The 57671-nt window shown below is 45.0% G+C and carries 56 protein-coding genes (1 of these 56 running past the window's edge); 25 read left to right on the forward strand and 31 right to left on the reverse strand.

Annotation, left to right across the window (positions count from 1 at the left end; all coding sequences use genetic code 11):
* Positions 1-858 (reverse strand): PQQ-binding-like beta-propeller repeat protein (locus B3014_RS04605; RefSeq protein WP_289286916.1); only part of this gene is annotated, 858 nt, incomplete at its 3' end.
* Between the two features lie 208 nt (positions 859-1066).
* Positions 1067-2473 carry a glutamate--tRNA ligase gene (gltX, locus tag B3014_RS04610; RefSeq protein ID WP_289243765.1) on the reverse strand — a complete coding sequence of 469 codons (1407 nt, stop codon included), beginning with the start codon at positions 2471-2473 and terminating at the stop codon, positions 1067-1069.
* A 278-nt stretch (positions 2474-2751) separates the two neighbouring features.
* On the opposite strand from gltX, the gene B3014_RS04615 reads away from it, so the two are divergent.
* On the forward strand, positions 2752-3549 hold the full coding sequence (locus tag B3014_RS04615) for a quinoprotein dehydrogenase-associated SoxYZ-like carrier (protein WP_289243764.1): 798 nt from the start codon (positions 2752-2754) through the stop codon (positions 3547-3549).
* Positions 3550-3613: 64 nt separating this feature from the next.
* On the opposite strand, the gene B3014_RS04620 is transcribed toward B3014_RS04615, so the two are convergent.
* Complete coding sequence (locus B3014_RS04620) at positions 3614-3970, reverse strand: hypothetical protein (RefSeq protein ID WP_286305715.1); 357 nt, start codon at positions 3968-3970, stop codon at positions 3614-3616.
* 239 nt (positions 3971-4209) lie between these two features.
* On the opposite strand from B3014_RS04620, the gene B3014_RS04625 reads away from it, so the two are divergent.
* The 5 genes from B3014_RS04625 to htpX are packed head-to-tail and all read left to right on the forward strand — an operon-like array spanning position 4210 to position 9134.
* Positions 4210-5076 (forward strand): NAD(P)-dependent methylenetetrahydromethanopterin dehydrogenase, encoded by an 867-nt coding sequence (locus B3014_RS04625; RefSeq protein ID WP_286305716.1) that lies wholly within the window; start codon positions 4210-4212, stop codon positions 5074-5076.
* A complete protein-coding gene (locus tag B3014_RS04630) occupies positions 5073-6107 on the forward strand; it encodes a beta-ribofuranosylaminobenzene 5'-phosphate synthase family protein (RefSeq protein WP_286305717.1) in 1035 nt (344 codons plus the stop codon). Before B3014_RS04625 ends, B3014_RS04630 begins: the two co-directional genes overlap by 4 nt.
* Positions 6108-6159: 52 nt before the next feature.
* Complete coding sequence (locus B3014_RS04635; RefSeq protein WP_289243763.1) at positions 6160-7065, forward strand: NAD(P)-dependent methylenetetrahydromethanopterin dehydrogenase; 906 nt, start codon at positions 6160-6162, stop codon at positions 7063-7065.
* A 12-nt stretch (positions 7066-7077) separates the two neighbouring features.
* The gene (locus B3014_RS04640; RefSeq protein WP_286305718.1) at positions 7078-8196 is read left to right on the forward strand and encodes an ATP-grasp domain-containing protein; all 1119 of its coding nucleotides are present in this window, start codon (positions 7078-7080) and stop codon (positions 8194-8196) included.
* A 56-nt stretch (positions 8197-8252) separates the two neighbouring features.
* The gene (gene htpX, locus B3014_RS04645) at positions 8253-9134 is read left to right on the forward strand and encodes a protease HtpX (protein ID WP_286305719.1); all 882 of its coding nucleotides are present in this window, start codon (positions 8253-8255) and stop codon (positions 9132-9134) included.
* 41 nt (positions 9135-9175) lie between these two features.
* Here the strand turns inward: htpX and B3014_RS04650 are convergent, their stop codons facing one another.
* Genes B3014_RS04650 through glyQ form a run of 5 tightly spaced genes read right to left on the reverse strand, consistent with a single transcriptional unit; the run spans position 9176 to position 15575 of the window.
* Positions 9176-11257: an EAL domain-containing response regulator gene (locus B3014_RS04650; RefSeq protein WP_289243762.1), complete on the reverse strand. Its 2082-nt coding sequence runs from the start codon at positions 11255-11257 to the stop codon at positions 9176-9178.
* Between the two features lie 10 nt (positions 11258-11267).
* Positions 11268-12011, reverse strand: a complete 744-nt coding sequence (locus B3014_RS04655; protein ID WP_289243761.1) for a lysophospholipid acyltransferase family protein — start codon at positions 12009-12011, stop codon at positions 11268-11270.
* Positions 12008-12550, reverse strand: a complete 543-nt coding sequence (gene gmhB / locus B3014_RS04660) for a D-glycero-beta-D-manno-heptose 1,7-bisphosphate 7-phosphatase (RefSeq protein WP_286305722.1) — start codon at positions 12548-12550, stop codon at positions 12008-12010. Before gmhB ends, B3014_RS04655 begins: the two co-directional genes overlap by 4 nt.
* A gap of 11 nt (positions 12551-12561) precedes the next feature.
* A complete protein-coding gene (gene glyS / locus B3014_RS04665; protein WP_289243760.1) occupies positions 12562-14640 on the reverse strand; it encodes a glycine--tRNA ligase subunit beta in 2079 nt (692 codons plus the stop codon).
* On the reverse strand, positions 14637-15575 hold the full coding sequence (gene glyQ / locus B3014_RS04670; protein WP_286305724.1) for a glycine--tRNA ligase subunit alpha: 939 nt from the start codon (positions 15573-15575) through the stop codon (positions 14637-14639). The genes glyS and glyQ overlap by 4 nt, the downstream gene beginning before the upstream one ends.
* A 182-nt stretch (positions 15576-15757) precedes the next feature.
* Here glyQ and gshB point away from each other — a divergent pair, with 182 nt between their 5' ends.
* Genes gshB through B3014_RS04685 form a run of 3 tightly spaced genes read left to right on the forward strand, consistent with a single transcriptional unit; the run spans position 15758 to position 18779 of the window.
* Entirely contained in the window at positions 15758-16702 is a 945-nt protein-coding gene (gene gshB, locus B3014_RS04675; protein ID WP_289243759.1) for a glutathione synthase, read from the forward strand.
* Entirely contained in the window at positions 16699-17754 is a 1056-nt protein-coding gene (locus B3014_RS04680; protein ID WP_289243758.1) for an FAD:protein FMN transferase, read from the forward strand. Before gshB ends, B3014_RS04680 begins: the two co-directional genes overlap by 4 nt.
* A gap of 2 nt (positions 17755-17756) precedes the next feature.
* Positions 17757-18779 carry an energy transducer TonB gene (locus tag B3014_RS04685; RefSeq protein ID WP_289243757.1) on the forward strand — a complete coding sequence of 341 codons (1023 nt, stop codon included), beginning with the start codon at positions 17757-17759 and terminating at the stop codon, positions 18777-18779.
* 42 nt (positions 18780-18821) lie between these two features.
* Here B3014_RS04685 and B3014_RS04690 read toward each other — a convergent pair whose 3' ends face one another.
* The 3 genes from B3014_RS04690 to uvrA all read right to left on the reverse strand — a co-directional run bounded on the left by B3014_RS04690 (position 18822) and on the right by uvrA (position 22850).
* Positions 18822-19256, reverse strand: coding sequence for a host attachment protein (locus tag B3014_RS04690; RefSeq protein WP_286305728.1), 435 nt, complete (start codon positions 19254-19256; stop codon positions 18822-18824).
* A gap of 151 nt (positions 19257-19407) precedes the next feature.
* On the reverse strand, positions 19408-20031 hold the full coding sequence (locus tag B3014_RS04695) for an inorganic triphosphatase (protein ID WP_289243756.1): 624 nt from the start codon (positions 20029-20031) through the stop codon (positions 19408-19410).
* On the reverse strand, positions 20028-22850 hold the full coding sequence (uvrA, locus tag B3014_RS04700; protein ID WP_289243775.1) for an excinuclease ABC subunit UvrA: 2823 nt from the start codon (positions 22848-22850) through the stop codon (positions 20028-20030). The genes B3014_RS04695 and uvrA overlap by 4 nt, the downstream gene beginning before the upstream one ends.
* A gap of 74 nt (positions 22851-22924) precedes the next feature.
* On the opposite strand from uvrA, the gene B3014_RS04705 reads away from it, so the two are divergent.
* From B3014_RS04705 to B3014_RS04715, 3 genes are all read left to right on the forward strand, one after another.
* Positions 22925-24310 (forward strand): MFS transporter, encoded by a 1386-nt coding sequence (locus B3014_RS04705; protein WP_286305730.1) that lies wholly within the window; start codon positions 22925-22927, stop codon positions 24308-24310.
* Between the two features lie 16 nt (positions 24311-24326).
* Complete coding sequence (locus tag B3014_RS04710; RefSeq protein WP_286305731.1) at positions 24327-25076, forward strand: IclR family transcriptional regulator; 750 nt, start codon at positions 24327-24329, stop codon at positions 25074-25076.
* A 244-nt stretch (positions 25077-25320) separates the two neighbouring features.
* A complete protein-coding gene (locus B3014_RS04715) occupies positions 25321-25836 on the forward strand; it encodes a single-stranded DNA-binding protein (RefSeq protein WP_286305732.1) in 516 nt (171 codons plus the stop codon).
* Positions 25837-25903: 67 nt separating this feature from the next.
* Here the strand turns inward: B3014_RS04715 and B3014_RS04720 are convergent, their stop codons facing one another.
* Positions 25904-26821, reverse strand: a complete 918-nt coding sequence (locus B3014_RS04720; RefSeq protein WP_289243755.1) for a histone deacetylase family protein — start codon at positions 26819-26821, stop codon at positions 25904-25906.
* Positions 26822-26889: 68 nt separating this feature from the next.
* Between B3014_RS04720 and B3014_RS04725 the strand changes: the two genes are divergently transcribed.
* The gene (locus B3014_RS04725; RefSeq protein ID WP_289243754.1) at positions 26890-29568 is read left to right on the forward strand and encodes a bifunctional acetate--CoA ligase family protein/GNAT family N-acetyltransferase; all 2679 of its coding nucleotides are present in this window, start codon (positions 26890-26892) and stop codon (positions 29566-29568) included.
* Positions 29569-29656: 88 nt separating this feature from the next.
* Positions 29657-31015 (forward strand): nucleotide 5'-monophosphate nucleosidase PpnN, encoded by a 1359-nt coding sequence (gene ppnN / locus B3014_RS04730; protein WP_289243753.1) that lies wholly within the window; start codon positions 29657-29659, stop codon positions 31013-31015.
* Positions 31016-31018: 3 nt separating this feature from the next.
* On the opposite strand, the gene B3014_RS04735 is transcribed toward ppnN, so the two are convergent.
* Positions 31019-31606, reverse strand: coding sequence for a hypothetical protein (locus B3014_RS04735; RefSeq protein ID WP_414683045.1), 588 nt, complete (start codon positions 31604-31606; stop codon positions 31019-31021).
* Between the two features lie 5 nt (positions 31607-31611).
* The gene (locus B3014_RS04740; protein ID WP_414683046.1) at positions 31612-33111 is read right to left on the reverse strand and encodes an AmpG family muropeptide MFS transporter; all 1500 of its coding nucleotides are present in this window, start codon (positions 33109-33111) and stop codon (positions 31612-31614) included.
* Positions 33112-33320: 209 nt separating this feature from the next.
* Between B3014_RS04740 and dinB the strand changes: the two genes are divergently transcribed.
* Complete coding sequence (dinB, locus tag B3014_RS04745) at positions 33321-34409, forward strand: DNA polymerase IV (protein WP_289243750.1); 1089 nt, start codon at positions 33321-33323, stop codon at positions 34407-34409.
* A 99-nt stretch (positions 34410-34508) separates the two neighbouring features.
* Here the strand turns inward: dinB and B3014_RS04750 are convergent, their stop codons facing one another.
* Entirely contained in the window at positions 34509-34856 is a 348-nt protein-coding gene (locus tag B3014_RS04750) for a cupin domain-containing protein (RefSeq protein WP_289243749.1), read from the reverse strand.
* Positions 34857-35032: 176 nt separating this feature from the next.
* Between B3014_RS04750 and recQ the strand changes: the two genes are divergently transcribed.
* Entirely contained in the window at positions 35033-37159 is a 2127-nt protein-coding gene (gene recQ / locus B3014_RS04755; RefSeq protein ID WP_289243748.1) for a DNA helicase RecQ, read from the forward strand.
* Positions 37160-37177: 18 nt separating this feature from the next.
* On the opposite strand, the gene B3014_RS04760 is transcribed toward recQ, so the two are convergent.
* On the reverse strand, positions 37178-37354 hold the full coding sequence (locus B3014_RS04760) for a DUF6435 family protein (protein ID WP_289243747.1): 177 nt from the start codon (positions 37352-37354) through the stop codon (positions 37178-37180).
* A gap of 57 nt (positions 37355-37411) precedes the next feature.
* Positions 37412-38191: an exodeoxyribonuclease III gene (locus B3014_RS04765; protein ID WP_289243746.1), complete on the reverse strand. Its 780-nt coding sequence runs from the start codon at positions 38189-38191 to the stop codon at positions 37412-37414.
* A gap of 133 nt (positions 38192-38324) precedes the next feature.
* Between B3014_RS04765 and rpsT the strand changes: the two genes are divergently transcribed.
* The gene (gene rpsT / locus B3014_RS04770) at positions 38325-38585 is read left to right on the forward strand and encodes a 30S ribosomal protein S20 (protein WP_091712336.1); all 261 of its coding nucleotides are present in this window, start codon (positions 38325-38327) and stop codon (positions 38583-38585) included.
* Between the two features lie 75 nt (positions 38586-38660).
* Here the strand turns inward: rpsT and proB are convergent, their stop codons facing one another.
* From proB to rplU, 4 genes are all read right to left on the reverse strand, one after another.
* On the reverse strand, positions 38661-39791 hold the full coding sequence (proB, locus tag B3014_RS04775; protein ID WP_286305743.1) for a glutamate 5-kinase: 1131 nt from the start codon (positions 39789-39791) through the stop codon (positions 38661-38663).
* 6 nt (positions 39792-39797) lie between these two features.
* Positions 39798-40862 (reverse strand): Obg family GTPase CgtA, encoded by a 1065-nt coding sequence (cgtA, locus tag B3014_RS04780; RefSeq protein ID WP_286305744.1) that lies wholly within the window; start codon positions 40860-40862, stop codon positions 39798-39800.
* Between the two features lie 120 nt (positions 40863-40982).
* Complete coding sequence (gene rpmA, locus B3014_RS04785) at positions 40983-41240, reverse strand: 50S ribosomal protein L27 (protein WP_007144453.1); 258 nt, start codon at positions 41238-41240, stop codon at positions 40983-40985.
* Between the two features lie 23 nt (positions 41241-41263).
* Positions 41264-41575, reverse strand: coding sequence for a 50S ribosomal protein L21 (gene rplU / locus B3014_RS04790; protein ID WP_007144452.1), 312 nt, complete (start codon positions 41573-41575; stop codon positions 41264-41266).
* A 168-nt stretch (positions 41576-41743) separates the two neighbouring features.
* On the opposite strand from rplU, the gene ispB reads away from it, so the two are divergent.
* From ispB to B3014_RS04830, 8 genes are all read left to right on the forward strand, one after another.
* Positions 41744-42712 carry an octaprenyl diphosphate synthase gene (ispB, locus tag B3014_RS04795; RefSeq protein ID WP_286305745.1) on the forward strand — a complete coding sequence of 323 codons (969 nt, stop codon included), beginning with the start codon at positions 41744-41746 and terminating at the stop codon, positions 42710-42712.
* An 80-nt stretch (positions 42713-42792) separates the two neighbouring features.
* Positions 42793-43878 (forward strand): HD domain-containing phosphohydrolase, encoded by a 1086-nt coding sequence (locus tag B3014_RS04800; RefSeq protein WP_289243745.1) that lies wholly within the window; start codon positions 42793-42795, stop codon positions 43876-43878.
* A gap of 237 nt (positions 43879-44115) precedes the next feature.
* Positions 44116-44232, forward strand: coding sequence for a ferredoxin (locus B3014_RS15035; protein WP_339608336.1), 117 nt, complete (start codon positions 44116-44118; stop codon positions 44230-44232).
* Positions 44229-45077: a presqualene diphosphate synthase HpnD gene (hpnD, locus tag B3014_RS04810; RefSeq protein WP_289243744.1), complete on the forward strand. Its 849-nt coding sequence runs from the start codon at positions 44229-44231 to the stop codon at positions 45075-45077. The genes B3014_RS15035 and hpnD overlap by 4 nt, the downstream gene beginning before the upstream one ends.
* Positions 45074-46348 (forward strand): hydroxysqualene dehydroxylase HpnE, encoded by a 1275-nt coding sequence (gene hpnE / locus B3014_RS04815; RefSeq protein ID WP_289243743.1) that lies wholly within the window; start codon positions 45074-45076, stop codon positions 46346-46348. Before hpnD ends, hpnE begins: the two co-directional genes overlap by 4 nt.
* Before the next feature lie 57 nt (positions 46349-46405).
* A complete protein-coding gene (locus B3014_RS04820; RefSeq protein ID WP_289243742.1) occupies positions 46406-46765 on the forward strand; it encodes a hypothetical protein in 360 nt (119 codons plus the stop codon).
* Between the two features lie 6 nt (positions 46766-46771).
* Positions 46772-47479, forward strand: coding sequence for an SDR family NAD(P)-dependent oxidoreductase (locus tag B3014_RS04825; RefSeq protein WP_289243741.1), 708 nt, complete (start codon positions 46772-46774; stop codon positions 47477-47479).
* A gap of 113 nt (positions 47480-47592) precedes the next feature.
* Positions 47593-48510, forward strand: a complete 918-nt coding sequence (locus B3014_RS04830) for a GGDEF domain-containing protein (RefSeq protein WP_289243740.1) — start codon at positions 47593-47595, stop codon at positions 48508-48510.
* Positions 48511-48525: 15 nt separating this feature from the next.
* On the opposite strand, the gene rluB is transcribed toward B3014_RS04830, so the two are convergent.
* The 10 genes from rluB to gap all read right to left on the reverse strand — a co-directional run.
* Complete coding sequence (gene rluB / locus B3014_RS04835) at positions 48526-49425, reverse strand: 23S rRNA pseudouridine(2605) synthase RluB (protein WP_286305753.1); 900 nt, start codon at positions 49423-49425, stop codon at positions 48526-48528.
* A gap of 20 nt (positions 49426-49445) precedes the next feature.
* Positions 49446-50663 (reverse strand): tryptophan--tRNA ligase, encoded by a 1218-nt coding sequence (locus B3014_RS04840; protein ID WP_286305754.1) that lies wholly within the window; start codon positions 50661-50663, stop codon positions 49446-49448.
* Between the two features lie 31 nt (positions 50664-50694).
* Complete coding sequence (locus B3014_RS04845) at positions 50695-51372, reverse strand: site-2 protease family protein (protein ID WP_286305755.1); 678 nt, start codon at positions 51370-51372, stop codon at positions 50695-50697.
* Positions 51365-52636 (reverse strand): serine--tRNA ligase, encoded by a 1272-nt coding sequence (gene serS / locus B3014_RS04850; RefSeq protein WP_289243739.1) that lies wholly within the window; start codon positions 52634-52636, stop codon positions 51365-51367. Before serS ends, B3014_RS04845 begins: the two co-directional genes overlap by 8 nt.
* A 4-nt stretch (positions 52637-52640) precedes the next feature.
* Positions 52641-52943, reverse strand: a complete 303-nt coding sequence (locus tag B3014_RS04855) for a DUF190 domain-containing protein (protein ID WP_289243738.1) — start codon at positions 52941-52943, stop codon at positions 52641-52643.
* A complete protein-coding gene (crcB, locus tag B3014_RS04860; protein WP_289243737.1) occupies positions 52940-53314 on the reverse strand; it encodes a fluoride efflux transporter CrcB in 375 nt (124 codons plus the stop codon). Before crcB ends, B3014_RS04855 begins: the two co-directional genes overlap by 4 nt.
* 145 nt (positions 53315-53459) lie before the next feature.
* A complete protein-coding gene (gene fba / locus B3014_RS04865) occupies positions 53460-54503 on the reverse strand; it encodes a class II fructose-bisphosphate aldolase (RefSeq protein WP_289243736.1) in 1044 nt (347 codons plus the stop codon).
* 38 nt (positions 54504-54541) lie between these two features.
* The gene (gene pyk / locus B3014_RS04870) at positions 54542-55996 is read right to left on the reverse strand and encodes a pyruvate kinase (protein ID WP_289243735.1); all 1455 of its coding nucleotides are present in this window, start codon (positions 55994-55996) and stop codon (positions 54542-54544) included.
* A gap of 11 nt (positions 55997-56007) precedes the next feature.
* Positions 56008-57195 (reverse strand): phosphoglycerate kinase, encoded by a 1188-nt coding sequence (locus B3014_RS04875; protein WP_286305761.1) that lies wholly within the window; start codon positions 57193-57195, stop codon positions 56008-56010.
* A 131-nt stretch (positions 57196-57326) separates the two neighbouring features.
* Positions 57327-57671: the 3' portion of a type I glyceraldehyde-3-phosphate dehydrogenase gene (gene gap / locus B3014_RS04880; RefSeq protein WP_289243734.1), read on the reverse strand. The gene runs 654 nt beyond the window's last position; only the last 345 of its 999 coding nucleotides appear in the window; its start codon lies beyond the right edge, outside the window; the stop codon is at positions 57327-57329.

The raw sequence follows: 57671 nt of genomic DNA on the forward strand, positions 1-57671 counted from the left end.
ACCAGGACGTTGAACCGGGTTCCAAGTTGATGGGTTACCGTTACCGTAGTAGAACATGTTCAAGTCAGGATCGTATGAATACCAACCCCAAGTCGTACCACCACCAATTTTCCATTGGTCACCTTGCCAAGTTTTCAAAGATGAATCTTTGCCCACTGGTTTCAGCATAGAAGTGGTTTTTTCTGGGTCAACTAACATTTCATCATCAGGACCGGTGCTGTACGCTTTGTATTTCACGTTACCATCTAAGTCATACGCTTGAACGTAACCACGTACACCAAACTCACCACCTGAGATACCGACGATGATTTTATCTTTAAATACGTGAGCCGCTGCTGTGCTGGTAGCACCACGTTTTGGATCATCACGTTTGTCAGACCATGCAACACTACCATCAGCTGCATTCAGAGCAACCAGAGTTGTATCCGCTTGATTCAGGAAGATTTTTCCGTCTGCATAGCTTAAACCACGGTTAACTGTGTCACAGCACATAACAGGTACTGTTTCGTCGTAGTTTTGTTTTGGCTCATATTTCCATTTGATAGCGCCGTCGTTGTTTAAATCCAACGCGTAAACGATGTTTGGAAATGGTGTGTGAACGTACATAGTGCCGTCGATAACTAAAGCATTACCTTCGTGACCACGTAAAACACCCGTTGAGAAAGACCATGCCATGTTTAAATCTTTAACATTGTCTTTGTTGATTTGAGTTAATTCAGAGTAACGTTGGTTGTTGTAGTTACCTGCTGGCATTACCCAGTTGTTTTCGTTTTGTTGCATTTGCAATAGCTCATCAGCAGCAGCCAGACCTGGTACAGCTAATGTCATCATTGCGATTGATAAAGTTTTCAGCTTCATAAAGTTTTCCTCTTTATTGCTTTCTAGTTATATACGACACGAAAGTTGTTCAGTGTTGAACCTCATGCGTAGGGCAACAATAATCTCGAAGAAAACGTTAGTCAAGCATATTTCCCATCTTTTTTATGATAATTTACTTATAACTTTCGGGAATTTTTTCCCGAAAGCATAAGTAAATGAAATTCCTATCTTTTTTCCTTTTGCCTGATCATGAGTCCTGATTATTGATCCAGTCGATAGCGAACTCAATTGAAGCCAATGTGCGCTCACGACCAAGCAATTCCAGTGTCACATCCAAGGAAGGAGACACAGTATTCCCTGTGATTGCCACCCTGATAGGCTGAGCAACTTTCCCCATACCGACTTCATGCATGTCTGCACAGGCTTTTATTTCTGTATGAATCGGCTCAGCCAACCATTCTGATAAAGCTGATAATCGTGATTGCATATTTTGAAGCAGAGGCAAACTAGCCTGATTCAAGTTTTTCTTAGCTGCTTTTTCGTCAAAACTGGTGACTTTGTTATAAAAGAATAGGCTGCTTTCTGCCATTTCAACCAGCGTTTTTGCTCTTTCCTGATAAAGCACGGCAATTTTTTCAAGACTAGGGCCGACAGAAATATCAACGTCATGCTGCTGCATATGCCAGGCAAGGTGATCAGCAATATGAGTTGGAGTGCTATTTTTGATGTATTGCTGATTTAACCACAATAATTTCTCTGTATTAAAACTTGACGCTGCCTTGTTGACATCTTCAATGTCAAAAAGCTCAATCATTTCTTGTATTGAAAAGATTTCCTGATCGCCGTGTGACCATCCCAGTCTGACGAGATAGTTTAGTAAGGCCTCGGGGAGATACCCTTGATCACGATAACTCATCACACCAACAGCACCGTGTCGTTTTGAGAGTCTGGCCCCATCATCACCAAGAATCATCGGCACGTGAGCAAACTTAGGCGGCTCAGCCCCCAGTGCTTTGAAGATATTGATCTGTCTGGGTGAGTTATTGAGATGATCATCACCACGGATAACATGAGTCATCTGCATATCCATATCATCGACAACAACCGTAAGATTATAGGTCGGTGTGCCATCGGGACGGGCAATAATCAAATCATCTAATTCAGCGTTTTTAAACTCAACATTGCCACGAATCATATCTCTGACGATGACACTACCAGTCGTGGGATTCTTAAAGCGGATAACCGGTTCAATACCGGGTTTAGGCTCAGTTAATTCCCTGCAACGGCCATCATAACGAGGCTTTTCTTTGTTGGCGCGTTGCTGCTCACGCATCTCTTCCAGCTCATCTTTCGAGCAATAGCAGTGATAAGCATCACCCTGATCCAGGAGTTGCTGAATGATTTCTTTATAACGGTCAAAGCGCTGCGTTTGATAAAACGGCCCTTCATCATAATCGAGCCCTAGCCATGACATCCCATCAAGAATGGCTTGCACAGATTCAGCCGTAGAACGTTCAAGATCCGTATCTTCTATGCGAAGTACAAATCGACCACCGTGTTTACGGGCATAAAGCCAAGAAAACAGAGCTGTTCTCGCCCCACCAACGTGTAAATAACCTGTTGGACTTGGAGCAAAACGGGTACGTATAGTCATGTTAGAAACTCTCAACTAGGTAGGTTCAATAAAGGCAGTATTGTAACAGTTGAACATCGAGATATCGCGGTTCAGACATTCCTAATCTAAATCTAATTTAATTGCTTACATGCCGATTTTATTTGCACATTAGGAAAGCCCAGTCTGATCGGCGAAGGAAATATCCTTTTTATACAAACTTTTAATAATGATTAGCCGCTGCCAAACCAGGAACTTTTCCCATACAATACATTTCAAAAAAAATAGAATAACAACAACTTCTTATTGGGGAGAGAGAAATGTTTAGTCGATTATCAACGATCACTTTTGCAGGATTAGTACTCATTCTAAGTAGTCACTCCATCTGGGCGGCCACACCAGAAGAGCCGGTATGGCCAACGCTGAAACAAACTTACTTCGGTGACAGGACAATACAGGATGAGGCGGAAGATATATTAAGCTTGGAAGCACCAAAGCGTGCTGAAGATGCAGCCATTGTGCCCATCACCATAAAATCGTTAAAACCGCAATCGCAGGATAACTATATTGAGAACATCTATATCTTTATAGATAACAATCCAATGCCTTATTCTGCAAAATTCCATCTTTCACCTGAGCTAGGTAATGTTGATTTATCCACACGCATGCGAGTCGATCAATATACCTATGTTCGAGCTGTCGCTGAAATGAACGATGGCAGTTTATACATGGTGTCACGTTTTGTTAAAGCTTCCGGTGGTTGCAGCGCACCCGCTGGCAAGGATGCCGCCGCCGCATTAGCTCGGTTAGGTAAAATGCAGTTGCGAATGCGTCAACCGAGCGTCGGTGAGCCCGTTCAGGCTCAGATGATCGTTAGCCACCCTAACTACAATGGGCTGCAATTTGATCAAAAAGCACGTAAATATATTCCGGCTCACTACATCGATAAAATGAATATCAGCTATAACGGACAAGCACTGATTACGGTGGATGCCGGTATTTCGATGAGTGAAGATCCAAGCATTCGTTTTACATTCACTCCTCAAGAGCATGGTAAGCTAGAAGCAAAAGTACATGACACAAAATCTCAAGAATTTAAAATAGAAAAAGAGATCTGATTTTTAATGTTTGAAACAAAAAAGGCCGCTTGAGCGGCCTTTTTTTAACTAAATAATAGTCATCTTAGTTATGGATGCGACATTCTTTATAAGCAGCTTGATTCACTTCTTCGAACAGTTTTAAGCCCTTTTGAACACCTTTATCATCTCTGAATTCAGCACCTTTATCTGCAGGCATGTTTTTGTACATAAAGCCAGTACTGATATCTTCGAATTCCTTTTCAGTAAAAGCTTCCGCTAACTTATCTACAACACATGAACATTTATGAACTCCCTCATAAACATTCATTTTTGAATTCGCATCCATACAATCCATGACGAAATGCACACGGGTAACCGTAGAAAAATCATTGGACATTGCCATTGTTGGCAATAAAGCCAAACCAGTAGCAAACAATGCAGCAGCTCCAGCAATCTTCATTCATTCTCTCCTATATTTTATTATTCATTTGTTCGGATGAGTTAAGACTCAACCTTCAAACCTTTAGTTCCACTTATCCTGATTTTGATACAGAATTGAATAGACATACTACATGAATTCTTCATAATCTTCTGCCATCACGGCGCGGTAAAAAAACGCTTTATTTTCACACAAGACCAACATCAGGTAGAATTTCAACCTCACTAAGACACTAATAAACACAGGCGGGAGATAGCCAAATGAAAAAATTGTTATTGCACTTGGATACAGATCCAGTTGCCAGCACCTTCGACCAAGCAGTGGCTTATGATGCTGGTGTCGATAACATCATTGCTCATGGCGGCGCCACACGTGACAATGTCACACCACATGTTCACGGAATGATTTTTACCCGTGGTGGAAAAAACCTGAAAAATAGCGCTATTTTCATCGGTGGCTCAAATGTGCCTGCCAGTGATCTTGTCGGTAAAGCTGTAAAAAAAGCATTTTTCGGTCCTGTCAGCGTATCGGTAATGCTCGATCCAAATGGCTCGAATACAACAGCTGCAGCCATCGCTCGTAAAGTGCTTACTGATTACGATGTCAAAGATAAAAATGTCGTCATTCTTGGCTCCGGTCCTGTAGGCCAGCGCACGGCTTTGTACATGCTCAGAGAAGGCGCAAAAAAAGTGACGCTGACTTGTCGTAGCATGGAGAGAAGTAAAGCCACGGTCAAAGAAATGAAAGAGCACTACGGTGTCGATGTCATGCCAGGCGAAACACGAAGTGATGAAGCTGTTAAACAAATCGTATCTGATGCGCATGTGGTGATTGCCGCTGGTCCAGCTGGTGTTTGTGTTGTACCGGAAATGGCACTGGCCAATAACACATCAATTGAAGTAGTTGCTGATGTTAACGCTGTCCCACCTCTAGGTGTTGCAGGCATGGAAGTCATGGATAACGGTGTCGAGAAAAATGGCATGCGTTACTACGGTGCAATAGCTATTGGTAACTTCAAAATGAAAGTTCATCGTGGTGCTATCGCCTCGCTCTTTGAAAGCAATGATGCCTTTCTAGATGAAACCACAATTTACGATATAGCCTGCAAGATTGATAACGAACAGTGAAACAAAAAACTGCTGAAGCGGAGAGCCTAACGGCAATGCCAACTGTCACCGTTCAGGCTCCAGCCAGGCTTCATCTTGGATTTCTTGATTTAAATGCTGACATTGGTCGCAAGTTCGGTAGTATCGGACTTGCTATCAACAGCCACCACACAATCATTAATATATCTCCCGCTGAAAACTTCAATATTCAAGGCGCATATGTCACTGACAATATGCGATTGAAGATAAATCAAATATGTACGCTGTTTTATGAAAAGCTCGGGCAACATTTACCCCAAGCCAACCGTAGCGTCGCTATTTCTGTTAATTCAGCTATCCCAGAACATTCAGGGCTAGGCTCGGGAACACAACTCACTCTTACTCTCGGCGTCGCACTTGCGAAGTTTCATGGTTTATCCATTGATACGCCATTGCTTGCCAAAGAGTTGGGGCGTGGCAAACGTTCAGGAATTGGTATTGCTACTTTTGATCATGGCGGATTTGTGATTGATGGTGGCCTTAAGCCTCAGCAAACTGTCCCACCTGTTCTTGCTCAGCTTAACTTTCCTGAGAAATGGAAAATCGTGTTAGTAATGGATCCAAATCATCAAGGTATTCATGGCAGCGCTGAATTGCAGGCATTTAAACAACTGCCCGTGTTTCCTCAGGAAAATGCTCGCATCATCAGTCATATGACGCTGATGCAGCTATTACCTGCGCTCATTGAACAATCCTGTGATGAATTTGGTAAAGCCGTAACAGATATTCAAGCGTTAATTGGCGATCATTTTGCCCAAGCACAAGGAGGCCGATACACCAGTAAACGTGTCGAAGCCTGTCTATTGCAGGCCCAAAAATGGGGGCATACAGGCATTGCTCAGAGCTCTTGGGGGCCGACAGGATGTATATTCGTCGAAAGTGATGCTCAGGCAGAGCAGCTGATCAAACAGCTTGAGACATTTGCTAAAACGACTTTTTCTGAGGATGAGGCACCTGTTTTTATTCAAACATCTGCAGATAATCATGGTGCAGTTGTTGAATCCTCTATGTAACTGTGGCTATTATCATATTCCAGCCGTAATTTGATTATTATAAGGATTAATTATGTCCAAACGTTCGATTATTCACATGCTTAACCCAATGAAGCACAACAGTCCCTTTGACATTAACATGGCACTAGATGCGGGTTACGATGTATTGATTCCATATTCACATGTTGAGTTAAACGAAGTTGCAGGTCTAACTCAGGATGCTATTTTTTCACGTGGTCCCTCAGGTGTGAAAAAAACCGGCATGTTCATCGGTGGACGTGATATCGGATTGGCGATGGACATGTTGGAATCAGCTAAAAAATCCATGGTTCCTCCTTTTGAAATTTCAGTTTTTGCTGATCCAAGTGGTGCTTTCACTACAGCTGCAGCGTTGGTGGCTTGTGTCGAGCGTGAACTGAAAAATAAATTTAAACAAGAATTAAAAGGCGCTAAAGCCGTTGTCTTCGGTGGAACCGGACCAGTGGGTATTGCTACAGCAGTTATTGCTGCCCTTCAGGGTGCAGAAACGGCCATTGTTGATCACTTCTCTATTGATACTGCACTAGAGTTTGCTGCAGAAGCCAAAAAACGCTATGACGTTGATTTACGAGGCACGACAGCGGCTTCAGATGCTGATAAAGCCCGTTTATTGTACGACGCAGACATCGTTTTCTGTGCAGCTAAAGCAGGGGTCCAGGTACTGAATGCATCTGTTTTACGTGATGCGACTAAACTCAAAGTGGCTGGCGATGTTAATGCCGTGTCACCACTGGGTATCGAAGGCGTTAAATTGATGGACTTTGGCGCACCGTTGACACATGCCACTAATTCACCTGATGCCGTTGGTATTGGTGCATTAGCTATTGGTGATGTTAAATACAAATTACAGCAAGCACTGTTAAGAGAGACATTAGAGTCAGAAAAACCTGTTTATCTTGATTTCCGTAATGCCTTCGATGGTGCGCGTAAATTAGTCTAATCTCATACAACGATGGATGAAGAGCGGTTACCACTTCTCATTTTTGGTCAAACAGCTCGCTTTATTGCACAGTCAGCGGCTCAGCTTGGATACACAACCTGGGTCGTTGACTGTTTTGCAGATAGAGATACACAAAAAGTTGCTGATCGATGTATCCGTATCCCTCCCCTAGAACTGCTTTCCATAGAATCCATACTCACATCTTTTGAACTAATTACCCAACAACAGCGCTGCCTGCTGATTTTTTCTACTGGCATTGAACGCTTCTATGAACTCTTAAACTGCTTGCCCACACATATCCAAATTCTTGGTAATGATTTTCAAGTATTAGATAAATTAAGATCACCACAACGCTTTTTCCCTCTACTTCAACAACTTGACATTCCTTTTCCAGAAACCCATTGGGTTCAGGCTTTTGATAAAAAGAAAAAACGTTGGATAACAAAAGATCTGATGGGCAGCGGTGGTACACATATTCAACAGCCGAGTATATCTAACTACGTTGATCGCCATCTCATTTTTCAGGAATATATCAATGGTCGGTCAGGCTCAGTCAGTTTTCTTGCTGACGGTGAGTCTGTGTTCATCTTTGGGTTTAACGAACAGATACACACAGAAACATTTCAGCTACAGCAAATCATTAATCACTTTGATATCAGCCAGTCTTCTAAAGCAACTCTTGCTAAGGCACTAGAAAAGCTTGTAACAGCAATCACTTTTCGCGGTTATGGCAGTCTCGACTTTATGATTGACGAGTTAGCTAATATTTATATCCTTGAGCTGAATCCAAGACTTTCCGCTTCAGCGGAGCTTTACGCCAATAATACGGATATGTTGCGTTGGCATATTCAGGCTTGTATTGGGAAACTACCTGCTGAAATCCAACAGCAAAATAGTGAAATGACGAACGTTACCAGTCTCTCATACCTTTTTGCAGATAAAGCATTATTCGTAAAGAGCAAGGCAACGTGGCCTGTTGAGACTCGGGATATTCCCCACGCCAGACAGAAGATTCAGCCTGGCGAGCCTGTGTGCACAGTACTTGTTGAAGCTCAATCACATCTGGATTGCGATAATAAACGTCATCAAGTGGAAACTGAGATAAGGAAAAATTGTCTTTTTTCTGCTTGAAAATAGCAGTGTCTCAACCCATATTAACGATGACTTATTAAGACAGGATCACATGCATGAAACGCATACTACTTTTTCTTGGTACAAATATCGCTGTACTCGCCGTTCTCAGCATTACAATGCGACTGCTTGGCATAGATAGCCTTTTAGACGAACAAGGCGTCGGTCTGGATATGAATGCCTTGATTATTTATGCCGCCGTAATCGGCTTCAGTGGCTCGATCATCTCCCTGCTTATTTCAAAATGGACGGCAAAACATCTGACAGGGGCTCAGGTCATTGAACAACCTAAAAATGAGACTGAACGATGGTTGCTAAGTACCGTTACCCGCCTGGCGCAACAAGCTAATATTGGTATGCCTGATGTGGCTATTTATAACTCACCACAACCGAACGCGTTTGCCACTGGTGCCAATAAAAATAATGCACTAGTGGCTGTCAGCACGGGTTTGATGCAGTCCATGACTCAAGATGAAGTGGAAGCCGTTCTCGCCCATGAGGTCAGCCATATAGCCAATGGGGATATGGTGACTATGGCTTTAATACAGGGTGTAGTGAACACGTTTGTCATTGTTCTATCACGTGTGATTGGACATCTCGTTGATCGTACAGTCTTTAAAGTAGAACGAGGTCATGGCCCGGCATTCTGGATTACTTCCATCATCGCAGAACTGGTACTGGGTATTCTGGCTAGCATTATCGTGATGTGGTTTAGTCGTCAACGTGAGTTTCGTGCCGACGCCGGTGCTGCCAGTTTAGTTGGAGCACCAAAAATGGTTGCTGCATTGCAACGCTTAGCTGGCACATCCACCGAAGCGTTACCGGATCAACTTCATGCTATGGGTATTTCTGGTGGCAAAGGTGGTGGTCTTTCAGCGTTATTTATGACGCACCCACCATTGGAAGAGAGAATTAACGCTTTACGCGGAAATAGATAAAAATAAAGCCGGGCTTCTGACCCGGCTTTTTTTACTAAAGCTCACAGCTCGTCATCTTCAAAGTTGTAATTCATTTCAGGTGATGGCTCGTGGATATAATAACCTTGGGCATAATCTACACCTAAGCGCCACAACAGCGCTAAGCTATTCGCATCTGATACAAACTCCGCGATAGAACGCTTGCCCGCTTCTTTTGTCATTTCAATGATGGCTTTGACAGCTGCCTGATTTTCAACATCATGTGCCATATTTTCAACAAATGTACCGTTGATTTTTAGATAATCCACATTAAATGCTTTCAGACTATTTGAGAAATCTATACCCGATCCAAAGTGCTCTAAACCAAATTCACAGCCCAAGCCTTGTAAACGTTCGATCACGTGCCTGACTTGCTCAACATTATCAATCGCCATTGTCTCACTGACTTCAAAAATAAGGGCGTGTGCATTCAGCTGTTGTGCTGAAAGTGAAGCGGATAACCAATCTACAAACGCTTCTTCATGAAGACTTTGCTCTGATAATTTGATGAAGAAACGTGTTTTAGGATAACGTTGACGATGAATGGTTAATGCTTTTAAAGCACTACGAATCACCCACTTATCTATCTCTGTCATCATTTTTAACTGAACAGCATGTTGGATAAAGCTATCCGCTGCAATCAGTTCGCCATTTACCTCAAGGCGCAATAATACTTCGTAAAATTCCTGCTCTTCACCATGCAAACTGACAATCGGTTGATAAAATAAAGTGAAGTTATCGTCCTGCAACGCTTTTTGTAGCTGCTGACGCCAGCTTTCGCTGGACTGCTGTCCAGTTTGATTTGTTTGAGCACGGAACCGTATGACCTGGTTTCCACCCGCATGCTGAGCTTTCATCGCCGCTCTATCTGCATTTTCTAACACAGCTTCAGCGGTCAACTGACTTTCATTAACGCGAGCGATACCCACACTGCAGCGTAAATCTATCGTTTTACCTGCAACATGTGACACGTAGTCATCAATGGTTCTTCGGAAAGACTCTGCGCGCTCATCAACATACGTATCGTCATGATTCGGTACGATTATGGTAAAGACCTGATCACCGTAATGGCCGATAACTTCCTGTTCAGCCAAGTTATCGTGCAATAAATCAGACACACTCTTCAAAATAACTTCGCTGGTAGCCAGTCCCACTTTTTCTTTTATCGAAAAGAAATCATCCAGTACCAAATAGAGTAGTTGCGCATCGCCCTCACCCTCAGCAGCACGGTGCACAGTTTTTTCCAACTCAGTAATAAAACGACTACGGTTATATAAGCCGGTAAGTTGGTCATGATCATCCAGTACTGGGATAACAGCCTTAGGTTGTTGATTGATTACCGTATCGTCTCTGAGCACAACCTGAGTGCAATCTTCCCCTTCAACACGAGCGTGACTAAATTGAATTTCTGCCTTGAAGGTTATGCCTTCTGCTGTTAATCCATTGCCAGTCATCGTCACTGGGGGAGCATCCGTTTGCTCAGTAAACTGTCTGAATACCGCCTTAAATTTAGGATGGTCATCTGCACTGAATAAATCGAGAATCGGCAGCCCAGCAATATCTTCCGCCTCTTCATAACCAAACAAATTCAGGTAAGCCTGGTTTACATAGATATGCATCCCTTCATGCATATAAGCAACAGCATCTCTTGAACTATCAAGCAGTGTTTTAGAGCGTTTCTCACTCTCCCTGAGTGCTCGCTCATTACGTCGGGCTAAACGTCTGATAAATAGATTATCCAGCTCGCGATTAATCACAAACTGTAATCGTGGTTTATCTTCAAACAAGACAACATCTTTTACGATGCTCGAAAAGTATTCCGTTTCATGTGATTTATCATCAGCAATGATGATGCAGGGCAGGTCTTTATCTAGATGCTGTATCAGGTTCAAAATATCCATCGGCTGAATATCAGCGATATTTTCTCGACATAAAATTAATTCCCAATTCTGGGCTGATAACAGCTTTTCAATTGCTGCAGGCTTATCTTCCCTTGTTGCTCTGACCGCATGTCCAGCACTACGGAGCACGTTGACGATAGCATCTGCATCGGTCAAAGAACTATCGATAATCAGTACTCGTAAAATGCCTTCTGCTCTCGCCACGGTCGTTACCTTATTGTTCTTTCTTTTTGTCCAGAAGCATCGGTTTCTTACCTTCCAACTTGGTTTGTTGTATTTCCATCCACTCGAACAACTGCTGATTTAATTCAGCTGCAGATAGGCTATCGGTAGCTATCTTCTGACCTATAGTCATTTTTATTACACCAGGGTATTTCAAAAAACCATGTTTGGGCCATGATTTACCGGCATCATGACAGACAGGAATAACCGGATATCCGGTTTCTTTTGCCAGTCTGGCGCCACCAATTCCAAATCGACCAATATAGCCTTTTGCTATTCTGGTACCTTCCGGAAAAATCACCACCCAGGCACCCGATGTTAAACGATCTAAGCCTTGCTCTATCACTTGATTCAGGGCTTTCCGGCCTGCTTTACGGTCTATTGCAATAGGGTTTAGAGATGCTAATCCCCAACCAAAAAACGGAATCCAGAATAATTCACGCTTTAACACCCAGACCTGAGGCGGAAAGACAGCCTGTAATGCCAGGGTTTCCCATGAAGATTGATGTTTACATATGATTACGGCAGGTTCATCACCGATATGCTGACGACCCTCAACTTCGAGCTTTACCTGACAAATTTTATCTAATAGCCAGATATTGGATTTCGCCCACTGGCTGACGACGGCATAACGCCATTTAAATGGTAAAGGCCATAGCAGAACGCCTAAACAGGAAAATAATACTGCCGTCACCGCATGCAAAATAAAGAAAATAGTGGATCGAATATAGATCATTGTAATTTGCGTTCTAATAGGGCTGTAGCGACACTCGCCAGATCATCATAAACCTCTACACCGTCTGGAATGCCTGCAGCCAGAGTCTTCTCACCTTTACCTGTTCTAACCAATATAGGCCGGGCCTGAGATAACATCGCCGCCTGAATATCACGAAGAGAATCACCCACAGCAGGTACATTGTCCAGATTCACACGTAAACGATGGGCTAGATCCACGAAAGAGCCATTCTTTGGCTTGCGACACTGACAATCATCTTCCGGACCATGAGGGCAAAACATGATCGCCTCAATTTTGCCACCAACCTGAGCCAGCATACGACGCATTTTGCTGTGAATACGGTTTAAGGTTTCTACATCAAACAAACCACGCGCGATACCAGATTGATTGGTAATCACTACCACCCGGTATCCCGCATAATTTAATCGAGCAATCGCTTCGAGGCTGCCGTCAATCGGCTCCCACTCTGCCGGATTTTTAATGAAATCATCCGAATCATGATTGATGACGCCATCTCGGTCCAGAATAATCAGCGACATAATTGCTCCTGTTACTCCTGCAAGCAGGAAATATCGGCAACCCCTAAAAATAAGGCTCGGGTTTGATTGAGTAAGGCTAATCGATTGTTTCTCACTGCCTCATCATCAGACATTACCATGACTTGCTCAAAAAAAGCATCGATGGTTTCACGCATGCCGGCAAGATAATTCAAAATGCCCGCATAATCTGATGCAGCATAGAGAGGCATCAAGGCTTGTTGTGCCGCCACAACCTGTTCAGCCAGCGCTTTTTCAGCTGGTTCAACTAACAGGCCAGGCTCAACAACCAGGCCTTCTTGCTCAGCCTCATTTTTACGCAAAATATTACCAATACGCTTATTACCGGCTGCCAGCGACTCTGCTTGCTCCAATTTTCTAAACTCGGCTACAGCATTCAGTCTTTGCATGAAATCAAGCGGTTGCGTTGGTGATACTGCCAGCACTGACTCGTACTCATCCGCTTTAGCCCCTTGGTCGATAACATAACCACGCAGACGATCGTAAAAATACTGCATCACCTGAGTTGTCACATCATCTTCAGTCAGAATATCAACAAAGTTGTTGACCGCTTCAGAGATAAGCTCGAACAGATCAAGAGACAGTTGACGCTCAATAATAATACGCAGCACACCTAATGCCGCACGTCGTAAGGCAAACGGGTCTTTAACACCAGAAGGCGGCTGGCCAATACCAAACAGACCAACAATCGTATCCAGTTTTTCGGCTAAACTGACGGCGATACCAGTTGCTGTTTGCGGCAGCTCATCACCGGCAAACCGTGGACGATATTGCTCATCCAGTGCTTCCGCGACATCAGCAGGCTCACCATCCAATTGAGCATAATAACGGCCCATGATGCCCTGTAACTCAGGAAACTCACCGACCATTTCCGTAACAAGATCACATTTTGCTAATAATGCTGCACGTTCAGCTAACTTAGCTTCACTTCCCATCTGTTGTGCAATGCTGGCGGCTAAGGCTGCAACACGCTGAGATTTGTCATAAACCGTGCCTAACTTATTCTGGAACACAATGGTTTTTAACTGTTCTTGGCGAGCAGCCAAAGGTGACTTGCGATCCGTTTCCCAGAAAAAGGCCGCATCACTCAGTCGTGGCAGAATCACACGTTCATTACCGGCAATCACTTGTGCCGGATCCTGACTAGCGATATTACAGATAGTGATGAAATGCGGCAGTAAATCCCCATTCTTTGCTCGTACCGCGAAATATTTCTGATGACCTTCCATTGATGAAATCAACGCTTCAGGAGGTAATTCTAGAAAACGCTGATCAAAGTTACCTGCTAGGGCCACGGGCCACTCCACTAAGCCAGTCACTTCCTCAAGTAACTCAGGATTAATCACGGCATCACCACCGAGGCTGGCTGCCAGTTCATTTACCTGCCCATGAATCGCCTGTTTTCTGGCTTCGTAATCCACCATCACATGGCCTTCTGTTTCCAGTTGTGGTGCATAAGTCATCGGTGTGCTGATACGGATAGGCTGAGGATGGTGGAAACGATGACCAACCGTAAAACGGTCTGCGCTCACGCCGAGTAATTCGACAGGAACAATGTCATCCCCCAGTAACACAACCAACCAGTGAACAGGACGAACAAACTCACCCGGCAAGTCGCCCCAGCGCATACGCTTGGGAATGGGTAAAGCATTTAACGATTGCTGAATGATGTCTGGCAATAAAGTGGCGGTTTCAGCCCCTTTTTGCTGTTGTCTGAAGATTAACCATGCGCCTTTTTCTGTCTGCATCGTTTCCAAATCATCAACATCCACGCCACAAGAACGAGCGAAGCCTTGTAAGGCTTTGGTCGGATTACCATCTTCATCAAATGCGGCGGTTACGGCCGGGCCACGTCGTTCTACAGTGAGATCATCTTGTTGCGTTTGTAACTTCGAAATCACTAAAGCCAAACGTCTTGGTGTAGCGTAAGCACGAATTGCATCAAAGCTTAGCTCAGCATTTTTTAGGCCTTGTTCAACCCCTTGGTGAAATGCCTGACTCAATTTCAACAAAGCCTTCGGCGGTAATTCTTCTGTGCCTACCTCAATAAGCAAATCCTGTGTCTGACTCATGCCTGTGCCTCCTTATTTTCAGACTGAACCATTGGAAAACCTAATGATTCACGTCTGTCGTAATAGGCCTGAGCAACGGCTCTGGCTAAGGTACGTACACGGAGGATAAATCGCTGTCTTTCTGTCACGGAAATGGCTTTTCTTGCATCGAGTAAGTTAAACGTATGTGACGCTTTCAACACCAGCTCATAGGCAGGTAGCGGTAAACCTGCTTCTATCATGCGTTGACTTTCACGTTCACAGGTATCAAATGTGGTGAATAAACTGTCCACATCGGCATGTTCGAAGTTGTAAGTCGACATTTCGACTTCGTTTTGGTGGAACACGTCACCATAAGTGACTTTACCCATAGGACCATCTGCCCAGATTAAGTCATAGACACTGCTCACACCTTGCAGGTACATTGCTATACGTTCCAGACCGTAGGTAATTTCACCGGTGACGGGTCGACATTCGAGTCCACCCACCTGTTGGAAATAGGTGAACTGTGTGACTTCCATACCGTTCAACCATACTTCCCAACCAAGCCCCCATGCACCGAGGGTCGGTGATTCCCAGTTATCTTCGACAAAACGCACATCATGAATAGCAGTATCCAGCCCCAGCATTTCCAGAGAGCCTAAATAGAGTTCCTGAATGTTGATAGGTGACGGTTTTAAAACGACCTGAAACTGGTAATAGTGTTGGAGACGATTTGGGTTTTCGCCATAGCGACCATCGGTCGGACGACGTGAAGGCTGAACATAAGCAGCACTCCATGGTTCAGGGCCAATCGCGCGCAAAAATGTCGCTGGATGGAATGTCCCTGCACCGACTTCCATATCGTAAGGTTGGAGAAGCACACAGCCCTGCTCAGCCCAGTACTGTTGCAGCCTGAGGATCAGTTCCTGAAAGGTTCTTGGCGTTTCCGCCTTCATCACCGCTGTCTTAGTCATTAGCTCGATTTCACAATCCAAAGTCAAAACATACGGGATTATAGCGAATACAGAGCTGACTGTAGAGGTCGACAGCAGATAAATCTGATACGAGAAAGCCTAAGCACACATTTTCCTCGCCACTCCATTGTCACCATTCAGGTACAATTCACCACCTGAGTCAGGCAATCATGAGAGTGACTATGCAACGAACCATTGGCATCGTTATGGATCCGATCGATCGGATTAATACCAAAAAAGACAGTAGTCTTGCGATGATGCTAGCCGCGCAGCAGCGAGACTGGCAGATTTTATTTATGGAACAGCAAGACCTTTTTCTATCTGAGGGAAAAGTTTTTGCTGAAATGCGCAGTCTTCGCGTGTTTGATGACCCGCAGCACTGGTTTGAACTGGGTGAAAAAGTCACTCGACCCATCACTGATGTAGAAGCCATATTGATGCGTAAAGATCCGCCATTTGATATGGAATATATCTACAGCACTTATTTGCTGGAACAAGCTCAGGCTAATGGCGTGCTTATTATCAATGATCCACAAAGCCTGCGTGATGCCAATGAAAAACTCTTTACCGCCTGGTTTCCGCAATGCTGTCCTCCCACTCTGGTGACACGCCAGAAACATCTGATAAAAGATTTCCAGCAAACGCATGGCGATATTATTCTTAAACCGCTTGATGGCATGGGTGGTGCGTCGATATTTCGCATCAATCAGGGCGATCCTAATTTCTCAGTTATCGTCGAAACGCTGTCAGAACATGGAAAACGTTCGGTCATGGCGCAAAAGTATTTGCCGGCAATCAAAGACGGCGACAAACGTATTCTGTTGATAAATGGTGAGCCGGTGCCTTACGCCCTGGCCCGCATCCCAGCTGAAGGTGAAACGCGCGGCAACCTTGCTGCAGGTGGGCGAGCCGAAGGTCGGCCACTGACTGACAGGGATCGTTGGATCTGCGAGCAGGTTGGCCCCAAACTACGCGAAAAAGGCTTAATTTTTGTCGGACTGGACGTCATTGGTGATTATCTGACAGAGATAAATGTCACCAGCCCGACCTGTATCCGTGAACTTGATAGACAATTTGGTATCAATATTGGTGCCGACTTAATGACAGCGATAGATAAACTTTTATGATGAAACTCTTTCCTCTTTTATTAATTCTAGTAGCCCTACTCACCGCTTGTGGAGAACAACAAGAAAGCGCCCGCCAAGCGAAGTTTTATGCCTTTGGTACTGAGATTGATGTCAGCCTTTATGGCGTAGATGCTGAAACAGCTGAAAAAACCGTTGATGCTTTGGAAGACTCATTCAACGCCATCAACGACACCTGGCATGCCTGGAAACCCAGCACCTTAACTCGAATAAATAAAGCTATCGCGAATGGCGAATCAGTTGAAATCAAACCTCAAGTCGCTGCCGTTATCGAAGAAGCGGCCACCTATGCCAAGGAAAGTCATCATTTATTCAACCCGGCCGCTGGTAAATTATTTGAGCTCTGGGGTTACCATCGTGATGATTGGTTTGAATCGCGCCCGCCACCCGCTCAAGACAAAATCGACGCCTGGTTAAAAGCCGCCCCCAGTATGGAAAATATTCATATTCAAGATAATATTCTCACCAGTGATAATCCTATGGTGAAACTGGGCTTTGGTGGTTTTGCCAAAGGCACAGCGGTAGATGCCGCCATTGAGGCACTGAAAAAACAAGGTGTGAATAATGCCATCATCAATATCGGTGGTGATTTACGTGCCATTGGTAAGCATGGTCATCGCCCTTGGGTCATTGGCATCCGTCACCCACGCAAAGAAGCCGCTATGCTGGCTTCCGTAGCCGTTTCGGGTGATGAAAGTGTTTTCACCTCGGGTGACTACGAAAGATTCTTCACCTATGAAGGTAAACGTTATCCTCATATATTGGACCCAAGAACAGGTTATCCGGCTCAGGATAATATCTCTGCAACGGTTATTCATCAGCAAGCCGCTCGTGCTGATGCCGCAGCGACCGCATTAATCGTGGCTGGCAAAGACTGGCCAGAGATTGCCGCATCAATGGGGATCAAGGAAGTAATGATTGTTCGAGCTGATGGTCAAGTCGAAATGACCCCATCCATGCAGAAAAAAATTCATTTTACTGACAAATCAACTCAACCGATTTTACGTGAAATAGGCACAACAACGACTCCATAATCATGGCTACCAGCGCATCATCAGATCGACTTATTTTTACTTTGCTGTTTTCAGTCATCCTGCATCTGGTGATTGTGCTGGGCGTGAGCTTTGATGTGTTTTCAAAACCCACCAATGCACCTGCGAATAATCTTGATATCACATTGGTGAAACAACAAGACAAAATCAAACCGGAAGAGGCAGACTTTCTGGCGCAGGCCAATAATGAAGGTGGAGGTGAGCTTGATACACCGACCCCAGAACCAACAAAAGATAAACCTGTCCCGGTCACCAAAGATGTTCCATCAGCACCGCCGCCAGCACCAAAAACAGACACTGTCGCCGACACGGAAACAGTTGCGGTACAACCTCCGGCTCCAGAGCCAACACCACCAAAACCCAAAGAAGTAGAACCTAAGCCTGAAGTCAAAAAACCTAAACCACAGCCCAAGGCAAAACCCGTTCCTCAACCTGAAAAGCCCGTTAAAAAGCTCACTCAGGAAAAAGCGGAACGCAAGGTAGAAAAAACCGAGACAGCAGAAACCGCAGCTAAAACTGAAGCAGAACCTGAAAAGATCACTAAACCTGACATTTCTGCCCGTGATTTGATGATGCAAGCCAGAAGTGAAATCAGCGAGCTGCAGGAAAAACTCGATAAAAGCACTAAAGCACTGAGTGAAAGACCAAAAAAACGACGTATTTCAGCCTCTACCAAAGAGTTTGCTGCCGCTGCCTATATGAAAGCGTGGGAAATGAAGGTCGAGCGAATAGGTAATATGAACTACCCGCAGGAAGCGAGGCAAAAAGGCCTAAGTGGTAGCCTGATGTTGTCTGTAGATATTAATCCTGACGGCAGTGTGCCAGCGGGTGGCATCGTCGTATCACGTTCATCAGGCCATAAAGTACTGGATGATGCCGCGGTCAAGATCGTCCGACTGGGTGCGCCTTATGCTGCCATACCGGAAGATGTATTGAAAAATAACGATATGCTGACCGTGATTCGTACCTGGAAGTTTGAAACTGGTCGAGGCCTGTCAACAAGATAAAAAAAGCCGGCAACAAGGCATTGTTACCGGCTTAACTGAATATTACTGAAATAAATACTGGCGAATTTCTTGCTCGCTTTTATTGATAAAGTTTTTATTAATGGTCTGACTGATATATTTTTGTGTCACTTCACCCATTTGCTGCTTGAGTGCCCCCAGAAAGCTGGGTGGGGAAATCAACACAAGGTCGTTGACATCACCTGTGCGGCGAGCCGTCTCCAAACGCTCACTTAAGTCATGAGCAAACATCTGCATTTCCTGTTTTTTCGGTTCCGTTTTGGACTCCATCGCATGACGCCCTCCAGAACCATAACTATCGAAACCTCGCCCCGGCTCGTCAGATACTAAGTCCTGATTATGAGCGCGACTGGCAGTGTTGACCATGTCATCGATTTCCTTAAGTGGACTAGTCCGACTCTCAACAGAAAAAATCCGAGCCCGACTGCTCTCGGCGACAACGATCCACTTTTTCTTCATAGTCGATTCTCCTTCTCGCTTGGGAAAACAAGCAACACAGAGCAATAAGCGGGAAATCACCCTGCATCATCATTAACTTGATAGAAGCAATGGTTCGACTATAACAGACAATATGGCCTTTGTCTGTCACTTAACATTTCTAAACAATTCTTTACTTATCAGTGTCTTGTGACAATTTATATCCCAAGCCCGCCTTACTGATATTGCTGTATTTAAGTGGCAGAGCGGCCTTAAGCTTGTCGGCTAATTTTTGGCAATGTTCTATATCGCCGTGCTTTAATTCCAGCTCAATTTCATGAATCGCTGTTTGTTTGCCACCTGCTCTGACTTCTCCTCTGTCATAAGCCAGTTCAACCACGGTGTCAGCCTCTAACACCAACAACCAGACATCTCGTTCAAACTCGGTGGTAAACAAAGGCTGGATGGCATTCCAGACCTGGGCTTGTTCTAATAGCGGCGCAATGGCGGTTTCCGCCAGACGCTCAAGATCAAACACTGGCGCCCCCAATTCGTGTTCCCATTCTTGACGTTGGTGCAGACCAGCATTAGCTTGCCCACTGCATTTCACCGTTTGCAGCCATTGTTCACCTATTTGACGTAACCTCAACCCTACGCCAAATGTCATTAAGGCTTTGTCCGGCGTATCAAAATAGGTACTCAACAAATGTTGTTGATATACATCCTGTTTCAACATGGAAGTCAGCCAGCCCAGCGCTTGCAAGTTAAGCGAGTCAGCCTGCGTTACCTGAAGTTTTATTTCTTGTTCTAGGCTCATGAGTTCAATAAAGGCTTTAAATATTTACCGGTGTAAGAAGCCGGATGTTCGGCCACCTCCTCTGGTGTACCAACGGCCAGCACTTCACCACCACGTGCACCACCTTCAGGGCCCATATCAATGATCCAGTCTGCGGTTTTAATCACATCCAGATTATGCTCAATGACCACAATGGTATTGCCACGATCTCGCAGGCTGTGCAGGACTTTGAGTAACTGTTCGATATCGAAAAAGTGCAGCCCCGTGGTTGGCTCATCTAAGACATACAGGGTTTTACCGGTATCACGCTTGGATAACTCTTTAGCTAATTTGACCCGCTGCGCCTCACCACCCGATAAGGTAGTCGCATTCTGGCCAAGCTTGATATAGGTCAGCCCAACATCAATCAATGTCTGTAACTTTTTCGCCACGACCGGAATATTTTCAAAAAAGACATTCGCCTCTTCGATGGTCATATCCAGCACTTCGGTAATCGTTTTACCTTTGTAGCGGATATCCAGTGTTTCCCGGTTATAACGCTGGCCCTTACACACATCACACGGCACATAAATATCAGGCAGGAAATGCATTTCAACTTTAATCAGACCATCGCCCTGACAGGCTTCACAACGTCCGCCTTTCACGTTAAAACTGAAACGCCCCGGACCATAACCACGCGAACGCGCTTCTGGTGTACCCGCAAATAACTCACGGATAGGTGTAAACAAACCTGTATAGGTAGCAGGGTTTGAACGCGGCGTACGCCCAATCGGACTTTGGTTAATCGCCACCACTTTATCCAGCTGCTCTAAACCAATAATTTCAGAATGTGGGGCGGGTTCTTCTGAATTGCCGTTTAAGTTTTTCGCGGTCAGTTTTAATAAAGTTTCGTTGATTAGCGTGGACTTCCCAGAACCTGACACACCAGTGACACAGGTCATCAGACCGATTGGGACATCAATATCCACATTCTTTAAATTGTTACCGCAAGCACCTCTCAAACCAATAACACGGCCTGCATGGGGTGGCTGTCGTTTCGCTGGCAGTTCAATTTTTCTACGGCCCGACAAGTATTGCCCGGTCAGTGACTCTTCACTTTTCATGATTTCTTCAGGTGTACCCTGAGCCACAATTTGACCACCATGCACGCCGGCGCCCGGACCAATATCCAGCACAAAATCGGCCATGCGAATCGCATCTTCATCATGCTCAACCACAATGACCGTGTTACCTAAATCACGTAGTCGGGTTAAGGTTTCCAGCAGGCGATCATTATCACGTTGATGCAGCCCTATCGAAGGTTCATCCAGAATGTACATGACCCCGACTAAACCCGCACCGATCTGACTGGCTAAACGAATACGCTGCGCTTCTCCACCCGATAATGTTTCCGCGCTGCGTGCAAGGTTCAGATAATCAAGACCAACATTCACCAGAAAGCTCAGACGCGCTGAAATTTCGGTGACAATCTTTTCTGCAATTTCGCCACGTTTGCCAGGTAAGGTGAGTGTTTCAAAGAAAGTACTCACTTCACCGATAGGCATTGCTGTGACTTCAGGTAAGGTAATTTCATTCACAAATACATTACGCGAAGCCAGCGTTAATCTGGCTCCATGACACTCCGGACAAGCACGGATGGAATGAAATTTAGCCAGATCTTCACGAACACTGTTTGATTCTGTTTCGTGATAACGACGCTGCATATTCGGAATCACGCCTTCAAACGGATGTTTACGACTGACGCTTTTACCACGGTCGCCCATGTAGCTGAAGGCAATCTGCGTTTTACCACTACCATATAAAATGACCTCACGAATCTCATCGGACAAGTCCTGAAAGGGCGTATCCAGATCAAATTTATAATGCTCCGCTAGCGATAACATTAGTTGGTAGTAATACGCATTTCGGCGATCCCACCCCCGAATGGCACCTGCTGCCAGACTTAATTCAGGATGAGTCACTACTCGAGCGGGATCAATAAACTGCTTCACCCCAAGCCCGTCACAAGTCGGACAAGCTCCAGCAGGGTTATTGAACGAGAACATGCGTGGTTCTAATTCAGAAATCGAATAACCACACTCTGGACAGGCAAAACGTGCAGAAAATAAAGTCTCATCAGATTCATCATCCATCGACACGACTTTCGCCACACCATCCGCCATGGCTAATGCCGTTTCAAAGGATTCAGCTAACCGTTGCTGAATGTCCGGGCGCACTTTAAAACGATCCACCACTGCTTCAATGGTATGTTTTTTACGCAGCTCCAATTCAGGCGGATCATCGAGCTCAATAACTTGACCATTCACGCGCGCACGAACAAAACCTTTGATTCGTAATTCTTCCAAGACATCACGATGCTCACCTTTACGATCCTGAATCACTGGTGCAATCAGCATCAAGCGTTTACCTTCCGGCATATCCAGCACGGCGTCTACCATTTGACTCACCGTCTGTGCTGCCAATGTTTGATGATGTGTCGGACAACGTGGTTCACCCGCACGAGCAAATAACAACCTTAAATAGTCATAAATTTCGGTGATGGTTCCGACTGTTGAGCGCGGATTATGTGATGTTGATTTTTGTTCAATCGATATCGCAGGAGACAAGCCTTCAATATGATCCACATCCGGCTTTTCCATCATCGATAAGAACTGTCTGGCGTAGGCTGACAAGGATTCCACATATCGACGCTGCCCTTCTGCGTATAATGTGTCGAAGGCAAGCGACGATTTTCCCGAACCAGACAGGCCAGTAATTACAATCAGAGCATCTCTCGGCAGGTCCAGGTCAATATTTTTAAGATTGTGGGTTCGAGCCCCACGAATGCTTATATTTTTCATCCCGGGAACGCTTATATTTTTCATCAGGATTCCGTAGTAAAATCAAACGGATCAATATACTCTGTCCGACTACCATGACGCAAAAACAAACTACAACAAACTCATTGACCTCGCTGGAAAAGCGGAGTATTTCAGGGCTTTCGTTGATATTTGCCTTGAGAATGCTGGGCTTATTCATGATTTTGCCGGTTTTTTCGATATCGGCACATCAATACACGGGCAGCACGCCAATGCTTATCGGCATTGCTATTGGCGCATACGGATTGACGCAAGCGCTCTTACAAATCCCATTTGGGATGTTATCCGACAAAATCGGTCGTAAGCGCGTTATCACTATTGGCTTACTATTATTTGCTGCGGGTAGTGTGATTGCGGCGACCGCACAATCCATTGAAATGGTCATCGTCGGTCGTTTGTTACAAGGAAGTGGTGCCATCGCTGCTGCCATTATGGCTCTCACCGCCGATCTCACCCGAGATGAACAGCGTACAAAAGCCATGGCAAGTATTGGTATCAGTATTGGTCTGTCATTTTCTGTTGCATTGGCCACAGGCGCTATTCTTGAACACTGGATTGGTTTGTCAGGTATTTTCTGGGCCACCGCGCTGCTGGCATTACTTGGTATTGGCATTCTGCATCTATGGGTTCCCTCTCCCAAACGACTGGTGACGCACACTGATCTGGGCCCCGTGCCAAAGCAATTTGGCAAAGTGTTTGGCAATAAACAAATCATGCGATTAGTGCTCAGCATTATGCTGTTGCATTTGCTACTCACCACCAGCTTTTTCGCATTACCCCACGTCTTACAGGATGTAGCGGGCTTAGACAAAAGCCAACACGCCATGGCGTACTTACCGGTATTACTTTTAGCTTTTGTCACCATGGTGCCATTCATCATCATCGCTGAGAAAAAACGTAAAATGAAATCTGTTTTCATCAGTGCTATCGCAGTGATTGGTTTGGCAGAATTAGGTTGGGCGTTTTTTGCTCACTCGTTAACCACTATACTGATTTGTCTGTGGTTATTCTTTACCGCATTCAATATTCTTGAAGCCAGTCTGCCATCGATGATGTCAAAGCTTAGTCCATTGGAAAACAAAGGCACGGCGATGGGTGTGTATTCCAGCGCTCAATTCATCGGTGCCTTCATTGGCGGTGCTATGGGTGGAACACTATATGGCTCGTTTGGACTCGAGGGTATCTTTGTTGCCAGTGTTGTCTTGGTGGTTATCTGGTTATTACTTGTTTTCCCAATGCAAGCACCTAAACATTACAGCAGTAAGATTATTCATCTGAATGACACATCCATGCAGAATTCTGCTCAATTCATTCAGGAGTTAAGAGCTATTGCAGGTATCAAAGAAGCAGTAGTGGTGCCTGAAGAACAGGTGGCTTATGTCAAATACTCACCAGATGAAATTAATATGGATGAACTAGAGTCATTTGCTTCCCAGCATTAAGGAACATTGAGAAATAATGATCGACAAGTCAAGAGACAATCAGGGTCAGGTTATTTCTAACACTGCAGCTATTCTTACTGCTTTAAGACATCACCCTGCTGGGCTAAGTATGGATGAGTTAATACGCCGGACTGAGCTGCCACGATCAACAGTTGAGCCGCTACTATCGTCTCTTGAGAGAGAGGCATTTATTATCCACTCTCATAATCATATTTATCTAGGTCCAGCATTATCACAACTGACACGAGTAGCGCATGCTGAGATTATCAGTGTCGTAAGAACACACTTAAATACATTGGCTAATAAAACCGGAGAAACGGTTGAACTGTGCATTTTCAGAGGTCAGCATTCGCTGTCTGTTGATCACATTATCAGTCAGCAAGAGCTCCGGGTAGCCTCACCGCTTGGAAAAGCTTTTTCTGTATACACTTCAGCTCATGGCAAAGCCGTTCTTGCTTCTTTAAGTAATGACGAAGTTAAAGCGATTATTGACGATAAGTGGATACAACAAACAGAGGCGAGTCATATATCTTATGACACTCTTTTTCAGGATCTAGACCTCATTCGCAAAAATGGCTGGGCTGTCGATATTGAAGAACACGCAGAGGGCATTTGTGCTGTCGGTGTGGCAATTAATGCAGAGATGACCGATCATTATTCTATTGCCGTTTCCCTACCGACGATTCGTTTTAATAGAAATATGTCTAAGGTCACTTCAGCATTGCTTGCGTGTAAAGCGGAAGTGGAAGAAAGTATTAAGCCTTAAATTTCTGTGCTCAGTACAGTTGCTCGCAATACGACCCTAGTCATCAACATTCTATTTTGTATTGGGCATGAGCGATTGAGATGATATTATCCCTGCTCATTAGCAATCCTTTTTCTACCCACCATAGTGTGGTTGACGGTAGAAATGCTTTTAACTGTTTTTTTTACACCGAGACGGTCACTTGACCGATGTTCAGCAACATCGGCATAGATTTGACAGTCCCCATTAAACCAAGGAACAAGCCATGTCAGTAAACAAGGTCATTCTGGTCGGACGACTCGGCGCAGAGCCTGAGAGTCGCGCCTTCCCTAATGGTGGTTCAATTTGTAATTTACGTATTGCCACTTCAGAAAGTTGGAAAGACAGACAAACCGGTGAGCGTCAGGAGCGCACTGAATGGCACCGTGTAGTATTACGCAATAAGCTGGGTGAAATTGCTCAGCAGTACCTGCACAAAGGCTCACAAGTCTATATTGAAGGTCGTATTCAGACCCGCAAATGGCAGAACCAGCAGGGGCAAGATCAATACACCACAGAAATCGTGGGTAACGAAATGACGATGCTGGATAGCCGTGGCGGCGGCGGTGGTAATCAAGGTGGTGGCAGTAACTACAATGCCGGCGGTGGTGATACTTCGTTTGACCAACGTCCTCAACAACAATCTGGCGGCTATAACGCACCACAACCGGCCTCATCCTCTGCAGGTCCTGATTATGGTGGCGGTGGTGACGACTATTACGACGATGATATTCCGTTCTAGACTTGTCTGAGCCAATAAAAAAAGCCCTGTTTTTCAGGGCTTTTTTGTGTTTTCAGATCAGAAAATTTTATAACAAAGCATCAATATGACTGGCCACACTGCGTCCTAATGCTGACATGACATAACCGCCTTCAAGTGTTGACACTATCCGACCTTGAGCATAGTTATCGGCTATTTTTTTCATTTCACGGGTCACCCAGGCAAAGTCCTCTTCCACTAAGTCCAGATCTGACATATCGTCTTCCCGATGCCCATCAAATCCGGCAGAAATAAAAATCAATTCGGGCTGAAATGTTTCCAGCTCCGGTAACCATTGCTGCTCAACCAACTGACGAAACTGTTCACCGCTGGTCCCGGCAGCTAGGCCAATATTAATCATGTTGTCATGCTTGCCGGGCACGCCAGTATCTGGGTAAAACGGATGTTGAAAACTACTGCATAAAAGGACTTGTTCATTACCTCGGAAAATATCTTCTGTGCCATTACCATGGTGTGCATCAAAGTCGATAATAGCTACTCGCTCCAGACCATATTGAGCTATTGCATGAGCCACACCGACAGCAACATTGTTAAAGATACAAAACCCCATCGCCTTATTATGTTCGGCATGATGCCCGGGCGGCCTGACACAACAAAAGGCGCTATTTGCATCTTGGCTCATCACTAAATCGACTGCTTTTACAACAGCACCGGCTCCGCGCTGTGCCGCTGTTAATGACGCGGATACCATCAAGGTATCAGCATCCAGCCAAACACGTTCATTGTCTTGCAACTTCTGAAAGATCTCACTGACATAATCAGCATCATGGACACGGCATAATTGCTCTACAGAGACCATCGGCGCGTCATAAAAATGCATAATCATTTCCAGGCCGCTGGCAATAAGGCGATCATGAATGGCGGCAAGCCTTTCTGCCGTATCCGGGTGATATGATGTCGTTTCGTGCAATGCACAGTCAGCATGAGAGATAAACGCGATAGTCATAACGACACCTTAAACAATCGTAATAAAGTTTTTGTAAGCTAATCGTATCAGGAAACTGGACCAGTGATATGACCACACATTTTTTAGACCGTCTGTTTTCACCTCGCTCAATTGCTGTATTTGGCGCCAGTCAGACCACAGATGCGGTTGGCAGACGGGTGTTTGACAACCTGATTGATACTGACTTTAACGGACCCGTCTATGCCGTGAACCCTAAATATGATCGTATTGATGATCATATTTGCTACCCGAATATGGAAGCCATTAATGAAGCAGTGGACTTGGCTGTTATCGCTACCCCCGCCAGCACCATAGAAGCCATCATGCATCAATGTGGTCATGCCGGAGTGAAAGCGGCCATCATTATTTCGGCGGGTTTCAGTGAAGGTCAGGGACAAGGTCTCAAGCTCGAACACGATGTCGTTAAGGCAGCCCAGCAATACAATATCCGAATTCTCGGACCTAATTGTCTTGGCCTTATCCGCCCCAATATTGGCATGAATGCCACCTTTAGTAAAAATACTGCAGCGCCTGGGCAACTAGCTTTAATTTCACAATCAGGCGCTTTATGTACGGCGATTCTAGACTGGGCGGCCGCCAATGAGGTCGGGTTTTCTGCCATTATTTCATTGGGTAATGCCGCTGATATTGATTTTGGTGATCTGCTCGACTTTCTAGCTCAGGATCACAAAACCCAGAGTATTCTGCTGTATGTCGAAGGTATTCGCGATGCCCGCCGTTTTATGAGCGGGCTACGGATTGCTTCACGCATGAAACCGGTGGTTGTAATCAAAGCAGGCCGCCATCAAGCTGGCTCACAGGCGGCTTTAACGCATACCGGTGCAATGATGGGTGGTGATGATGTATTTAATGCCGCAATTCAACGAGCTGGTGTGGTCAGAGCCGATACCATTCAGCAGCTTTTTGCCGCCGCTGAGTTATTAGCCACTCAATGTCGGGTGCATGGCCGGCGTTTGGCGATCGTCACCAATGGCGGAGGCCTTGGGGTGATGGCCACCGACAGAGCGATTGATTTAGGCATTGAGTTAGCCAACCTGTCGGAAACGACAATTACCAACCTGGATAAAGTATTACCTCATCACTGGTCGCGCAGTAATCCGATTGATGTGCTTGGCGATGCCTCACCAGAACGCTATAAAGCAGCCGTAAATGCCTGCTTGCAGGATGAAGGCATTGATGGGGTATTAGTGATGCTGTCTCCACAAGCCATGACCGATCCTGATGCCTGTGCACAAGCCGTTATTGATGCACACCAGACAAGCTCAAAACCCGTTCTGGCTTGCTGGATGGGTCAACAGCTTATTGCCAGTGCGGATCGTTTATTTGCCCGTCATCATGTGCCCTGTTTTTCTGATCCGGAATCCTCAGTGGAAGCCTTTGCCTGCCTCGCGCGCTTTTATGAAAACCAGCAATTATTAATGCAGGTACCAGGCCCATTATCATCACACAGCGAACCGGATATTGAGGGTGCGCGACTGATTATCGAGAGTGTACTGGCTGAAAATCGACAATCCCTAACCACCGCTGAATCCCGAGCCTTGTTACATGCTTTTGATATCCCGGTTAGTTTGAGCATTCAGTGCCACAGCGCCAATGAAGCGTTGGTCGCAGCAGAGAGTTTTGGTTATCCGGTGGCGATGAAAATCAATGATCGTCATATCCAGCATAAAACCGATGTAGGTGGTGTTCGGTTAAATATTAATAATGCGGCCGCCGTCAGACTGGTTTACAAAGAATTACAGGAAGCGGTGCGTAAGAAACTCCCGGATATGAAGACATTCAGCGTCAGTATCGAACCGATGTATACCGATCCCTTCGGTAGAGAATGTCTGGTCGGTGTTAACCGTGACCCAGTGTTTGGTACCACGATTGTATTTGGGGCCGGTGGTGTCAAAGTCGAAGTCTTGCAAGATACCGCTATCGCTCTGCCACCTTTAAACACGTTCCTGGCAGACAAGCTGATTAACCAAACCAAAATTGCCGCTATGCTCGGCGAGTTCCGAGATATGCCTGCCGTGAATCGTGACGCTTTAATACAAGTGTTGTTACGGGTGTCTGAAATGGTTTGTGAATTGCCAGAAATTGAATCACTGGACATCAACCCACTGGTCGTCGATGAACGCGGAGTACTCGCTTTAGATGTCAGAATCGTCGTTGCACATCATGTAAAGACGATTCACCGCTATGATCATATGGCCATTCATCCATATCCAACGCATTTAACCAGGCAGGAACAGTTAGCCGATGGCACGGATATTATTATCCGTCCTATTCGCCCCGAAGATGCGCTGATTGAACAGGTCTTTTTTCGAAAACTGTCTACAGAATCTCGCTACTTCCGCTTTATGCAAGAACTCAACGAATTGTCGCAAGATATGTTGATACGTTTTACACAGCTTGATTACAGCCGCGAATTGGCTTTAATGGCAGTGACCATGGAAAACAATGAAGAAATTGAAGTCGGTGTCGCCCGTTACAGTATGAACCCGGATGGCAACAGCTGTGAGTTTGCTTTGGTTGTTGCTGATGAATGGCAACATAAAGGTATTGGCACACGACTGATGCAGGCCTTGATTTCCAGTGCCCGTCAGCAAGGATTTAGCCTGATGGAGGGTGAAATTCTCACCAGTAATCAACCCATGCAACGACTGGTCGAAAGCTTAGGGTTTAGCGTGACAGCCAGCCTGGAAGAGCCATCGATAAGACTGGCATCCATGTATTTGTAGAGCTGCAAGCAAAAATTATCTGAAAACCATTGATTGTTAGTAACAAGAGTGGGAGCATCAAATAGTAACCACCAAAGAAGGCGTGTGAATGAAAAAAATCCCTTATACCACTGTTCGTCCGATTCGAAGTCTTAACCTGTTATCACAGGAAGAAATCATCAAACTCAGCTCTCCCAGCGCTGAGCTACACCAACTATTCAGAGAATGCGCTCTGGCGATTCTCAACACTGACAGCCATGAAGATGATGCCGAAGAAATTCAGCAACTCTATGCGGATTTTGATATCCGCCTAAAGTCACAACCCCGTGGTGTGATGCTGGAAATCTTTAATGCGCCAGCCCAATCCTTTGTTGATGGCACGCTGATTCGCGGTATTCAGGAGCATTTATCGTCGGTATTACGCGATATTGTCTACACTGACTTTAAAATTTTGGCAGAAGAAACCAATAGCTCGGCGAAAATCACCGATAAAGTCTTCCGTATCTTGCGTAATGCCAATATGGTCAGGCCAAATGTCTCGCCTAATCTGGTGGTGTGCTGGGGCGGTCACTCTATTCCCCGCGAAGAATATGACTATGCCAAACATGTCGGTTATGAGTTTGGTTTGAGAGGGCTGGATATTATTACCGGCTGTGGTATTGGCGCCATGAAAGGCCCCATGAAGGGCGCTGCCGTCGGTCATGCTAAACAGCAAATCACTCATGGTCGTTATATTGGCATTAGCGAACCGGGCATCATTGCCTCTGAATCACCCAATGCCATCGTCAATGAACTGGTTATCATGCCGGATATTGAAAAACGTCTGGAAGCCTTTGTTCGTCTAGGTCACGTTATCGTGGTATTTCCCGGCGGGGTTGGCACCGTAGAAGAAATCTTCTATTTACTCAGTATTCTGCTTCATCCGGAAAATAAATACGGTATCCCGTTAATCTTTGCCGGGCCAGAATCATGCCGTGATTACTTCGACACACTGGATGCATTCCTAAAACAATGCTTGGGTGATGAGATTAGTGACTTATACGAAATCGTGATTGGTGAACCAGAGACCGTCGGCCACAAAGTCAAACAGGCCATAGCTGAAGTCCATGATAACCGTAGAGAAACGGAAGAAGCGTATTACTACAACTGGCAGTTACATATTGACCCAATGCTGCAGCAGCCCTTTATTCCTACTCATGAAAATATGGCCGCATTAAATTTAGATCCATCACTGCCTAAGCACCTGCTTGCCAGCCAAATTCGTTCAGCATTTTCTGGCATTGTCGCAGGTAATGTAAAAAGTTTTGGTATTAAAGAAGTGGCGAAATATGGGCCCTATTTGCTTAAGGGCGATCCCAGCATCATGCGTGCGATTGATAATCTCCTCCATATTTTCGTTAAGCAACAACGAATGAAACTAGGTCAAGGAGAAGGCGTATATCAACCATGTTACAAATTGGTGGGATAACCTTTACTCAATAATCTTAAACGATGTGACATAAACCACTTCGCAAGCATGAGCACCGGTGTCATCTCTGGTCATAGAACTCTTCCATGACCAGCCATCGGTGGCTTTTGCCTGTATCAACTGCCCCTCTAAGGCGATAATTTGTCCTTTCCTAACTCTCTTTAACGCTCCTCCAACTTCATTATCAGCTGGAATTAGGTGCATATTAGCGCTCTGGGTTTCAATCTCACGTCGCGGTATCGGAAACTGTTGTACCTGCCAGTAATACCAACGGCCAGACTGACTGATATCAATATTCGCTAATACGTTCTCATCTGACATTTTAAGCCAGCCCAATGCTAAGTCTGTAGGTGATAAGTCACTTTCTCTGTCTAAACGATAATCTTCACGGCCCAACACTTTCGCTTGTAGTGAAAAGTATGCCAGTGGTGTGATTTGATACCCTTCAAACTTAAACGGTATCGCTTGACTGAGCGGTGATTGCACTGGCGCCTGAGCCACTTTAACACCCGGCCCTAAACTGACTTCTTGCTTATGCTGACATTGTTTTACAGCAACAACGACAAGCACAATCAACAAAAGCCATTTCACTAGGGTCATTGGGGAGTAGTGAGATTAAAGCGTTTGCCAGCAAGCATAATCAGCAATAAGACCGGCAGCCCCATCAGGGCCGTCATCAAGAAAAAGTTTTCAAAACCGATGGATTCGACCATAGAGCCTGAATAACCGCCCAACACTTTGGGGATTAAGGTCATCAACGAGCTAAAAATCGCATACTGTACAGCGGTAAAAGAGATATTGGTCAAACTGGATAAAAAGGCAATAAAGGCGGCATTCGCCAGGCCACCCGATAAATTATCAGCCGTAATCACCACATACAACATGGTTATATCGTGCCCGCTTTGCACCAGCAGCATAAATAACAGATTGGTAATAGCAGATAACACCGCGCCCAACATCAATATCGGCATCACGCCATAACGCAAAACCAATATACCACCGTAGAAAGCACCGAAGATGGTCATAAACACACCAAAGGTTTTCACCACAGTGGCGATTTCATTTTTGGTAAACCCCAGGCTTTGATAAAGTGGATTTGCCACCACCCCAAGCACAATATCTGAAATCCGATACAAGCCTACTAAAGCCAATAATAACCAAGCTAAAGACCAGCCATAACGGGTAAAGAAGTCCTGAATAGGCGCCACGTAACTGTGAGTCACACTTTGTTTATCGATAAATTTTATTTGTGTCATCAGCATCGCAACCAAGGCTGCAGCAAAACCGGCAAATACCAGCCGGATCAATTCGATAATAACTGACACCAACTGAGGGTTACTGAGCAACATACTCAGCTTTTGTTTCGCCTGATCCGTTACATCTGCTGTCAGTGCAAAGCTACAGATAAAGGCGCTCACCGCCAGCAAAAAGGTAATAAAAAATCGCACATGATGGCGACGATTGATCAACGCTGATTCCTGTTGTTGCTTGGGCTCATCAATGATCAAGGTGGTCACAATGCCAAACAAAAATAAACTGGCCATGCTCCAGTAAGTCAGCTGCCAAGCTTCAAAATGATATTGGTCCATGCCGGTGCCAAAATAACTAGCCAGGAATAAGGCGCCACCACCTGCCACTAACATGCCAATTCGATAACCAGCAATGTAACTGGCCGACATCATCGCTTGCAGTTCAGCATTGGCAGATTCAATACGGTAGGCATCGGTGACAATGTCCTGAGTAGCAGAGGAAAAGCCCAGACATACGGCTGCTACGCCCATCCAGACCAAAGAATCTTGGGCTGGATCAACCATTGCCATAAAAATAATGGAGCCCATTACCATGCATTGGGACAATAATAACCAGGCACGACGACGGCCGAGCAGACGAGTTAATATCGGTAAGGGCATCACATCGACCAGCGGTGCCCAGACGAATTTAAACGAGTACCCTAGGGCTGCCCAGCTGAAATAAGTGATTTCACTTTTTGCGATACCGACTTCGCCAAGCCATAGACTCAATGTAGAAAAAATCAGTAATAACGGCAGGCCCGCCATGATGCCAAACACAAGCATTGTGAGCACCCGAGGGTGCATAAATGCCTGTAAACTCTCATGCCATGAACGTAGTCGTGCTATCAAAATCGGTCTCAGATCGCGTTGAATCAGCTAAAGTAACATTGAAGTATATCTGGTTCCACTTTTGTTGCTTGAGATGCAGATAGCCACAAAACATTGCTGCTCATCATGAAGTCAACGATAATGAGAAAATTAAGAGAACAGACTTCTGATATCCTTGATACCTCATGGCTAAGCAACGCAAAATAATTCACGTTGATATGGATGCTTTTTTTGCTTCGGTGGAACAGCGTGATTACCCGGAATACAAAGGCAAACCATTGATTGTTGGTGGCCAGCCTAACAGCCGTGGGGTGGTCGCAGCCTGTAGTTATGAAGCCAGGAAATATGGTATTCACTCGGCCATGCCCTGTTCGCGCGCCTATCGCTTATGCCCCCATGCGCTGTTTGTGCCGCCGCGTTTTGATGCCTATCGTGAAGTTTCAAGCCAAATCCGTGATATTTTCTGGCGCTATGCCAGTGAAGTTGAGCCTTTATCTCTCGATGAAGCCTATTTGGATGTCACCTATACCGAGGCCTTTAATGGTTCAGCGACATTGATTGCCCAGGCCATTAAACGTGAGATTTTGCAGGAAACTAGACTCACAGCCTCTGCTGGTGTTTCCTACAATAAATTCCTCGCCAAAATTGCCTCAGATATGGATAAACCCAACGGGCTCTATGTCATCAGACCTGAGCAAGGCGAAGTCTTTGTCGCCGATCTTCCTGTCGGTAAATTTCATGGCGTTGGCCCTGCCACAGAAACCAAAATGCATAATCTCGGCATTCATACCGGCAAGGACCTGCGTGAGAAATCATTAAGCGAACTGACTGAGCGTTTCGGCAAGGCGGGTCAGTATTACTACAACATCGCCCGAGCTATCGACGACCGCCCGGTTCGTAGCCAACGTATCCGTAAATCACTCGGTAAAGAAACTACCTTTGCAGAAGATATTCACTCGATTCCTGAATTAACCGCCAAACTGCTCGATTTGGCTGAACGCGTGTTTGAGAGTTTGGATAAACAACACCTGAAAGCACGTACCGTCACCGTTAAAGTGAAATATGCTGACTTTCAACAAGTCACCCGGGCACACAGCGCCGAGCACATCATTGAACTGACTGACTTAAAAAAGATTATTCCGTTGTTGCTGGAGAAAACAGAGGCGGGTCATAAACCAGTAAGACTGGTCGGATTAAGTATGAGTGGGTTTGATTTGCCTTCTACAGAAACTGTTCAACCACAGCTGGACTTTGAACTGCATGATCAGTTTTAAAAACCACGCACCCTAGAATTGGATTGAAGGGGGAACCCCAATGTGAGCTTAATAACGACATTGAGCTCCTCCCTCCTTTTTTATGCCAAGCAGTATTTCCTAAAAATCCGATTTAATACGATTTTTCAGGATTTTATAACGGCTAAACGCACATTTCACAAAGTTGCCATCTCTATGTTTAAAGCGTTTTTTCAAAGCTTTTTTCACTTCCCATGTGCCTTTATAACCATTGGGGAAAACCACTAAATCCCCGGCTTTAAATGTGGTTGCAGGTCCACCATCATTGGGCGTCATTACACATTCACCCTCCACAATGTATGCCACTTCAGTGGTGACAAATGACCAAGGGAAGACAGAGACTTCTTTTTCCCAAGTGGGCCAATGGTCGACGCCCATCTGTTTTAATTGTGCTTCGCTGGGATTGCTGTCCACGGTAATGTTTTTCATTTAGATTCCTAGATATAAATTTGCTTAAAACCTGCCATGTTTGGCATGAGCTGAAAGTTGAAGATCCTATATTCTGCCTGTATTTCTGTAATAAACCGAATTTGCTGTTCATATTCGATATCAGAGTGAAGTCATATTTGCCATAATGCCCCTTTGCTTTAATCACTGATTTATCTATGCATACTGAAGGACAACCCGCACTGGACGTGCTACAGAACATCTTTGGCTACGATGCCTTTCGACATAATCAAGAGGATATCGTTGAGCACCTTATCCATGGTGGTGATGCTCTGGTATTAATGCCAACCGGCGGTGGTAAATCGCTTTGTTATCAGATTCCGGCACTTATCAGAAAAGGCACTGGAATTGTGGTGTCACCGTTAATTGCCCTGATGCAGGATCAGGTGGTGGCGTTAAACGAATTAGGTGTAAAAGCCGCTTTTCTGAACTCCAGTCTTTCAGCAAATGAAGCCCGTACAGTCGAGCAAGAACTTGAAGCTGGACTGATTGATGTGCTGTATATCGCCCCAGAGCGTTTATTAAATGAACGCACACTATCTTTGTTGAGTCGTGTCAGTATTGCTTTGTTTGCGATAGACGAAGCGCACTGTGTGTCGCAATGGGGACATGACTTTCGCCCTGAATACCAACAGCTTCGCTTGCTTCATGAGCGATTTCCCAATGTGCCGCGTGTCGCCCTGACTGCTACAGCGGATAAACGTACGCGTCAGGAAATCATTGAACAGCTCAATCTGCAGCAAGCCAATGTTTATCTGAATAGTTTTGACAGGCCTAATATTTTTTATGCGATTACGGAAGCGACGCAAGCCAAACAACAGCTTTGGCAGTTTATTCAGGAACATCACGTCAACGATGCCGGTATTGTTTATTGCCTGTCTCGCAAAAAAGTAGAAGCCATTGCTGAGTGGCTTCAGGAGCAAGGTCGGGTTGCCCTGCCTTATCATGCCGGCCTATCTAATGACATCAGGGCTAAACATCAACAGCGCTTTTTACACGAAGAAGGTGTGATCATTGTCGCCACCATCGCCTTTGGTATGGGTATTGATAAACCCGATGTGCGATTTGTCGCTCACCTGAATTTGCCGAAAAATATTGAAGCTTATTATCAAGAAACCGGCCGCGCGGGTCGCGATGGTTTACCGGCCAATGCCTGGATGGCCTATGGCCTGCAGGATGTCATTACCCTGCGGCAGTTTATGCAAGACTCTAATGCGCCCGATATGATCAAGCGGGTTGAACAGCATAAATTAGATGCCATGCTCGGTTTATGTGAACTCATCACTTGCCGTCGTCAGGCCATACTGGCCTATTTTGATGAAGAAGCTTCTGAAAAATGCGGCCAATGCGATAACTGCCAAACGCCGCCAGAAAGCTTTGATGCGACAGAAATGGCACAGAAAGCCCTATCCTGCGTTTACCGCACTGAGCAGCGTTTTGGGGTGAATTATTTAATCGATGTGTTACTGGGTAGTGGCGATGAACGTATCAAACACAACCAGCATGATAAGTTAAGCACTTATGGCATCGGCACTGAACTGAATGCGACACAATGGCGCGGTATTTTCCGTCAGTTAATTGCCACAGGTTATCTCGATATTGATATTCAACGTTATGGCGCATTACGACTGACAGAAAAATGTCGGCCCGTATTACGCGGCGAGCAAACATTAAAATTAAGAAAACAGCCTCCAAAAAAATCTACGGCTAAAGCCAGTAAAAGACAAACCTCTGTTCGCCCACAAGACGAGCGTCTATGGGAAGCCTTGCGTCAATTACGTTCTGATATAGCCAAACAGCATGGTGTGCCACCTTATGTTATTTTTCATGATGCGACATTGTTGGAAATGTGTCGTTACCGGCCTGCAGATATGGAGGCAATGCAACGGATTTCCGGAGTGGGCGAGCAGAAACTCAATCATTATGGTCATGCGTTTTTAGAGGTGATTCAACAGCATCCCTTATCAGAATTACTCAATAACGGCTTGAGTGACACCATTAATGACACGCTGTTATTACTTGAAAAGGGACATGGCATAGATAACATTGCTAAACAGCGTGATTTAAAGCTCAGCACGGTTTATAGTCATTTGGCTGAAGGCATCAACGCCGGCTTGCTGGATGTGAAAGACGTATTAGACCTGGAAGATGCCGAACTCAACACAATTGTGCTCACCATTGAATCTTTAGGCGATGAGTCGCAGAGCCTCAAAGCGATTTATCAGGCGCTGGATGAAGCTTATGATTATGGTGTAATTCGTTGCGTGCTTGCCTCAATGTATTAGAGTACACATAGACTAAGTTCAGGCTTTATCAGACTGCACTTGTTGTAACTGCTTCAATATTGCCTCAGATTCCTGTGTCAGCGAGGCAAACAGTCGCATATCACCGTTACGCTGAGCAGTTAATGCCTGTTCACGCTTTTGCGCTAGTTGCTTTTTTAACTTTTTCTCTGGATCGGACTTGAATAATGACCACATACATAACTCTCTGATGAATAAATAAGTCAGAGAGTTATGTCGCGATAAAGTTCGTTTTTATTCTGCCAGCTCGTAGTCGTAATCAATAATAAGTGGTGCATGATCTGAAAATGACTCGTCTCGATAGATTTCAGTTGCTTTAACTTTGCCTTTCATACTTGGCGTTAAGATATGGTAATCAATGCGCCATCCGACGTTGTTCGCTCTGGCCTGACCACGGTTTGACCACCAAGTATATTGGTGTTCTTCCTGAGGTAACTCACGGAAGGCATCAATAAAGCCCATGTCATCAAACAACTTGTCTAGCCAGGCTCGTTCTTCAGGCAGGAAGCCTGAATTTTTCAAATTGCCTTTCCAGTTACGAATATCTTCATTTTTATGTGCAATATTCCAATCGCCGCAGATTAAGACATCGCGACCGGAATCTTTCATTTCCTGCATTTTTATTTCGAAAAAATCCATGCAGCGATACTTAACCAATTGACGCTCTTCTTTTGATGATCCTGAGGGCATATACAGTGAAATGACGCTCAAATTACCAAAACGCGCTTCGATATAACGACCTTCTGCATCAAACTCCTCATTGCCCATACCAACAATGACTTCATCGGGCTCTGCTTTGCAATACAATGCCACACCGCTGTAGCCCTTTTTTTCAGCATCATGGTAATAACAGTGATATCCTTGCGGCCTGAAAATATCATCTTCGAGTTGATGAACTTGGGCTTTGGTTTCCTGAATACATACAACATCTGCGTTTTGTTTAGGCAACCAGTCAAAAAAACCTTTACGGGCGGCGGCTCGAATACCGTTCACATTGGCTGTGATTATGCGCATGGGTCATCCTATTGAAAAATAATCACATAATACCATTTACAAATCAGATTAAAATCCGGATAATGTCGGGCTCATCTGTAAATACAGATAGCTAGGTTTAGCTACAGATAAATGAATTTTTAGGAGAAGCACTTTGGCAAATTCGGCACAAGCAAGAAAACGCGCGCGTCAAGCAGAAGTACACCGTCAGCGTAACGCCAGCCAACGTTCAGCGATGCGTACAACGATTAAAGCACTGAGAAAAGCAATCGCAGCTGGTGATAAAGAACAAGCTGTTGCTGCTTTCAAAGTTGCAGCGCCTGCATTAGATCGTATGGCGGGTAAAGGCATTATTCACAAGAATACTGCTGCTCGTGGTAAAAGCCGCTTGAACAACGCTGTTCGCGCAATGTAATTTAAAGTTTCGACTTTATAAAAAAACCGACTTTACGTCGGTTTTTTTATGTCTGCAATTTTGTTTTTTTATTGATTAGCTGGTTAATACCAGATTATCACGGTGAATTAATTCTGGTTCGCCAACATAGCCCAGAATAGATTCAATTTCAGTGCTGGGTTTGCCTTTAATCAGACGCGCTTCGTCAGCATTATAATTGGCTAAGCCTCTGGCGATTTCTTTACCATTCACATCACGACAAATCACCAGTTCACCGCGGGTAAACTGGCCTTCCACATGGGTTACGCCAACCGGTAACAAGCTTCTTCCCTGCTCTCTTAACACAGCCACAGCACCATCATCGAGTACCAATTGCCCTTTAGCAATTAAGTGTCCCACCAACCACTGTTGGCGCGCTGTAATCGGTTTATTGTCAGGCCACAGTAATGTGCCTACGCCGTTTCCCGCGGCCAGATGGCGAAGATTGTCAGGATGTTTACCGGATAAGATAACGGTGTAAGCACCTGAACGTGCTGCACGACGTGCAGCTAATAGTTTAGTGGTCATACCACCGCGACCGAGCTCACCTTTGCTATCACCGGCCATTTGATCAAGTGCCGCATTGCTGGCAGCTGATGCGGCAATCATGCGAGCATTCGGATTTGTGCGGGGGTCAGAATCAAACAAGCCATCTTGATCTGTCAAAATAACTAATACATCGGCTTCAACAAGATTGGCCGTCATAGCAGCTAAGGTATCGTTATCTCCGAAGCGGATTTCTTCTGTGGCAATGGTATCGTTCTCATTCACCACGGGCAGAATATCGAGTTCGAGCAGCGTTTGCAGTGCACTTCGTGCATTAAGATGGCGACCACGATCTGATAAGTCAGAGTGAGTCAGTAAGATTTGGGCCGTATGGATACCGTGCTTGCCACATTCTGTGGCATAGGCGTTGACCAACTCCATCTGACCAACACTGGCAGCCGCTTGCAGACGATGAATTTCATGTGGACGTCTTTTCCAGCCCAACTTCTGCATGCCTGCAGCCACAGAGCCAGATGTGACTAGCACGACTTCTTTACCTTGGCGACGCAATTCGGCTATTTCCGCGCTTAACCAACGGATACGATCCGTATCCAAACCTTCACCAATACGGGTCAATAAAGCACTGCCAATTTTGATAACCCAGCGCTTAGTGTTCAATAATTGCTGATGCGGCTCTGTCACTGAAGTTTATTCCTGAACATCATCCTGTGAACTATCTGCACTTTTGTCTTTTTCACTGGCACGAGACTCTTCCAGATAATTCATGACATCGTTGACGAGGGCATCACACCCTTCACCACTCTGACCACTAATGTAGAACACTTTACCTTTCCATTGCAGTCGGTCCAGCACTTCTTGACATAAATCTTCGCGAATATCTTCTGGGACTAGGTCCATTTTATTCAGAACCAACCACTGGTCCTGACTACCTAAAGCTTCACTGTAGTTTTCCAGTTCACGATTAATAATCTGTACACTTTCTACCGGATCCTGTTTCACATCAACTGGCGCCATATCAACAAGATGTAAAAGTAAACGTGTGCGCGTTAAGTGTTTCAGAAACTGAATCCCCAAACCCGCGCCTTCTGCCGCACCTTCGACCAAGCCAGGAATATCGGCAATCACAAAACTGCGCACGTCTTTTAAGGTAACCACACCTAAATTCGGATAAAGTGTGGTGAAAGGATAGTTTGCGACTTTAGGTTGCGCAGCTGACACCTGACTAATAAAGGTTGATTTACCCGCATTGGGTAATCCCAACAGTCCGACATCAGCGAGCAGCTTCATCTCCAGCCGCAATGTACGTTCTTCCCCGGGAGTACCATCACTGGTTTGACGTGGGGCTCGGTTAATACTGGATTTATAGCGCGCATTACCCAGACCATGCCAACCACCTTTTGCGACGAGTAACTTATCACCGTCCTTAGTTAAGTCGCCAATGAGTTCATCGGTATCATCATCCCAAGCTTCAGTACCAATAGGCACTTTGATAACCAAGTCTTCACCGCGTGCACCACTACACAGACGACCACGACCATGCTCACCACGCTGCGCTCTAAAGTTACGTTGATAACGAAAATCAATCAGCGTGTTGACCTGAGAATCTGCCAATAGGTAGACATCACCACCATCGCCGCCATCACCACCGTCAGGACCGCCAAAAGGAATGAATTTCTCACGGCGAAAACTCAAACAGCCGTTACCACCGCCACCGGCACTGATTTTAATTTTCGCTTCATCCACAAATTTCATTGTCGCTTCCCGACCTTAATCTTATGTTCTTTCTGGTCATAAAACGTATATGCCAGAAACAAAAAACCCCGCATCAGCGGGGCTTTGTGCTGTTTGCCCCATACGGGCTAACAAATATTCTTAGTCAGCAACAACACTGACGAAAGTACGGTTTTGAGGACCTTTGGTCTCAAATAATACTTTACCTTCAGCTGTTGCAAATAAAGTATGGTCTTTACCGATACCTACGTTACGACCTGCATGGTAACGCGTACCACGCTGACGTACTAAAATGTTACCACCAGACACTAATTCACCACCGTAGCGTTTTACACCAAGGCGTTTAGACTCTGAATCACGTCCGTTACGAGTACTACCACCAGCTTTCTTATGAGCCATTTCTTAAACCTCTTTTCCGATTCTTAGGCTGAGATGCCTGTGATTTCGATTTCAGTATATGCTTGACGGTGACCCATCTGTTTTTGATGGTGCTTACGACGTTTGAATTTGACGATTTTCACTTTATCGCCACGGCCGTTAGCTGCCACTTTTGCAGTCACTTTTGCACCGTCCAGGTAAGGCGCACCAACTTTGATGTCTTCACCTTCGCCAACTAACAGAACTTTATCAAGCTCAACCGTATCACCGGCTTCAGCAGTCAATTTTTCAATGCGGAGCTTTTCGCCCTCTTTAACTCGGTATTGTTTACCGCCAGTCGCGACAATAGCGTACATCGCTGTCTCCAAAGTATAATAGTGTTAATGCGGGTTACCCCACAAAAGACCGGCAATTGTATCTCCTTTCTTCAAGGAGATCAAATTCATATTGAAATATTTGCGCAGTATTCTCGCTCATGAGAAAGTACGCGTTTAAATTACACATTATAGGCAGATTACGGTTCCGTGGATATCCAATCCATCTATTCTTTAATTCAAGATGACATGAAAGCTGTAGACGAGTTGATCCAACAACGCTTACAGTCAGATGTTGCCCTCATTAACCAACTTGGCTTTTATATTATCAATAGTGGCGGCAAAAGGCTTCGCCCCGCCATCGCTATATTATCCGCCAGGGCATGTGGCTATGAAGGTAGCCAACACATTAATCTTGCCACCATTATCGAATTCATTCATACCGCCACCTTATTACATGATGACGTCGTGGATAATTCTGATATGCGTCGCGGCCAGGAGACAGCGAACTCTCTGTGGGGAAATGAAGCCAGTGTATTGGTCGGTGATTTTCTCTACACTCGGTCGTTTGAAATGATGGTCGAAATTGAATCAATGCGATTGATGCAAATTCTCTCTCATACGACGAATGTCATTGCTGAAGGCGAGGTACTACAGCTACTAAATTGTCACGATGCAGATACTACCGAGGCACGGTATCTTGAGGTTATCCATCATAAAACCGCGAAATTATTCGAGGCTGCTGGTCAGTTAGGTGCAGTCATCTCTGGCTCTGAGCCCCATATTGAAACCGCAATGGCCAATTACGCCATGCACTTGGGCAGCGCCTTCCAATTAGTGGATGACTTACTGGATTACAGCCAATCCAGCGAGACTATTGGTAAAAATATCGGCGATGATCTTGCAGAAGGCAAACCCACTTTACCACTGATATACGCCATGCAGCATGGCAATGCAGAGCAAGCAGCCATTATTCGAGAAGCGATAGAAAATGGGCAACGGGATAGAATCACTGAAATCATCCAGATCATTCAAGAAACCGGCGCCATTGACTACACAGCGAAGGCAGCAGAACAGGAAGTTAAGCAAGCTAAAGATTCACTCGACCTGCTTGTAGATAGTGAATATAAACAAGCACTATTATCGTTAGCTGACTTTTCAGTACAGCGCGATTACTAAATGCATTTAATGTCATCGATATGCTAACAAGAGCAGACCATAATCCATCCCGCTCGCATAGCTAGAGGTATTAGCAGCATATGATCTCAAACAGTGACATTTTAAATGCCAGAATTCTTATTGTTGATGACCAGCTCGTCAACATTAAATTACTGGAGAAGATGCTGCATCAGGCTGGTTTCACTTCTCTTTTTTCTACGACACGAGGCGCGGAAGTAGAACAGCGTTATTTTGAATACGAAATCGATCTCATCCTACTGGATATTCGCATGCCGGATATGGATGGTTTTCAGGTAATGCAAACACTACAAACAGCGATTCAGAACGATTACCTGCCAGTTCTCGTTATTACTGCAGAACTTACTCAGGAAATCAGAAAAAAATCGCTCTGTTCCGGTGCCAAAGATTTCATCACCAAACCCTTTGATCAAACTGAAGTGATCCAACGTATCAGAAACATGCTGGAAGTCCGCTTGTTACACAAACAGGTAAAGACGCAGAATGAAACACTTGAACAACAGGTCAGACACAGGACACAACAGCTAGAACAAAGTCGTCTTGAAATTATTAAACGCTTAGGTCGGGCTGCAGAATATAAAGACAATGAAACCGGCAATCACATATTGCGTATGAGCCATTTTGCGCAAATGCTAGCGCTTGCAGCAGGTTTAGATGAGAGTTTTGCCGCCGATATACTGACTGCGGCACCAATGCATGATATTGGAAAAATCGGTATTCCTGACCATATTCTCCTTAAACCTGGAAAGTTAGATGCTGACGAGTGGGAAGTGATGAAAACACACGTCAGGATTGGGGCTGATCTATTAGCTGATACGAATGTGCCGCTACTCAAACTGGCCAGCAATATTGCACTGACTCATCATGAAAAATGGGACGGTTCAGGTTACCCACAGGGTTTAAAAGGCAAGGATATTCCTATTGAAGGCCGCATCTGTTCCATATCGGATGTTTTTGATGCGTTGACGTCTGAGCGTCCATACAAGAAAGCCTGGCCAATTGAAAAAGCCGTCGATTATCTCATTGAACAAAAAGGTCGACATTTTGATCCAGAGTTAGTGACACACTTTCTTACCATCATCGAACAAGTCCTTCATTACCGTGCCCGCTTCCCTGATCATGTCGCAGAAACATCCGATATGGCTTAATTTCACTTAAATGCTTTTTAGTTGCTGAAAGGTTCGCTATCCTTACTAACTATGGCTCAAATATATAAATATCACTTATTCTTCTGTACTCATCAGCGAGACGATGGCAGTGCTAATTGCGGAGAGCATGGTTCACAGTCGCTTCGTGATTACGCAAAACAACGTGTGAAAGAACTAAAAATAAAGAAAGTCCGGGTGAATAATGCAGGATGTCTAAATCGATGCAAGCTGGGGCCCATGTTAGTTATCTATCCTGAAGGGACTTGGTATCACTTTGAAACTGAAGCAGATATTGATGAAATCATTGAGTCCCACTTGCTAAACGACACGATTGTGGAACGCCTAGTTAAATGACGCCGGATCAATACTGCCGCGACAAAGCAGCAAAAAGTGGCTCAAGCTTTTATTACAGCTTTATGTTCTTACCGCCACAACGACGCCAGGCCATCACTGCGTTATACGCTTTTTGTCGAGAGGTCGATGATGCTGTTGATGAAATAGCGGATCCAGAAGTCGCGGCACAAACCTTAGCTTGGTGGCGAACGGAAGTAGAGAATATATTCAACAAAACAGCCACACATCCAGTTGGTAAAGCCTTAGAAGAAGCACTACAGCATTTCGAGCTGCATCAAGAATATTTCCTTGAAATTATTGATGGCATGGAAATGGACTTATACCAACACAGATATGAGGCATTTAAACATCTTGCGTTGTATTGTCATCGTGTTGCCAGTGTTGTTGGGTTGCTTGCTGCAGAGATTTTTGGTTACCAACACCGCCAGACGCTTAAATATGCAGAAAAACTGGGGTTGGCTTTTCAGTTAACCAATATTATTCGTGATGTTCGTGAAGATGCTGAGCGTGGCCGTATCTATTTACCTCAAGAGGATATGGACCAATTTGGTGTTAAAGCAGATGACATCCTGGCACTTAAGCAAACACCAGAACTAACCGCTCTTCTGGCCTTTGAAACGGATCGTGCCCGTACTGTTTATCAAGAAGCAAAAGGCTTGTTACCTCCTGAAGATCGTTACGCTCAGCGCACCGGACTCATTATGTCTGCTATCTATGAAGCGACACTTGATGAAATAGAAAAAGACCAGTTTCGCGTGATGAAACAGCGCGTCTCTTTAACGCCTTTAAAAAAACTCTGGTTAGCCTGGCGTACATCCAGAGCAGAAAAAAAACATCAACAATGACCACCATAATTGTTGGCGGCGGCTGGAGTGGACTTGCTGCTGCTGTGCGTTTACTTGAACGAGGTGAGTCGGTCCATCTAATCGAGTCGGCAAAGCAGTTGGGAGGGCGCGCGCGCAATGTTTCCTGGAATGAGCAAACCATTGATAACGGCCAGCACCTGCTGATTGGTGCCTATCAGCAGACTTTAAAATTATTGCAGGACATAGGTGCCGAAGAATCTGAATTGTTTCAACGCCTTCCTTTAAATGTATCAATACGCCACCCTTATTTTGCTGATTTAACCTTGACTGATACCCGGTATCTCCCCTGGCCACTCTCACTCATAATAAAAACTTGGCAACTCAATGGCTTTCCTGTTTTTGTGCAACTATCTCGGCTTATGTTTAAGGCTCGTTTGCAAAAGAAACTAGACGATATTCCTGTCTTAACCTGGCTAAAAAAAGAAAAACAAAGCGAGCGACTCATTAAGCAATTATGGGAACCACTATGTCTCGCGACCATGAACACACCTGTTTCAGAAGCATCTACTCATCTTTTTGCTAACGTTTTATTAGACACCTTCAAAAAACGTGAATATGCTGACTTTCTCATTCCCAAAGTCCCTCTTGGAGACAGTTTACCTGCCTATGCTGAACGCTATATTCAGCAAAAAGGCGGAGAAATTTCTTTACAAAAACGTATCAAATCCATTCTGATAGAAGAGAATAAAGCGATGGGTGTTGTCACAGCCGATGATATGCACCTAAAAGCTGACAATATTATTGTCGCGACAGGATCTCACACGACACAACGTCTGATGGGTAAATATTGGTCATCCCCTCAACCAAGCTTTTACCCAATTATTACCGTCTATTTGCAATATACGCCTGACACAAAACTGTCCCGTCCACTATTGGGTTTAAGCGGCACTTTAGGGCAATGGGTATTTGATCGGGGTAATGGTCTACTTGCAATTGTCATCAGTGGGCCAGGCAAGCATCTTGAGTCAACGAATGATGAGCTTATCGATCGCTTACACGATGAACTTTGCCAAGCTGACTTAGTCATTACCTCAGCATTGATTGATGGTTATATTATCCGTGAAAAACGAGCTACCTTCAGCAGTTACGTTGATGTCAGCTCAGATCGGCCACATACACAATCCTCAGTAAATGGATTGTATTTAGCCGGTGATATTATTCATAACCTGTATCCTGCTACACTAGAAGGTGCGGTGATTAATGGTGAGAAAGCCGCCGAATTGATAATGACAATCAACACGGTTCGCTAAGCGATTAATCACTTGCTATACTTTATGGCTCAATATTTATAACAATAAGGGAATGCTATGCTGAAACAGATAAAATTACTTTTAATTGCGTTATTTTTAGGTACATTTATCGTTGCTTGCAGCGATGACAACACCGCCCAAACAGAATCTAACGATGCCTCTACCCCTTCATCTGCTGAAATGAGCAGTGATGATACAACGGACACAGCCGGTACAGTGACTGATGAAACTGACACCATTGCTGGTATGACCAAAGAAGAAGCCATTGCAAAATGGGGTGAACCCGATGTTACCCAGACACACAAAATCGACTCATTGACGGTTGATCACCTTGAATGGCATAAAAAAGACGGTATTACGGCAGTACAATTCCACAACGATGTTGCACAATTCAGCCAATTCGTACCAGCTGAATAAATCTTAATGCAATTACATACTGAGGATGGCCAATTGGCTCAGCAAATTATTCTTATCACCGGTGCCGCTCAAGGCATCGGTGCCTCAGTAGCAAAAGCCTGCGCAAACGCAGGTGCTACAGTCATCCTACTGGACAAACAGGTTCCACAACTTGAGAGTGTTTATGATGAGATTGTAGAACAAACAGGTATCACTCCAGCCATCTACCCTCTTGATCTCAAGGGAGCAACAGTGGATGACTATAAACAGTTAGCCAAAACTATCTCTGATAACTTTGGCAGATTAGATGCATTAGTGCACTGCGCCGCTACCTTGGGACAGTTAGCGCCGGTTATCAATCAAGATGCCAAAACATGGGCTGAAACCCTGCATATCAACCTGACAGCTGTCTATTTACTTACCCAGGCTTGTCTTCCTCTGCTCAAGCAGCAAAATAGCCAGCTTATTTTCACTACAGATATTCACAAGCATACTGCTTACTGGGGCGCTTACGGTATCAGTAAGGCTGCGATAGAAGCCTTTGCGGCTCAACTGCAGGACGAGCTTGAAGCTGAAGGAAAAGTCAGCGTCAGCACCATTGATCCTGGTGAAGTGAGAACGAGCTTATTTGCACGGGCTTATCCAGCACGCAATCCTGAAGGCTTGAAATCACCGGATGATATTGTCGGTTTATACTTATCCAAACTCATGACAGAAGTGGAACACGCCGGTTAGCTTAGCGTCAAAGTTTCGACATCAACAACGTAACATGCTGATTTAATTGCACTAATAGTTGTTGGCACACTTATAGCAGGTTATAGTCATAACTTGAATAAGGATGTGCTCCCATGGAACACGTATCAACAACAAATCAACAAAGACTAAGCCTTGTTGAAGGCTTAAAACCAAAACAAGATATCTCGCAGACTAAGACAGCAGAACAAGTTCATCAACAGTTGCCTTATATACTGCAAACCAGTCTTATCCTTGAAGATATGCTTGGATTATTTCAACGCGAAGTTGATGCCGTTTTCCCTGAGTGCAGTTTCCATTATCAAAACAGTAGCATGAAAGTGCAGATTGATTCCGCACAGAAATTTCATCATCGTTGCCACTACAAGCTTGAAATGAATGGTGATTATCTGGGCGACATCACCTTCACTCAGCGTAAAAAGTTTTCTGATGCTGACATCCATTTCCTGGAAGACTTACTCAGCTTGTTGGTTCACCCTCTCAAAAACTGTCTGCTTTATAAAAAAGCGTTAGCTGCAGCATTGTTAGATGATCTGACAAACTTAGGAAATCGTGCAGCCTATGAGAAGAACTTACAACGAGAAGTAGAAAGAACAAAACGCCATGATACGCCTCTGTCACTTATCGTCATCGATATCGATAATTTCAAATCTATCAATGATCAATTTGGCCACTCATCTGGTGACAAGGCACTAAAAATACTCGCTGATATGATTAATCATTCACTCCGTAGCAGTGATATGGCATTCAGATTTGGTGGCGAAGAGTTTGTTTTATTGCTGCCTGAAACCAATATTCATGATGCAGAAATTGTGGCAGAGAGAGTACGTGAATCTGTCTCTCAAATACTGTCACATGATGGAAAAAACAGCTTTAGCTTTACAGTGAGTTTAGGTGTAGCCCAGCTCCAGACGAATGAAGAGGGCTACCACTTGTTTGAGCGCGCTGATATGGCCCTCTATGAAGCCAAACACACGGGCAAAAATGTGACCGTATGCGCCAGACAACCGTAAGTAACTATAAACTGACTAATGTCCTCTGATACGTGGTCTTCTCTTTGGAGCAGCCTCTTCCGCATCACGCTTTTGTTCAGCTTTATTTGTACTAAACTCTTTTCTCGGGCGCGTTTTTTTAGCTCGTTCTTGCTTTGCCGCCGGCTGTTTACGTCCAGAGGTGGCTTTGCTAACAGGCTTCATCCCTGCTTGCTCATAGAGATAATCTAAATCTGAGCCTTCAAGCTTAGTCCAGTGCCCCATACGCAGGTTATTAGGAATAATGATAGGTCCATAACGCACCCGCATCAGACGACTGACTTGTACCCCTTGGCTTTCCCATAAACGACGCACTTCACGGTTACGACCTTCCTGAATAACCACGTGATACCACTTATTGGCACCTTCGCCACCAGACTCCTGAATATCAGCAAACTTAGCTTCACCGTCCTCAAGCATAACGCCGTCACGCAGCGCCTGCATCATGTCTGATGTGACTTCACCCAAGACACGTACCGCATACTCACGATCCATTTCATGGGAAGGATGCATCAAACGATTCGCCAGCTCACCATCAGTGGTCAGAATAATTAGGCCGCTGGTATTTAAATCGAGTCGCCCAACACTCACCCAACGACCCTGCTCCGGAATAGGCAGCGACTGAAAGATCGTACGGCGACCTTCAGGGTCCTTACGCGTGCATACTTCACCAACAGGCTTGTTATAAAGAATGACCTGCTTAGCAGGCTCTTGCCACAAGCGTTTCGGCGAAAGCGGTTTATTATCGAGTTTTAAACGATCACCTTCACTAATCTGATCACCTAAACTTGCAAGCTCACCATTTCGAGTGACGCGCCCTTCCTTAATCCAGGTTTCAACCTGTCGACGAGAGCCATAACCCGCTCTTGCTAATACTTTTTGAATACGTTCAGCCATAAAACCGCGTCAGCAACCTTTTATTTATAATTTAAACCCATTGATGAACGGACTTCCGCCAAGGTTTCCTGCGCCACTTCACGGGCAGCAGCATTACCATCATCAATAATACGGCGGACATCCTCTGGGTGTTGACTTAAATCCAACGCCCGTTCACGGATGGGTCTCAGTTCGGCACTCACAGCATCAATCAGTGGACCTTTACAGTCCAGACACCCGATACTTGCACTGCGACAACCTTCTTGTACCCATTGTTTTTGATCTTCTGAAGCGTAAACCTCATGCAGCTGCCATACAGGACAGCGCTCAGGTTCACCGGGATCAGTTCGACGGACACGATTGGTATCCGTTGGCATACGTTTAATTTTCTCGGCAAGACTATCATCAGGCTCGCGCAGCGAAATCGTATTACCATAGGACTTGGACATTTTCTGTCCATCCAATCCCGGCATTTTGGATGCCGGTGTTAATAATGCTTTTGGTTCTGGCAAGATCACTTTACCTGCCCCTTCCAGATAGCCAAACAAACGTTCCATATCACCCAGAGCTAGGTTTTGCTGATTTTTAAGCAACTCTCTAGCCGTAGCAAGTGCGTCCGCGTCACCCTGTTCTTGATAAGACTTACGCAAGTTATTGTACAACTTTGCGTTTTTCTTACCCATTTTTTTGATCGCAGCTTCTGCTTTTTCTTCAAAATCTTTTTCACGACCATAAAGATGATTAAAACGACGAGCGACTTCACGTGTTAACTCAACATGGGCTACCTGATCTTCACCGACAGGTACTTGTCCTGCACGATAAATGAGAATGTCAGCACTTTGTAATAAGGGATAGCCTAAGAAACCATATGTTGATAGATCTTTTTCTTTCAACTTTTCTTGTTGATCCTTATAGGTCGGAACACGTTCCAACCATGACAGTGGCGTCATCATCGACAATAACAAGTGTAATTCCGCATGCTCGGGGACTTTTGACTGTAAAAAAAGCGATGCTGTTGATGGCTCAATGCCAGCGGCTAACCAGTCGATCACCATTTCCCAGACACTATTTTCGATAATGCTGCTGTCTTCATAATGTGTTGTCAGCGCATGCCAGTCTGCAACAAAGAAAAAGCAGTCAAATTCGTGCTGTAATTTAATCCAGTTTTTCAGAACGCCATGATAGTGCCCTAAATGCAGTTGTCCTGTGGGACGCATGCCTGAAACAATGCGACGGGACTGTATTGCAACCGTATCCAAAATGTTCTCCTGATAAGCCTTAATTAGCTAACTATAAAATACTGAATATTTGCGCTGGTAAACCAAACACCATCACCAGCAAATTGAGCATTGCACTGACCAATGGCCATAAAATCAAACTTAAAATACCGAAATAAAGTAGTCCCAACAAAATAAAGAAACCATAAGGTTCTATTCTGCTGAATTTATAAGCCACCGGCCCTGGTAACCAACTCGATAACACACGGCTACCATCGAGGGGTGGAATAGGCAGTAAATTAAGCATCATTAACATTGTATTGATTAATACGCCTGCCACGCCCATAAACATCATTGGCTGCCCCAAACTGATGTCAGCATGGATTAACATTAATCCTAACTTGGCAACGATGGCCCATATCACCGCCATAATAAAATTAGCAGCGGGACCTGCTGCAGCCACCCAAGCCATATCGCGTTTGGGCTGATGCAGATTCTGATAGCTCACCGGTACGGGTTTTGCCCAGCCAAACACAAAGCCACCGAGCAGCAATAATAAGCCGGGAACCAGCACCGTACCGATAGGATCAATATGTTTGAATGGGTTGAGTGTGAGCCTTCCCAACATTTGTGCTGTTCTGTCACCTAATTTTAGTGCTACCCAGCCATGTGCAACTTCATGAACCGTGATGGCAAATAACACAGGTATCGCCCAGATAATGATTTTCTGGACCAGACTAAACTCAAACACGAATACTGTCCTGACCGCCCATATAGTAACGTAATGCCTCAGGAATGAGGACAGAACCATCCGCTTGTTGATGATTTTCCATCAACGCCAGCAGAGTTCGACCAACGGCCAGACCTGAACCATTTAAGGTGTGAACCAACTCAGGTTTACCTGTCGCAGGGTTGCGCCAGCGGGCTTGTAAACGACGTGCCTGGAAATCACCAAAATTACTACAAGATGAAATCTCTCTGTACGTTTGCTGACTTGGCAACCAGACTTCCAGATCATAAGTTTTTGTTGAAGAAAACCCTAAGTCACCTGTGCACAGATTCACCTTGCGATAAGGTAAATCTAATAGCTGCAATACTTTCTCAGCATGTGCAGTTAATTCTTCATGTGCAGCAGCAGAATCCTCTGGGCGAACAATTTGTACTAGTTCGACTTTTTCAAACTGATGCTGACGAATTAACCCGCGCACATCACGACCGTATGAACCGGCCTCACTTCTGAAACAGGGTGTGTGAGCAACAAATTTCAATGGTAGAGAAGCATCTTCAGAAATGCTGTCACGAACAATATTAGTGACAGGCACTTCAGCTGTGGGAATAAGATAAAATTCACCATCATTCACTTTGAACAGATCTTCTTCAAATTTAGGTAACTGCCCCGTTCCTCTTAAAGAGTCTGCATTGACCAAGTAAGGCACATAGGTTTCAGTGTAACCATGCTGCTCACTATGTAAATCCAGCATAAATTGCGTTAAAGCACGTTGTAACTTAGCTAAAGGCCCTGATAAAGTCACAAAACGGGCAGCACTGATTTTTGCTGCGGTATCAAAGTCCATGCCTAAAATTGCACCCAGATCAACATGATCTTTTGGTTCAAAATCAAACTGTCGTGGCTCTCCCCAACGCAAGACTTCCTGATTTTCACTCTCATCTTGACCGGCAGGCACATCAGCTTGTGGAATATTAGGTATTCCCATGGCGATCTGTTCTAACTGCGCCAATACTTCATTCAATCGTGATTCAGCCGCTTTATGGCGATCACCTAAATCTTCAATCTCTTTAAGTAATGGCGAGATATCTTCACCCGCGGCCTTGGCTTTACCAATATTTTTAGAACGACTGTTTCGTTCAGTTTGTAACTCCTGAGCTTCAAGTTGGGCCTGTTTTCGTTCTTCTTCGAGTTTTGCTAACAGGGCAACATCTAAATCAAAGCCTCGACGGGCTAATTGCTCAGCCACCTGTTCAGTTTCATTTCTTAATAACTTAGGATCTAACATTCTTTTATTTTCCAGATTGTGCCGTCCAGCTCACAATATGATCTGGCTTAACCATACTTTCTAGCTGTGTGATAATTTTTTCTACTTTTTGTGGGGAATCAAAAAACTCGACCACTAAGGGTAACTCGGATGATAAATCCAATAACGACGCTTTATGCAATTGATGTTCAGCACCCAATCCAGCAATCCCGCGAAACACGGTAAAACCTTTAATATCGGAGCTTTCCAATAACTTTATAACGCTATCACCATGATCGCGTCCTTCAGCCAGGTACACTCGCACCATCGTGACATCTATCCGACTCATAACTGTCTCCCCAAGCTCAATCCTACCCATGTCGCCATCAGGCAGAGTAAAACGCTTAGAAGTATATTCAGCATCGCCTTGGTCACATCACCGGCTTCAAGCAGAGCCATGGTTTCCATTGAAAATGTCGAAAACGTTGTAAAAGCACCAAGTAACCCAATTAAAATGGCAGAACGCCATTCCGTCATGCCTAACTCTCTCTCGATAAAGATAATGAAGAGAAACCCCATCAGTAGAGAACCGAGCACATTAACAGCCAACGTGCCATATGGAAAGTCCCGGCCTAAAATACGATAGACACCATTGGAAACAACAAACCTCAGTACGGCACCCACTGCACCACCTGCGGCAATAGCAATTATTTGATGCACGAACGACATTCCCTACCCAAAAACAGGTAGTTTACCGTATTCTGGCCTAAGGCTCGCAACTGATTGTTTAATGAGGAAAATAGCATTCAATCATATGCCAGTCATAGCGAATGCAAATCACTGACAAACAAACTGTTATCAAGCATTAGCCGTATCTCTCAACCATTTTGCCTAAGGAAACAGGCACAATTTTGCCAGCATGACCTGCGCTGCCAAACGCCTGATAGCGCGCTTCACAAATTGTTTGCATAGCTTGAGTAGCTGCTTTAAAGAATTTTCTTGGATCAAATTCAGCTTTATTGTGTTCATCAGTGAGAAACTGACGAATGGATCCCGTTGATGCCATACGCAAATCGGTGTCAATATTCACCTTACGCACGCCGTATTGAATACCTTCAACAATTTCTTCCACTGGTACACCATAAGTTTGGCCAATATCACCACCGTGTGTATTAATGATTTTGAGCCAATCTTGCGGCACAGAGCTTGAACCATGCATCACAAAATGCGTATCAGGTAGTTTTTGTTGCAATGTTTTTAAGTGGCTAATGGCCAGTACATCGCCTGTCGGTGGTTGTGTAAATTTATAAGCACCATGACTGGTGCCAATAGCCACAGCTAAAGCATCTACCTGAGTGATTTTGACGAATTCCACTGCCTCTTCAGGATCCGTCAGTAATTGACTGTGGTCTAAGGCTGAATCAGCACCATGACCATCTTCTTCGCCCATCATGCCTGTTTCCAGCGAGCCCAGACAGCCCAATTCACCCTCAACAGACACACCACAAGCGTGGGCAATATCGGCCACCGTTTTTGTCACCTGACTGTTGTATTCAAAGTCTGAAGGCGTTTTCATATCCTCACGTAAAGAGCCATCCATCATCACAGAGGTAAAACCTGACTGAATCGAGCGAATACAAATATCCGGGCTGGCACCATGATCCTGATGCAGAACGATAGGAATATGAGGATAGGCTTCGACTGCTGCGAGTACCAAGTGACGTAAAAATGGCTCACCGGCGTATTTTCTGGCGCCAGCACTGGCTTGCATGATCACCGGACTGTCTACCTTGTCAGCCGCTTGCATGATGGCATGTACTTGCTCCATATTACTGACATTAAATGCGGGAACAGCAAAATCATGTTCAGCTGCATAGTCTAATAATTGTCGCAACGTAATCAGGGCCATAAAGCCTCCTGTAAAGAAAAGTTTATTTTGAGGTGAGCTTAGTCTATCTGTCTGGGTTCAGCCATATCTCCCACCCTGACAATTTTCATGGCATTGGTGCTGCCCTGAATTTCAAGATCACCTTTGGTTATGATGACAATATCCCCCTCAGCAACGACACCCCGGCGCACAAGTTCATCAATCATCTCTTTATTCATCCGTGCATGGTCGTGATGTTCTACATCAAATTCCAACGGATATACACCTCGATATAAGGTGACTTTTCGTGCCGTTTTTTCGTGAGGCGTCAGGGCAAAGATGGGGATGCCTGAACTAATTCTGGACATCCATAATGTGGTCGCTCCTGAGTCTGTCAACGCTGCGATCGCTTTGACATCAAGATGATTTGCAGTATACATCGCAGCCATCGCGATGGCTTCATCCATGCGTTCAAAATGTGAGTCTATCCGGTGTCGTGATACCCGTATCTCACGCTCCAGCTCAGCTTGAAGACAGACACGGTCAACCGCTGCTATGGTTTTGATCGGGTTTTTGCCTACAGCGGTTTCTCCGGATAGCATCACGGCATCCGTGCCATCCAGTACGGCATTAGCCACATCAAAGACTTCTGCCCTGGTCGGAATCGGATTGGTGATCATGGATTCCATCATTTGTGTGGCAGTGATGGTCAGGCAGTTTTTCTTACGAGCCAGACCGATGATACGTTTCTGAATAGGCGGTAATGCGGCATCGCCCATCTCCACCCCCAGATCACCGCGCGCCACCATAATCGCATCCGTCGCCGCAATAATTTCGTCAATCGCCTCAACGGCTTCGGCACGTTCGATTTTTGCCACGATGGCACCATAGCCGCCTGCATCACGTAACAATTGTCTGGCCTGATGAATATCATCAGCTGAGCGAGGGAAAGACACGGCAAGGTAATCCGCCTGCATACTGGCAGCAGTCTTTATGTCTTGTTTATCTTTATCTGTTAAGGCTTTTGCAGAAAGGCCGCCACCAAGACGATTGATACCCTTGTTATTGGAGAGAACGCCACCAAAACTCACTGTTGTATGAATTTTATGTGCATCGACCGTATCCACTCGTAACACGATTCTACCGTCATCTAACAGCAAGGTATCTTTCGCTTTGACGTCTCGTGGTAGCGCTTTGTAGTCGATACCGACTTGTTGTTCGTTTCCATCCTCTTTGCCAAGCTGGGCATCCAGAATGAAAGGTGCTCCCTCCTCCAGTACTACCGAACCTTGCTTGAATCGAGAAATACGAATTTTAGGCCCCTGCAGATCAGCCAGAATACCGACTTGTTTATTCTGCAAACGGGCACGTTCTCTGACAAGCTCAGCAAGTGCAAGATGTGTGTCAGACTCACCATGAGAAAAGTTGAGCCTGACCACATTCATTCCGGCTGCGATCATCGCATCCAGTACTTGAGGGCTTTGTGTGGCCGGCCCTAAAGTCGCAACAATTTTTGTTCGTCTTATGGCCGTCACATGAAACTCCTTTATGATTGTGCGGCGCGCTGCTCCAGAATATCAACAGCAGGTAACTTCTTGCCTTCAAGAAACTCTAGAAATGCACCGCCACCGGTTGAAATATAAGAAATATCGTCACAAATTTTATATTTAGACACTGCCGCTAATGTATCACCACCACCAGCAATAGAAAATGCATCAGACTCAGCGATGGCCATCGCGACTTCTTTTGTACCTTCACCAAACTGATTAAATTCAAATACACCCACAGGACCGTTCCAAACAATGGTACCGGCATTTTTTAAAATTTCTGTTAAAGCAGCGGCAGATTTTGGACCAATATCAAAAATCATGTCATCAGCCACAATATCAGCCACTTTTTTGGTTTCCGCTTCTGCATTCTCAGCAAAGTGCTTTCCACATACGACATCAACAGGGACCGGAATATCCCCGCCTCGATTTTGGGCTTCTGCGCGTAATTTTTTACAGGTATCAATCAAATCTTCTTCATAAAGTGAATTACCCACTTGATAACCTTCGGCAGCAATAAAGGTGTTGGCGATCCCGCCGCCGACGATAAGCTGATCCACTTTTTTTGATAATGATTCTAGAACGGTTAATTTTGTTGATACTTTTGAGCCACCCACAATGGCGACAAGTGGTCTTGCTGGATTATCTAATGCCTTAGCCAGTGCCTCCAATTCTGTTGCCAGTAGTGGACCAGCACAAGCAATGGGCGCATACTTCGCCACACCATGAGTCGAAGCCTGAGCACGATGGGCGGTGCCAAACGCGTCCATCACAAACACATCACATAACTTCGCCATGCGACGAGATAAAGCTTCATCATTCGCCTTTTCACCCTTATTAAATCGCACATTTTCGCAAAGTACGACTTCACCCGCTTCAACAGGAATGAACTCGGGTTCCAACCAGTTTTGTTCAAGTCGCACCGGGCGATCTAATAAAGCAGATAAATAATTGGCTACCGGCGCCAATGAGTATTGATGTTCGTATTCACCTTCAGTGGGTCTGCCAAGGTGTGACATGATCATGACTTTTGCACCTGCTTTTAATGCCATTTCGATAGTAGGCAATGAAGCATGAATTCGGGTGCCATCAGCAACCACACCTTTTTTCAGTGGCACATTGAGATCCTGGCGAATCAGTACACGCTTACCCGCCAAATCCAGATCAGCCATCTTGATTACAGACATGATGATTTTCCTCGTGAATAATTAAAATTGTGACTTTCATCACAAAGTATAACGTTCTAGAACAGTTTGACCATAAAAAAAGGCTTTCTGGATTCAGAAAGCCTTCGTTTTTTTATTGGAAAAAGAATGAATTAACGACCGACGTATTGAACAAGACGCATCATATTGCAAGTATAACCATATTCATTGTCATACCATGCAACCACTTTTACGAAGGTCTTGTCCAGTGCGATACCCGCACCCGCATCAAAGTTAGAAGGCGCAGTATGACCACGGAAGTCTGTTGATACTACGCTTTCATCTGTATAACCGAGTACATCTTTTAATTCAGCGTCTGAGGCTGCTTTCATCGCTGTGCAGATATCGTCGTAGCTTGCGTCTTTTTCCAGTTCAACCGTCAAATCCACAACAGAGACATCCGACGTGGGCACACGGAAAGCCATACCCGTTAATTTGCCATTCAAATCAGGTAGAAC

Source organism: Methylophaga sp. UBA678, from assembly GCF_002299105.1.
GTDB lineage: Bacteria > Pseudomonadota > Gammaproteobacteria > Nitrosococcales > Methylophagaceae > Methylophaga > Methylophaga marina.

Excerpts from the sequence above, each read along its gene's own strand:
- gshB (WP_289243759.1), top strand. The coding sequence starts at position 15,758 with ATGCAACGAACCATTGGCATCGTTATGGATCCGATCGATCGGATTAAT.
- glyQ (WP_286305724.1), bottom strand. The coding sequence starts at position 15,575 with ATGACTAAGACAGCGGTGATGAAGGCGGAAACGCCAAGAACCTTTCAG.
- B3014_RS04615 (WP_289243764.1), top strand. The coding sequence starts at position 2,752 with ATGTTTAGTCGATTATCAACGATCACTTTTGCAGGATTAGTACTCATT.
- cgtA (WP_286305744.1), bottom strand. The coding sequence starts at position 40,862 with ATGAAATTTGTGGATGAAGCGAAAATTAAAATCAGTGCCGGTGGCGGT.
- B3014_RS15035 (WP_339608336.1), top strand. The coding sequence starts at position 44,116 with ATGTTAGTTATCTATCCTGAAGGGACTTGGTATCACTTTGAAACTGAA.
- B3014_RS04690 (WP_286305728.1), bottom strand. The coding sequence starts at position 19,256 with ATGAAGAAAAAGTGGATCGTTGTCGCCGAGAGCAGTCGGGCTCGGATT.
- gmhB (WP_286305722.1), bottom strand. The coding sequence starts at position 12,550 with ATGTCGCTGATTATTCTGGACCGAGATGGCGTCATCAATCATGATTCG.
- B3014_RS04800 (WP_289243745.1), top strand. The coding sequence starts at position 42,793 with ATGATCTCAAACAGTGACATTTTAAATGCCAGAATTCTTATTGTTGAT.
- rpmA (WP_007144453.1), bottom strand. The coding sequence starts at position 41,240 with ATGGCTCATAAGAAAGCTGGTGGTAGTACTCGTAACGGACGTGATTCA.
- B3014_RS04715 (WP_286305732.1), top strand. The coding sequence starts at position 25,321 with ATGTCAGTAAACAAGGTCATTCTGGTCGGACGACTCGGCGCAGAGCCT.
- B3014_RS04680 (WP_289243758.1), top strand. The coding sequence starts at position 16,699 with ATGATGAAACTCTTTCCTCTTTTATTAATTCTAGTAGCCCTACTCACC.
- B3014_RS04640 (WP_286305718.1), top strand. The coding sequence starts at position 7,078 with ATGGATGAAGAGCGGTTACCACTTCTCATTTTTGGTCAAACAGCTCGC.
- B3014_RS04635 (WP_289243763.1), top strand. The coding sequence starts at position 6,160 with ATGTCCAAACGTTCGATTATTCACATGCTTAACCCAATGAAGCACAAC.
- B3014_RS04725 (WP_289243754.1), top strand. The coding sequence starts at position 26,890 with ATGACCACACATTTTTTAGACCGTCTGTTTTCACCTCGCTCAATTGCT.
- htpX (WP_286305719.1), top strand. The coding sequence starts at position 8,253 with ATGAAACGCATACTACTTTTTCTTGGTACAAATATCGCTGTACTCGCC.
- B3014_RS04820 (WP_289243742.1), top strand. The coding sequence starts at position 46,406 with ATGCTGAAACAGATAAAATTACTTTTAATTGCGTTATTTTTAGGTACA.
- B3014_RS04855 (WP_289243738.1), bottom strand. The coding sequence starts at position 52,943 with ATGAGTCGGATAGATGTCACGATGGTGCGAGTGTACCTGGCTGAAGGA.
- uvrA (WP_289243775.1), bottom strand. The coding sequence starts at position 22,850 with ATGAAAAATATAAGCATTCGTGGGGCTCGAACCCACAATCTTAAAAAT.
- hpnE (WP_289243743.1), top strand. The coding sequence starts at position 45,074 with ATGACCACCATAATTGTTGGCGGCGGCTGGAGTGGACTTGCTGCTGCT.
- B3014_RS04685 (WP_289243757.1), top strand. The coding sequence starts at position 17,757 with ATGGCTACCAGCGCATCATCAGATCGACTTATTTTTACTTTGCTGTTT.
- ppnN (WP_289243753.1), top strand. The coding sequence starts at position 29,657 with ATGAAAAAAATCCCTTATACCACTGTTCGTCCGATTCGAAGTCTTAAC.
- rluB (WP_286305753.1), bottom strand. The coding sequence starts at position 49,425 with ATGGCTGAACGTATTCAAAAAGTATTAGCAAGAGCGGGTTATGGCTCT.
- B3014_RS04720 (WP_289243755.1), bottom strand. The coding sequence starts at position 26,821 with ATGACTATCGCGTTTATCTCTCATGCTGACTGTGCATTGCACGAAACG.
- B3014_RS04655 (WP_289243761.1), bottom strand. The coding sequence starts at position 12,011 with ATGATCTATATTCGATCCACTATTTTCTTTATTTTGCATGCGGTGACG.
- hpnD (WP_289243744.1), top strand. The coding sequence starts at position 44,229 with ATGACGCCGGATCAATACTGCCGCGACAAAGCAGCAAAAAGTGGCTCA.
- B3014_RS04825 (WP_289243741.1), top strand. The coding sequence starts at position 46,772 with ATGCAATTACATACTGAGGATGGCCAATTGGCTCAGCAAATTATTCTT.
- B3014_RS04750 (WP_289243749.1), bottom strand. The coding sequence starts at position 34,856 with ATGAAAAACATTACCGTGGACAGCAATCCCAGCGAAGCACAATTAAAA.
- B3014_RS04765 (WP_289243746.1), bottom strand. The coding sequence starts at position 38,191 with ATGCGCATAATCACAGCCAATGTGAACGGTATTCGAGCCGCCGCCCGT.
- B3014_RS04620 (WP_286305715.1), bottom strand. The coding sequence starts at position 3,970 with ATGAAGATTGCTGGAGCTGCTGCATTGTTTGCTACTGGTTTGGCTTTA.
- B3014_RS04830 (WP_289243740.1), top strand. The coding sequence starts at position 47,593 with ATGGAACACGTATCAACAACAAATCAACAAAGACTAAGCCTTGTTGAA.
- rplU (WP_007144452.1), bottom strand. The coding sequence starts at position 41,575 with ATGTACGCTATTGTCGCGACTGGCGGTAAACAATACCGAGTTAAAGAG.
- B3014_RS04760 (WP_289243747.1), bottom strand. The coding sequence starts at position 37,354 with ATGTGGTCATTATTCAAGTCCGATCCAGAGAAAAAGTTAAAAAAGCAA.
- B3014_RS04710 (WP_286305731.1), top strand. The coding sequence starts at position 24,327 with ATGATCGACAAGTCAAGAGACAATCAGGGTCAGGTTATTTCTAACACT.
- B3014_RS04695 (WP_289243756.1), bottom strand. The coding sequence starts at position 20,031 with ATGAGCCTAGAACAAGAAATAAAACTTCAGGTAACGCAGGCTGACTCG.
- fba (WP_289243736.1), bottom strand. The coding sequence starts at position 54,503 with ATGGCCCTGATTACGTTGCGACAATTATTAGACTATGCAGCTGAACAT.
- serS (WP_289243739.1), bottom strand. The coding sequence starts at position 52,636 with ATGTTAGATCCTAAGTTATTAAGAAATGAAACTGAACAGGTGGCTGAG.
- gltX (WP_289243765.1), bottom strand. The coding sequence starts at position 2,473 with ATGACTATACGTACCCGTTTTGCTCCAAGTCCAACAGGTTATTTACAC.
- B3014_RS04740 (WP_414683046.1), bottom strand. The coding sequence starts at position 33,111 with ATGCACCCTCGGGTGCTCACAATGCTTGTGTTTGGCATCATGGCGGGC.
- B3014_RS04625 (WP_286305716.1), top strand. The coding sequence starts at position 4,210 with ATGAAAAAATTGTTATTGCACTTGGATACAGATCCAGTTGCCAGCACC.
- recQ (WP_289243748.1), top strand. The coding sequence starts at position 35,033 with ATGCATACTGAAGGACAACCCGCACTGGACGTGCTACAGAACATCTTT.
- B3014_RS04705 (WP_286305730.1), top strand. The coding sequence starts at position 22,925 with ATGACGCAAAAACAAACTACAACAAACTCATTGACCTCGCTGGAAAAG.
- glyS (WP_289243760.1), bottom strand. The coding sequence starts at position 14,640 with ATGAGTCAGACACAGGATTTGCTTATTGAGGTAGGCACAGAAGAATTA.
- B3014_RS04875 (WP_286305761.1), bottom strand. The coding sequence starts at position 57,195 with ATGTCTGTAATCAAGATGGCTGATCTGGATTTGGCGGGTAAGCGTGTA.
- dinB (WP_289243750.1), top strand. The coding sequence starts at position 33,321 with ATGGCTAAGCAACGCAAAATAATTCACGTTGATATGGATGCTTTTTTT.